Origin of the sequence: Phreatobacter stygius, assembly GCF_005144885.1 — a bacterium.
Classification (GTDB): Bacteria; Pseudomonadota; Alphaproteobacteria; order Rhizobiales; family Phreatobacteraceae; genus Phreatobacter; species Phreatobacter stygius.
Genome location: NZ_CP039690.1, coordinates 1,183,526 through 1,240,152, shown reverse-complemented (window position 1 = coordinate 1,240,152; position 56,627 = coordinate 1,183,526). Strand labels below are relative to the sequence as shown.

The window sequence follows — 56,627 nt, the reverse complement described above, 5'->3', positions numbered from 1 at the left end:
AATAGGCCTGGGCAACGGGGCCGGCATCGCCTCACCGGATCTTGTCGCGGGATCTTGGCCCCGGATCTTGGCCCCGGACTTGCCTGACGAGGACGGTCCGTCGCTGCCGACGAAGGAGATCCGTCATGCCCTTGCCCGATATCGCACCCGAGGAAGCCGAACGCATGATCGACGCGTTGGCGCCGGTGCTCGGCCTTGCGATCGCCGCGGAATTCCGTCCCGGCGTGATCGCCAACCTGCAGGTCGCGATCCGCCTGGCACGGGCTCTTGATGCGGTCGATCTCGTCGATCACGATGAGCCGGCGCCGGTCTTCGAGGCCTGACATGACAAGCGATGTCACTAGCCTGACGGCCACCGACATTTCGGCCGGCATCCGCGACGGCCGCTTCACGGCGCGGGCCGTGACCGAGGCCCATCTCGCCCGTATCGCGACGCACGATGCGGCGCTCGGCGCCTTCACGGCGGTCACCCGCGACCGGGCGCTGGCCGAGGCCGATGCGGTCGACCAGGCCAGAGCGAAAGGCCTGCCGCTCGGGCCGCTTGCCGGCGTGCCCTTCGCGGTGAAGAACCTCTATGACATCAAGGGCATTGCCACGCTTGCCGGCTCCAGAATCAACCGCGACCATGCGCCGGCGACGCGCGACGCGGCGCTGATCTCCCGGCTCAACGCCGGCGGCGGCGTGCTGCTCGGTGCGCTCAACATGGGCGAATATGCCTATGATTTCACCGGTGAGAACGCCCATGACGGGCCCTCGCGCAATCCCCATGATCTCCGCCGCATGTCCGGCGGTTCGTCCGGCGGCTCGGGCACGGCGGCGGCGGCCGGTCTTGCACCGGTGACGCTCGGATCCGACACCAATGGCTCGATCCGGGTGCCGGCTTCGCTCTGTGGTCTGTTCGGCCTGAAGCCGACCTATGGGCGCCTGTCCAAGGCCGGCACCTTTCCGTTCGTCGCAAGCTTCGATCATCTCGGTCCCCTGGCCCGGTCGACCGCCGATTGCGCGGCCTTCTACGATGCCATGGCTGGCCATGACCCCGACGACCCGGTGTGCCGGGACCATCAGGCCGAAGCGCTCGTGCCCATGCTCGGTCGTGGCATCGGGCAGCTTCGGATCGCGCGGGCCGCCGGCTATTTCGATCGGTACGCCGACCGTCAGGCGCTCGCCGCGACCGAACGGGTGGCGCGCGTTCTCGGCGCCGCGCCGGGGCTGGAGATCCCTGACGTCGCGGAGGCACGGGCGGCAGCCTATGTGATCACCAATTCCGAGGGCGGCAGCTTTCATCTCGACCGCCTGAAGACCCGGCCGCGGGATTTCGATCCTGAGACCCGCGATCGCTTCATTGCCGGAGCGCTGCTGCCCGCGGCTTATGTCAACAAGGCCCAGCGTGTCCGCGGCCGCTATCGCGCGGCGATGCTCAGGCTGTTCCAGGACATCGACGTCATCATCGCGCCGGCAACCCCGACACAGGCACCGTCGCTCGGCCAGAAGACCTTCGAACTCGGCGGTGCGACCTTGCCGGTGCGGGCCTCGCTCGGCCTGTTCACCCAGCCGTTCTCGTTCATTGGCCTGCCGGTCATGTCGGTGCCGGTCTGGCTCGATGGCGAAACGCTGCCGATCGGCGTCCAGGTGATTGCCGCGCCCTGGCGCGAAGATATCGTGGTGCGTGTCTCCGCCGCCCTTGAACGGGACGGCGTGGTCGCGTCGAAAGTCGCAAGCCTGAAGGAGCCGGCATGATCATCAACGACCCCGAGGTCCATGCCGAGGTCTCGGCGGTGTTCGCCGCATATGAGCGGGCATTGACCCAAAATGATGTGGCGACCCTCGACGCCTTGTTCTGGGTGAGCCCGCATACCGTGCGTTATGGCATCACCGAAAACCTCCATGGTTTCGACGAGATCGCGGCGTTCCGGGCGGGACGCTCGCCGGTTGGGCTGGAACGGAGCCTCGAGCGCACCGTCATCACCACCTATGGCCGGGACATGGCGACCGCCGCGACGCTGTTCAGGCGCGACAGCATGGCCGGCAAGATCGGCAGGCAAATGCAGACCTGGATGCGCACGCCCGACGGCTGGCGGGTGGTGGCGGCCCATGTCAGCGCGATACCCGAGGCCTAGGGAACCTCGCCCTCGGCCATCAGCCGGTCGATGCTCTCGATCACCGGCATCAGATTGGCGACGGTGTCGATGACGACATGGGCGCCGGCGGCCTCGAGCTTTTCGCGCGCCGGCGTCAGCACGCGTTCCCGCTCCTTCGGCGTCAGCACGGTCCATTCGGCGAGCGACAGGCCGGTTTCATTGCCGGAGGCCGCGATTCCGACCGTCCAGGTGCCGGCGGCGAGGCCTTCTTCGATGCCGGGCACGGTATCATCGACCTTGACCACGGCCCCCGGCGGATAGACGCCGAGATCGGCAAAGCAGCGATACATCATCAGCGGGCTCGGCCGTCCCTCGGCCAGATCGTCGGCGCAGACCAGATTGTCGGGGGCATAACCCTGGGCGGCCGCGAGCGGCAGGATCGGCGCCATGACCTCGCGGGTGTAACCGGTGGTCGAGCCGATCTTCAGGCCACGCGCCCTGAGCGCCTCGACGATCTTGGCCGCGCCCGGAACCAGCTCGGCGAAGTCGGCGACGGCCTTGATGTTCAGCGGCACGAAGATTTCATAGACGCGGTCGATGTCGGCTTTGGTCGGCGTCTGGCCATGAGCCTTCGCCCAGGCGCTGACGATCCGCGGCAGCGCCATCAGTTCGGCAATGTGGTCGCGCTTCGGCTTGCCCATCGGTCCGCGCGCTTCGGCGGCCGTCAGCGGCACGCCGAAATGGCCGAAGGCCTCGACGAAGACGCGCATCGGCGCGCGCGAGCCGAAATCGATGACCGTGCCGGCCCAGTCGAAAACCACGGCTTTCAGCGGCATTCCACCAACCCTTCCATGCGGGATGGGCGCGAGCCTAGACGGTCCTGATCGCCTGTCCAGTTGGGGCAGCGCCGAATTCATCGGCGCCCACGCGGCAGGCCTGCGATCAGATCAATGGCCGGAGCAGAAGTTGCAGGCCAAGCAGCAGAAGGCAGATCAGGAACCAGCGGCGGAACGTGGCGGGGCTGACGCGGCGGCGAACCCATTGCCCCAATCCCATGCCGGCAAGAGCCGGCGCAACCGCGAGCACGGACGCGCCGATGCTGTCGAACCGAAACGCGCCGCCGCCGGCCAGGCCGATCGCCAGTGCAATGGTCGAAACGGTGAATGACAGGCCGAGCGCCTGAATGAGGTCTTCCTTGCCGAGGCCGAGCGCCTGCAGATAGGGCACCGCCGGAATGACGAAGACGCCGGTGCCGCCGGTGACGACGCCGGTGGCGAGACCAATGAACGGCGACAGGCGCGGTTCCAGCCGCGCCGGTACCGTCAATTGCCACGCCATCAGGCTCATCCCGGCATAGATCATCAAGGCTGCCCCGAGTGCCGGGGTCGTCCAGCCGCCGCTGTCATTGGTCAACAGCCAGGATCCGGCAATGGTGCCAGCGGTGATGCCCGCCATCATCAGCCAGAGGCGCGACGACAGTGCTGCAAAGCTCGGCCCGGCGAGCAATTGCCAGACATTGGTGACGAAGGATGGCACGATCAGCAGGGATGCCGCGCCAACCGGCGGCATGACGGTGGCCAGAACGCCCATGGCCACCGTCGGCAGACCCATGCCGGTCACGCCCTTGACGATACCGGCAAGGAAAAAGGTCAGGGCAATGGTCAGGACTTGGGAAGCGGAAAAGTCGAACATGCCGCCATTGGGCCGGAACGGCCGGCCGGCACAATGCGCAAGGTCCGCATTCAGCCTTAGGCTGGGCCTAAGGCTGAGCCGGTGATAATGTTGCCGCCATGCGGTTCGACCTGATCGATCTTCGCCTGTTCTTCCTGGTTGTCGAGACCGGCAGCATCACGCAAGGGGCGGCCCGGGCGAACATGGCGCTGCCGTCGGCCAGCGCGCGGCTGCGCGGCATGGAAGCGGCGATCGGACTGCCCTTGCTCGAGCGCGGCCGCCGGGGCGTCCGGCCGACGCCTGCGGGCGACGCGCTGATGCACCATGCCCGTATCGTGCTGCGCCAGATGGAACGGATGCGCGGCGAGCTCGGCGAATATTCCAAGGGCCTGAAGGCGCATATCCGCCTGCTCGCCAATACCGCGGCGATGACCGAGTTTCTGCCCCAGGCGCTGGCGCCCTATCTGGCGCGCCACCCCAATGTCGACATCGACCTGAAGGAGCGGCTCAGCAGCGATATCGTCAAGGCGGTCGCGGGTGGTTTCGCCGAGATCGGCATCATTTCCGATGCCGTCGATCATGGTGCCTTGCAGCTTCTGCCCTTCGCCATCGACCGGCTGGTGCTGGTGGTGCCGCGCGACCACCCGCTGGCGCGCGAACCGCGTGTCGCGTTTCAGGATGTCGTCGGGCAGGACTTTGTCGGGCTGAGCGCCGGCAGCGCCCTGCAGGATTATCTCGGCGAGCATGCGGCCCGGGCCGGACAGCCGCTGTCGTTCCGTGTCCGCATGCGCACTTTCGAGGGCGTCTGCCGGATGGTCGAACATGGTGTCGGCCTTGGCATCGTGCCGGAAACGGCCGCGAAAAAGTGCCGGAGATCCATGGCGATCCGGGCGGTCCGGCTGACCGATGGCTGGGCCACGCGGCGTCTCTCGCTGTGCATGCGCGAGCTCGATCAATTGCCGTTGCATGCGCGCGATCTGGTCGGCCACTTGGCCGGCCACTTGGCGGCCGGCGGCACGGCGCATTCGTGAGCGACGCTCAATCGGTGAACACGACGGTCTTGCGGCCATTGAGGATCACCCGGTCGCGCAGATGGTGGCGAAGCGCGCGGGCCAGCACGCGCCGCTCGATGTCGCGCCCCTTGCGCACCAGATCATCAGGCGTGTCGCGATGGGTAATGCGCTCGACGTCCTGCTCGATGATCGGACCCTCGTCGAGGTCGCCGGTGACATAATGCGCGGTCGCGCCGATCAGCTTCACCCCGCGGATCTGCGCCTGGTGATAAGGCTTGGCTCCCTTGAAGCCGGGCAGGAAGGAATGATGGATGTTGATGCAGCGCCCAGCGAGCCTGGTCGCGAGATCGTCGGACAGCACCTGCATGTAGCGGGCGAGCACCACCAGTTCCGTCCGCGTGTCCTGGACGAGCCGCCAGAGCTTTTCCTCCTGCTCGGCCTTGGTCTCCCTGCTGACCGGCAGATAGTGGAACGGCGCATCACCAAAATCGATCCTGGCGTAGTTTTCCCGCGGGTAATTGGCGACCACGGCGGTGATCGTCATCGGCAGTTCGCCCAGGCGTTGCCGGTAGAGGATGTCGGTCAGGCAATGATCGAATTTCGATACCAGCAGCATCACGCGCCGCTTCTCGTCGCGATCGCGCATGGTCCAGGCCATGGCGAAACGTTCGGCGATCGGCACGAAGCCCGGCTTGACCCCGGCGAGCTGCGGATCAGGATCCGCGAGATTGAAGACGACACGCATGAAGAAATGTCCGGTTTCGCCGTCGTCGAACTGCTGCGCATCGAGGATGTTGCCGCCGGCCCGGAACAGATAGCTCGAGACCGCCGCGACGATGCCGGGGCGATCGGGGCAGGACAATGTCAGGACGAAAGACCGGTCGGTCGAGAGGGCCATGGCCTAGATGCCACCTTTCGAGTGATATTATGTGAGTTAATGTTGCATGATGAACTCTTGTGGTCCAGCTGAAGTTTCTCCGGCAGCACTTCTTTGTGCGACAGGGCCAATCCGCGCCTGGATCGGCTGGCCAGCAGCATGGGTCTGCGGCGAATGCCACAGCTTGCAACATAGATGCGGTTGCGCCACTCTCGCGCCATGACAGCCGCTGCCACACCACAGGCGCGATCGCTGGCGCCCCGTCGCCATGCCGAGATCCTCAGGCGCATTGCCGCTGATGGATCGGTCGGGGTCAGCGAACTCGCGGATTTTTTCGACGTGTCGCGCGAGACCATTCGGCGCGACCTGAAACTGCTCGCCGATCGCGGCCGTGTCGATATCGTCCATGGCGGTGCCGAAGGGCGCCAGGCGAGCGAGCCGGCGCTCGACCGGCGCGCCAGCGAGAACGCCGAGGGCAAATCCGCCATCGCCCACACGGCAGCCGGGCTGGTGGAGGACGGCATGGTGGTCCTGCTGGATTCCGGCACGACGACCTTGGCCCTGGCCCATGCCCTTGTCGATAAACGCGGATTGACCATCTGCACCGGCAGTCTCGCCATTGCGCTGCTGCTCTGCCGCGCGCCGGAGGCACGGATCCATATGCTCGGCGGCGAAATCGATCCCCGCGAGGAAGCGACCACCGGGATCGATGCGATCGAGGCGATCAGCCGCTTTCGTGTCGACGTCGCTTTCATTGGCGGCGGCGGTCTGTCGCCGGACGGTGAAATCACCGACTACAGCCGTGCCGGTGCCGAACAACGGGCGCATATGATCGCGGCGGCGAGCCGCGCCTTCTTTCTCGTCGACCAGACGAAATTCGGCCGGCTGACGCCGATCCGCATTCCGCATTTCCAGACCGCATCCGGGGTCATCGTCGATGCGCCGCCACCACTGTCGATCATCGAGCATCTGGCCAGGAAGGGCCTCAGGCTGATCGTCGCCGGTGAAACCTGATGTGATTATTTGTTGCGTTATGTAGCTATTGTTTCATCGTGTGTTATGATCCGCGCAGATTGGCAACCGCGGACACCCTCTCATGGCCGAGAATTTCCCCACCCAGGCGCGCGTCGTCATCATCGGCGGCGGCATCGTCGGAACGTCGGTCGCCTATCATCTGGCGAAGCTCGGCTGGAGCGATGTCGTTCTGCTCGAGCAGGGCGCGCTGTCCTGCGGCACGACCTGGCATGCGGCCGGGCTGGTCGGCCAGTTGCGCGCTCACCCCAACATGACGCGGCTGATCCGCTATTCCACCGAGCTCTACGCCTCGCTCGAAGCCGAAACCGGGCTTGCCACCGGCTGGCTGCAGTCAGGCTCGATCACGGTTGCGCGCACCAAGGAGCGCATGACCCAGTTGAAGCGCACGGCCTCGGCGGCGCGCGCGCAGAATGTCGCCATCGAGGTGCTGACGCCGCAACAAGCCGGCGACAAATATCCGATCATGCGCACCGACGATCTGGTCGGCGCGGTCTGGTTGCCGGGGGACGGCAAGGCCAATCCGAGCGACATCACGCAATCGCTGGCACGCGGCGCGCGGCTCGGCGGGGCGCGGATTGTCGAGAAGACGCGGGTCACCGGCATCAAGGTCGAAAGAGGCGTGGTGACCTCGGTCGAGACCGATCGCGGCAACATTGCCTGCGACATGATCGCCATTTGCGCCGGCCAATGGTCGCGCATGGTCGGCGAGATGTGCGGCGTGACCATTCCGCTGCATTCGGCCGAGCATATGTATGTGGTGACCGGCAAGATCGACGGCGTGACGCCGGCGCTGCCGGTGATGCGCGATCCCGACGGCTATACCTATTTCAAGGAAGAGGTTGGCGGTCTGGTCGTCGGCGGTTTCGAGCCGAACGCCAAGCCCTGGGGTATGAGCGGCATTCCCTACCCCTTCGAATTCCAATTGCTGCCGGACGATTGGGACCAGTTCGAGATCCTGATGCAGAATGCGCTGGAGCGCATTCCGGCGCTGGAAACCGCCGAGATCAAGACCTTTCTCAACGGGCCCGAGAGTTTCACCGCCGACAACAACTTCATTCTCGGCGAAGCGCCGGAGGTGAAGAATGTCTTCGTCGCCGCAGGCTTCAATTCGATGGGCATCGCGTCCGGCGGCGGTGCCGGTCGCGCGCTGGCGGAATGGATGGTCGGCGGCGAGCCGTCGCTCGATCTCTGGCCGGTCGATATCCGGCGCTTCGCCCGCTTCAACAACAACGGCGCCTGGCTGAAGGATCGCGTCACCGAGGTGCTCGGCCTGCATTACGCCATGCCCTGGCCGAACCGCGAGCTCGACAGCGCCCGGCCATTCCGCCGTTCGCCGCTCTATGACCGGCTCGCCGCCAAGGGCGCCGTGTTCGGCTCCAAAATGGGATGGGAACGGCCGAATTTCTTCGCGGCGCAAGGTGTGGATCGCAAGATCGACTATTCCTTCGGCCGGCAAAGCTGGTTCGACACGGTCGGCGCCGAACATCGGGCGGTGCGCGAGGGCGTGGCGCTGTTCGACATGACGTCCTTCGCGAAGTTCATGATGCAGGGGCTGGACGCCGAAGCGACCTTGCAATGGCTCGGTGCCAACGATGTCGCCGTGCCGGTCGGCCAGACCGTCTATACGCCGCTACTCAACAGCCGCGGCGGCTTTGAGAGCGACCTGACCGTCGCGCGTCTGGCCGAAGACAAGTTCCTGATCCTGACCGGCACCGCTCAGGCGACCCGCGACGCCCATTGGATCAAGCGCAACATCCCGCCGGGCGCCCGGGCGGTACTGACCGATGTGACATCGGCCTATGCGGTGATCGGCGTCATGGGTCCAAGATCGCGCGCCTTGCTGGAGCGCGTGACGACCGCCGCGCTCGACAATGCGGCCTTCCCGTTCGGCGCCATCAGGGAGATCGGCATCGGCTACGCGACGGTGCTTGCGGCGCGGCGCAGCTATATGGGGGAGCTTGGCTGGGAGCTCTACGTTCCAACCGAATTTGCCGCGACCGTCTATGAGACCTTGACCGCGGCGGGTGCGGATCTCGGGCTCCGTGACGCCGGCTATTATGCGATCAACGCGTTGCGCATCGAGAAGGGTTATCGCGCCTGGGGCGCCGAATTGACGCCCGACGATACGCCCTGGCAGGCCGGCATGGGTTTCGCCGTGAAACTCGACAAGGGCGTCGATTTCATTGGCCGTGACGCGCTGATCGCGGCGAAGCGCGAACCCTTGAGAAAACGCCTTGTGTCGTTCCTGGCGACCGCGCCGGATACGCCGATCGCCTGGGGCGGCGAACTCATCGTCGCCGGCGGCGAGCCGGTGGGTGAAGTCACCTCGACGGCCTATGGTTATTCGACCGGCGGCATCGTGGGTCTCGGCTGGCTGCGCTCGCAAGACCAGGCCATTGACGACGGCTGGCTGTCACGACGCCAGTTTGCCGTCGACATTGCCGGCGTGACCGTGCCGGTGGATTGCGCGCTGAGGCCGTTCTATGACCCCAAGAGCGACCGCATGCGGCTGTGAGGAGCGCTCGTGAGCCGCGCTGGGCCGGGCGGGCATGAGGACTTGACGGAGCCTGCCCTGGAGGCTTCCCTCGGCAGCGATTTTCCCACGCTTGTGATCAAGGGGCCTGTCCCATGAGCGACGGTACCGCCTCGCTGTCCGTTTCGGGCGCCATCGCAACCCTGACGATCGATCACGGTGCCAGGCGCAACGCGCTGTCGCTGCCGGTGCGCATTGCGTTGCGCGCCGGCCTGGTGGCGGCGCAGGCCGATCCCGACATTCGCGCCATCATCCTGACCGGCGCCGGCGGGCATTTTTCGGCGGGCGGCGACATCTCGAGCATGTCGGACACGACGCCGTGGAGCCTGCGCCAGCGGCTGGCGATCGTGCAGGATTGCGTCCGGCTGATCATCAGGGGACCGCAGCCGGTGATTGCGGCGGTCGAGGGCAATGCCGCCGGCGGCGGCCTGGCACTGGCGGCGGCCTGCGACCTGGTGGTCGCCGGCGAGAGCGCCCAGTTCTCGGCTTCGTTCCCGAAGATCGGGCTGATGCCCGATATGGGCCTTGCCTATACGCTGCCGCGGCGGATCGGCGGTGGCGCGGCCAGGCGGATCATGCTGACGGCGGCAAGTCTCGGCGCCGGCGAGGCGCTGCGCCTCGGCCTTGCCGATGAGGTCACGCCGAATGGCGGGGCGCTCGAGCGCGCCCTGGCTCTGGCGGCCGGGATCGCGGCGCTGGCGCCGACCGCGGTCGCCTCGACCAAACGTGTGCTGGCCGCGCCCGTCACCGATCTCGACACGGCGCTCGAAATGGAAGCGCAGGCTCAAGGACTTCTGTTCGCAACCGACGATTTCCGCGAGGGCATCGCGGCCTTTCTGGCCAAGCGCAAGCCCGAGTTCAGGAACCGCTAGAGCCCTGCCAAGAGCGGGCAGGGGATCCGCCGCTTGGATCGTTTACAGCGTCTTCTCCCATGCTAGCGTTCGCTCCAACGTCCGGGCCAACCGGAGGCAGCGCCATCAGCTCAGCATCAGAGGACACGCCATGCCGTCATTCGCCGAAGCCCGCTCCACCCAATCCTGGCGCCTCAACGCCATCTGCGAGGCGCTGGTCGCCGAAACCGAGCCGCTGCCAGTTCCGGTTGGGCGCGAGGTGCTGGTCCGGGTCAGCCATTGCGGCGTCTGCCATTCCGACCTGCACATTCGGGAGGGCACCTACAATCTCGGGGCCGGGCGGACGCTCGACCTGACCCAGCGCGGCATTGCCCCACCGCTGACCCTCGGCCACGAGATTCTCGGCACGGTCGAGGCGGTCGGTCCTGACGTCACCGACGTGAAACCCGGCATGCGCCGGCTGGTGCATCCCTGGATCGGCTGCGGCCAATGTGCGCTCTGCCGGTCGGGCGATGAGAACCTGTGCGCCGCACCGAGGTTTCACGGCGTCCAGGCACGCGGCGGCTTTGCCCGGCACGTGCTGGTGCCCGACGCGACATTCCTGGTCGATGTCGAGGGCATCGATCCGGCGGTCGCCGCCACCTATGCCTGTTCGGGCGTCACCGTGCACAGCGCGATCAAGAAGATCCAGCCGCATCGCGCCGGCGAGAAGATCGCGGTGTTCGGCTGCGGCGGGCTCGGCCAGATGGCACTGCAGCTATTGAAGGCGCTCGGCTTCGGGCCGGTCATCGCCATCGATCCCTCGCCGGACAAGCGCGCCGCGGCCGAGAAGATCGGCGTCGCGGCGACGCTTGATCCCTTTGCGCCGGATGCCGCCAAGCAGCTCGCGGCTTTCGGTGCCGGCGCGCTTGCCTCGGCGCTCGATTTCGTCGGCAGCGAAGAGACCAGCACGCTCGGCATCAACGCTGTGCGCAAGGGCGGCACCTATGTGATCGTCGGGCTCTATGGCGGCGAGCTGCGCTATCCGTTGCCCTATCTGCCGATGCGCGCCGTGACCATTCGCGGTTCCTATGTCGGCTCGCTCAACGACCTCAAGGAGTTCGTCGCGCTGGCGCGACGTGTCGGCCTGCCGCCGGTGGCGATCGAACGCCGGCCTATGGCTGAAGTGAATGGTGCCTTGACGGACCTGGCCGCCGGCCGGGTCGCCGGCCGCATCGTGCTCGAGGCGGAACCGGCGGCATGACGGCGCCTCGCGTCGACGGCATCGATGCCGTCCTGTCACCGCACTCGATCGCCATTGTCGGCGCCTCGGTCGATCCCGCCCGCATTGGCGGGCGGCCGATCCGCTATTACAAGCAGACCGGCTTCGCCGGCGCGCTTTATCCGATCAATCCGAACCGCTCGGAGATCCAGGGACTGAAGGCCTATGCGTCGCTGGCCGACGTTCCAGACGGCCTCGATTGCGTCGTGGTGGCGGTGCCGCCAGAACTCGCCTTGCCGACAATCGAACAGGCGGCCGCCAAGGGGGCCCGGGGCGCCGTCGTCTTCACCGCGAACTATGCCGAAGCCGGCCCGGAGGGTGTGCTGCGCCAGCAGGAACTGGTTGCGGCGGCGCGGGCCAAGGGCATGCGCCTGCTCGGGCCCAATTGCCTCGGTGTCTACAACGCCTCGTCAGGCCATGCCGCGACCTTCGGCTCGTTCCTCGAGGGTGAGCGGGCGCCCGACGCGCCGATTGGCATCATCGGCCAGTCCGGCGCCTATGCGAGCTATATCTATGTGCTGCTGAAGAAGCGCGGGCTCGGCGCGGCGCGTTGGCTCGCCACCGGCAACGAGGCCGACATCACGGTCGCCGACGCGATCGGCCACATGGCCGGGGACGACGGCGTCAAGGTGATCGCGGCCTATGTCGAAGGCGTGAAGGACGGCCCGGCCTTTCTCGGTGCGCTCGGCATGGCGCGTGCCGCCGGCAAGCCGGTGGTGCTGATCAAGGTCGGCCGGTCGGAGAGCGGCGCGGCGGCGGCGATGTCGCACACCGCCTCACTTGCCGGCGACGACCAGGTTTTCGATGCGGTGGTCCGTCAGATGGGCGGCTACCGGGCGCGCACGACCGAGGAACTGATCGACGTGGTCGAGGCCCTGGCGCGACGTGGACCACTCGCCGGTAACCGGCTCGGCGTGCTGACCATTTCCGGCGGCGCCGGCGTGCTGATGGCCGATGACGCTGAGAATGCCGGCCTGGTCCTGCCGGTCATGCCGGCGGCGACCCAGGCGCGGTTGAAGGCGGAGAACCCGCTCGGCTCCTTCGTCAACCCGGTCGATTTCACCGCCCAGGCGATGAACGATCTCGGGCTTGTCGGCCGCGCGCTGCGGGCCATCCTGGAGGATGGCGACGTCGATGCCGTTGCCGGCTTCTTCATGACCTGGATCGCCTCGCCGGTGATGGGCGAGAAGCTTCAAGGCGTCATCGCCGAGGCGATGCAGGGATATGAGGACCGCACCATTGCGCTCGCGGTTTCGGCGCCGGACGAGGTGCTCAGCGCCTATCGTGCCAAGGGCATCATTCTGAACGAGGATCCGAGCCGGGTGGTGGCGACGCTCGGTGCGCTCGCCGCCATCGGCAAGGCGCTGAAGGCGGGCGGCCGATCGGCCATCGATCTCACCGGCACGCCGCGGCTGACCGGCGCGGAGACGACCGAAGCCGCCGCCAAGGCGTTTCTGGTCAAGGCCGGGCTGGAGGCGCTGCCCGAGCAGGTGGCGCGGACGCCGGAGGACGTCACCGCCACCGCCTTGGCTTTTGGCGGGCCGGTGGCACTGAAGATCGCTTCCGCCGACATCGCGCACAAATCCGATGCCGGCGGCGTGGCCCTGAATGTCGCGCCTGATGATGCCGGCGCACGGGCGCGCGTCATGATCCAGGCGGTATCGGCGGCCCATCCGCAAGCCCGGATCGACGGCGTGCTGGTCGGTCCGATGGCCGGCGAGGGCGTCGAGCTGATCGTCGCCGCGCGGACGGATCCGGTCTTCGGGCCGGTGGTCATGGTCGGGCTCGGCGGGCTGTTCGTCGAGGTGATGCAGGACGTCGTCTTCCGTGCCGCCCCGATCGGCGAGGCCGAGGCGCTGGCCATGATCGACAGCCTGAAGGGCCGCGCGCTGCTCGATGGCCTGCGTGGCAGACCGAAGGTGGATGTGGCGGCCGCGGCGGCGGCGCTGGCCGCGCTATCGAGGGTGGCCGCCGCCAATGCCGGGCGCTTCGACACGATCGAGATCAACCCGCTGCTGGTGCGCGCAAAGGGCGCGGTGATGCTCGACGCGCTGGTGACACCAGGGTCTGGGTGATGGCCTATCTGACCGGCATCGGCATCACCGCCTATGGCAAGCACCCGGGCCTTCAGCCGCTCGACCTGATGGAGCAGGCCGTGTTGGCGGCGCTTGCCGACAGTGGTCTTCAACGCGACGCGCTCGACGGCCTGATCACCGGTTATGCCACCACCCATCCACATCTGATGATGGGGACTGTTGTCTGCGAGCGGCTGGGGTTGAAGCCGCGCCATGCCCATCAGGCGCAATGCGGCGGCGCGACCGGCGCCATGGCGCTGGTGCTGGCGCGCCACCTGATCGCCGCCGGCGCCTGCCGGCACGTGCTGGTGGTCGGCGGTGAAAACCGGCTGACCGGCCAGAGCCGGGACGATGCGGTGAAGACGCTGGCAACCGTCGGCCATCCCGAGCACGAGGTGCCGCTCGGCGCCTCGATACCCGCCTATTACGCCCTGCTCGCCGCGCGCTATCTCCATGAGACTGGTGCCAACGAAGCCGAGCTTGCCGAGCTCGCCGTGCTGATGCGCCGGCATGCCCTCGGTCATCCGCTGGCGCAACTGCGCAAAGCCATCACGGTCGAGGACGTGATGGCGTCGAAGCCGGTGTCGACGCCGTTGAAGCTGCTCGATTGCTGCCCGATCACCGATGGCGGCGCGGCGGTGATCGTCTCGGCCGAGCCGCTCGCCAAGGCCGCGATCAAGCTGACCGGCTGGGGCGAAGCGCATACCCATCAGCACGTCTCGGAGATCCCTGACGATCTCGGGCTCGGCGCCAGGATCGCCGGTGCCGCGGCCTTCGAGACGGCCGGCCGCAAACCCGCCGATGTCGGGCTTCTCGGCATCTATGACAGTTTCACCCCGACGCTGGCGATCTTCCTGGAAGCGCTCGGTTTCGCACCGCCAGGCGGGGCCGGGCGCGCGGCGCGCGAGGGCCGGTTCGGCCGCGACGGCGCCTTGCCGCTCAACCTGCATGGCGGGCTTCTCTCCTTCGGCCATCCAGGCGTCGCCGGCTTCATGGCTCATGTCGTCGAGGTGGTCGGCCAGATGCGTGGCGAGGCGGGAAACCGGCAGGTCAGAGACGCGCCGCTCGCCTATTGCCACGCCGATGGCGGAACGCTTTCCAGCCACGTCGGCTTCGTCCTGGAGCGGCTGTCGTGAGCGGCGTCGCGCTTTTTTCCTGCCGCGCCTGCGGCCATGTCTGGCAGTTCCGGCGCGCCATGTGTCCGGCTTGTGCCGCAACCGATATCGCCGTTGTCGAGGCCAAAGGCGGCGGCACGGTCTGGTCGGCGACGTCAGTGCATCGGGCGCCGACACCGGATCTCGATGTGGCCGGCGGCTACGGCATCGCGCTGGTGACGCTCGACGAGGGGCCGCGGATCATGGCGCGAGCACCGACCGATCTCGTCATCGGCGAACGGGTCACAGTTCGCGCGGAGAATGGCCTGCCGACAATTTTCCGCGCTTGACGCAAGGCCGGAAATGCGGTGCCACAGGATGGCCTGCGCTGTTGAGGAGCCTGCCATGCCCGATCTCGATCTCGCCATTCGCGGCGGCACCGTCGTCACCGCATCGGACACCATCCGTTGCGATATCGGCATCCGCAACGGCCGCATCGCGCTGCTCGCCGAGGCGGTGACGGGGGCCGCCCGGACGATCGATGCCTCGGGCCTGCTGGTCATGCCCGGCGGCATCGACAGCCACGTTCATCTCGACCAGGATTCCGGCCCCGACGTGACCATGGCCGACGGTTTCGAGAGTGGCTCGCGCTCGGCCGCGGCCGGCGGCAACACGACGATCATTCCCTTCGCCATGCAGATCAAAGGCCGGTCGCTGCGCGCCTGCGTGACCGAATATCACGCCAAGGCCGAAGGCCAGTCGCTGATCGATTACGGCTTCCACCTGATCGTCTCGGATCCGACTCCGACGGTCCTGAACCAGGAACTGCCGGCGCTGTTCGCCGACGGCTGCACCTCGTTCAAGGTGTTCATGACCTATGACGACCTGGTGCTGACCGACCGGCAATTGCTCGAGGTCTTCTCGGTCGCCCGGCGCGAACAGGCGCTCGTCATGGTCCATGCCGAGGGCTACGACTCGATCAAGTTCCTGGCCGACCGGCTGGAACAGGCGGGCAAGACCGCGCCTTATTACCATGGCGTGTCACGGCCCGAGATCGTCGAGCGCGAGGCGGCCCACCGCGCCATCAGCCACGCCGAATTGCTCGATGTGCCGATCATGATCGTGCATGTCTCGGGCCGCGAGGCGATGGAGCAGATCCGCTGGGCCAGGCAGCGCGGCCTGAAGGTCTATGCCGAGACCTGCCCGCAATATATCACGCTGACGGCCGATGACATGAAGGGCCTCAACATGGATATGAGCGGGGCCAAATATGTCTGTTCGCCGCCGCCGCGCGACACCGACAGCCAGAAGGCGATCTGGGAGGGGCTCAAGCAGGGCGTGTTCCAGACCTTCTCGTCCGACCACTGCCCGTTCTTCTACGACAGCCCGCGCGGCAAGCTGAGCCCTAAGGGCAGGACCTCGTTCCGCTGGGTGCCGAACGGCATTCCGGGCGTCGAGACGCGCATGCCGATCCTCTGGTCGGAGGGTGTCGCCAAGGGCCGCATCTCGGCCAATGAATTCGTCGCGCTGACCTCGACCAACCACGCCAAGATGTATGGGCTCTATCCGCAGAAGGGCACGATCGCTGTTGGCGCCGACGCCGACATCGTGCTGTGGGACGCCAACCGCAAGGAAACGCTGCGCCAGGAGATCCTGCATCACGGTTCGGACTACACGCCGTGGGAGGGTTTCGAGGTCACCGGCTATCCGGTGATGACGATCGCCCGCGGCAGGACCGTGGTCGAAGAGGGCAAGGTGCGGGGCAGCCCCGGCGACGGCCGGTTCCTCAAGCGCGACAAGAGCCCCTACGCCTTGCCGCTCGGCGCCTGAGCGCGCTGGTGTCGGCGCGCCCTATCGGTTGCAGATCACCTGCAGGGTGAATTCGCGGGACTGGTCGGCAAGTGTCGCCGGGTCGAGCTTCTGCTCGCTGGGGCGCTCCGAACCGGCGACGCCGTTCACATCCAGGAAGTTGGTCGCGACGCCGGCGCGGATGGCGAAATTGACGTTCTGAGCGATATCCATGTTGCGCTGCGCAAGCGCCAGGACGTTGAGCTTGGACACGATGATCCCGACGACATTGCCCCGTTCGTCGATCAGGGCGCCACCGCTGTTGCCGGGTTGGGTCGGTGCGGAGTGCTGGAGCATGCGGGTGTCGTCACGCAGGCCCGCCAGCGCCGAGATATTGCCGATGGTGAAATTGCCGGCCGTCGCAAGGAGCCCCGCCAGCGGAAATCCATAGATGTAGACGCTTTCCCCGACGCGAACGCGCGGCGAAAAAGACGGCACACGCGCCGGCGTCATGCCGGTCGCCAGCAGGGCCAGATCATTGACCGGATCGCGCCCGACAACGGTCGCCGGTACCGGCGGCGCGCCGAGCCGGGTCACCGACACATCGGTGCAGCTTTCCACCACATGATGGTTGGTCAGCACATGGCCATCGCGCGAGACGAAGAAGCCAGTCCCGGTGCTCATGCCGGGGCGCCTGGAAGCGCCGTCGCGCGGCCGCTCGTTCGACGGCGGCAACCGGGTCTGCCGATCCTCGCCGGCTTTCGGGTTGAAGGCGAATTGCCGGTGGCACAAAAGCACGCCTTCGATCGCGCTCAACGAGCCGCTCAGGGACAGGCGGGCAATCGGCCGTCGCTCGAAGACGATCTGAATTCCAGCGGATCGTGCGAGATCGAGGATGAACTCCCTGCGAAGGCCAAAGCCGACGAGCCCTTTTTCGTCGGCGGTCTGTTCGAAGCCGGCAAACCGGCCGCTCCAATTGCGGCCGGTCGCCGCGCGAAAGACCAGGGTGTACTCTTTGTTCTTCTCGATCGACGCCCAGTTGGGGTTGGTAAAGGCCAGAAAGGCCGTGTTGTCTTCGCCGGTGAAGCCGAGCCACACGGTTGTCTGGTCGGTATAGCGGGTCGTGGCCACACACCCGCCAAATCGCTCGCTGAGCCCGATCTGCCAGCCCCGAACCGACGCGTTTTCGCGGTCGATCCGCAGCATGGGCTGTGCTTCGGCCGGCCTGATGACCAAGCAGAAGACGAGGCCGAGAAACAAGCACAGCGCCGCCCGGAGACAGCGGCCGCCTGACAGCCTCATCGCGATCGACGCTTTCATTGCTGGGGGCCCGGTTCGGGGTTCGTCTTTACCGCGACGTCTGGACCGCGAAGGGATCGCGCGGCGCAGCCGGGCGCGACGATGCGGCCGATGCGAAGGGATCGCGGGATTGGCCGCCGTTTTGGCGTTGGGCAACGCTTGCGCGTTGCCGGATCTGCGGCCGCTGATGGGCGCGGGGCCGGACATGAACGTAGCGGCGGCCGCTGCGCGATCGGGTCGCGTCCCGGTGGGCCTGTGCCAATGCGGCGGCGCCGATGATCGCCGCAGCCGCGCCGAACAGCCCTTCGGCTCCGAGACGTTGCGCTCGCGCAGTGGTTGGCAATGCCGTGATACCAAGCGACAAGAGTGTGATGAATGCGACGACGATCCACTTTTGACCCATGCTTCAGCCTCCCCAGACTACCGATAATCGTGATTGGTCGGCTGGCAAAGGTCAAGGTTGTGGCCAGGTTGACGGCGCTCTTTCGCCTCGCGATGCCAAGTTGTCCGGCAAAACGCGATCGCGCGGGGAATTCGTCTCTCATCGCGCCAGGCCAAGCAATGATTCTCGGTCCGGTACGCGCATTTCCGTATGCCGCCTTCTTGATCTCAGCTTCTAGAGTGGTCACAGAGGCGGCTTGCTTGAGACCGCCACCAGAGGAGAATGAGAATGTCGTCACGGTCTTTCGCGCGCCGGCTGTTTGCCGGCGTCGCCGTTGTCGCGGGCCTTGCTTTGGCGGGCCCGGCGAGCGCGCAGACGAAGGTCTCGATCGGTATTTCCGGCTGGACCGGATTTGCCCCGCTGACGCTGGCCAAGGAAGCTGGCATCTTCGCCCGCAACGGCCTTGACGTGACCATCCGCAAGATCCCGCAGGCAAGCCGTCACCTCGCCATTGCCTCGGGCGACGTCCAGTGCGCGGCGACCACGGTCGAGACCTGGATCTCGTGGAACGCCAGCGGCATTGCCACCACCCAGCTGTTCCAGCTCGACAAGAGCTACGGCGCCGATGGCCTTGCTGTGCGCGCCGGCATCAATTCGATCCGCGACCTGCGCGGCAAGACGATCGCCGCCTCGCCTCCGGGCACCGCGCCCTATTTCGGGCTTGCCTGGATCCTGCGCGAGAACGGCATGACGATCCGCGACGTGACGGTCGTCAATCTCGAGCCGGGTCCGGCGGCGCAGGCCTTCATCGCCGGCCAGAACGACGCGGCGATGACCTACGAGCCCTATCTTTCGGCGGTGCGCGATGCGCCGCAGGCCGGCAAGATCATTGCCACCACGCTCGACTATCCCATGGTGATGGACACGTTCGGCTGCACGCCCGCCTTCATCCAGGCCAATGAGGCGGCGGTGCGGGCCCTGGTGAAGAGCTATTTCGAAGCACTCGAGCTGATCAAGTCGGAGCAGACCCGCGCCTATACGATCATGGGCGCCGATGTCCGCCAGACGGCCGAGCAGTTCGGCGCTTCGGCGCGTTACCTGCGCTGGTCGGGACCGGAAGAGAACCGCGCCTTCTTCGCCAATGACTGGCTGCCGTTTACCGAGAAGGCGGCAACCCTGCTGCTCGAACTCGGCATCATCAGGCAGAAGCCGGATTTCACCCGCATGGTCGATACCCGCTTCATCCAGTGAGGCGGCAGTCCGCCGTCGCGCGAATGGGTTTTCATCGCGCAAAATTGCTATAGAAGCGTGCCGCCGCTGCCGGATGTCCGGAAGCGGCGGTGTTCATTTCCGCCATCGGCATTCTCGTTCGCGCATTTTCCTTGGCATCTTCGCCCGGGCGATCCGTCGCCCGTTCCGCGGCGCCCGACTGACAAAGGACGTCATGAGGCCTCTTCAACCTGTCTCCGCGTCAGCCCGCGTGATCCTGGGGATCGCGTTTTTTGTCCTGTTCTTCGCGGTCTGGAGCTTTTTCACCTTCGGCGGCTTCGTGTCGCGGATCTTCCTCGCCGATCCGCTGACCATGGTGAATGACGGCTGGACGCTTTTGACCAAGCACGGCTTCCTCCACGATATCGGCATGACCGTCTGGCGCGTCCTCGGCGGTTTTGTCGTCGCCGCGATCATTGCCGTGCCGATCGGGCTGGCCATGGGAGCCTACAAGCCGGTGGAGGCCTTTTTCGAACCCTTCGTGTCGTTTGCCCGCTACCTGCCGGCCTCCGCCTTCATTCCCCTGCTGATCCTGTGGGCCGGCGTCGGCGAGGTGCAGAAACTCCTGGTGATCTTTGTCGGCTCGGTGTTCCAGATCATCCTGATGGTGGCGGTGGCGGTCGGCTCGATCCGCCGTGACCTGGTCGAGGCCGCCTTGACCCTTGGCGCCAAGGATCGCGGCATCGTCGCCCGTGTGCTGATGCCCTTCGCCGCGCCACAGATCGCCGAGATCCTGCGCCTGGTGCTCGGCTGGGCCTGGACCTATGTCATCGTCGCCGAACTGATCGGCTCGTCATCCGGCATCGGCCACATGATCATCGAGAGCCAGGCGCTGCTGGCCACCGGCCAGATGATTTTCGGCATCATCGTCATTGGCGTCATCGGGCTCATTTCCGACTACCTGTTCAAGGCGCTGAACCGCAAGCTGTTCCCGTGGAGTGCGGTATGAGCGACCTCATCATCAAGGCCGTTTCACGCACCTTTCCGGGCGTTCAGGGCGGACCGCCGACGCAGGCCCTGGCGCCGGTCGACCTGACGGTCACCGAGGGCGAGTTCGTTGCCATTCTCGGGCCCTCCGGCTGCGGCAAGTCGACCTTGCTGCGCGTCGTCGCCGGCCTCGACCAGCCGACCTCCGGCACCGTCACGCTCGACGGCGCGCTGGTGAAGGAGCCGGGCGCCGATCGCGGCATGGTGTTCCAGAGCTACACGCTGTTTCCCTGGCTGACGGTGGCCGAGAACATTGCCTTCGGCCCGCGCGAACGGGGTGTCGGGCTCGCCGAGCGCCAGGCGATCGCCGAGAAGCTGATGGCCCAGGTCGGGCTCACCCAGTTCGCCAACCACTTCCCGAAGATGCTGTCCGGCGGCATGCAGCAGCGCGCCGCGCTGGCGCGCGCGCTCGCCAACAATCCGAAAGTGCTGATCCTCGACGAGCCGTTCGGCGCGCTCGACCACCAGACCCGGTCGCTGATGCAGGAGCTGCTGCTGTCGATCTGGGAGCAGCACCACAAGACCGTGCTGTTCGTCACCCACGATATCGAGGAGGCCGTGTTCATGGCCAATCGTGTGCTGGTGATGAGTGCGCGCCCCGGCCGCTTCAAATGTGAGGTGCCGGTGCCGTTCCCGCATCCGCGCTCCTACAAGATCAAGACCACGGCGGAATTCGCCGCGCTCGAGGAGCGTCTCACCGAAGAGATCCGCGGTGAGACCATGCTGGCGGTGTCGAGCGGGCTCTGACCGGCGGTGCCGGTGGCTCCTGAGCGGCCGCGTCAATGTGGCGCCGTCCGCCCGGGCAAGCCGCCGCGCCGTCAGGCTTCCTTGAGGCCGTAGTCGGGAATGCCCTGTTCGTTGCCGTAATATTTATAGGGCAGGAACTTGCCGGACATGGCGATCTTGACGCGGTCGCCCTTCGGATTGGCCTCGCGCTCGATCTCGATGTTGAAGTCGATCGCCGACATGATGCCGTCGCCGAACTCTTCCTCGATCAGCGCTTTCCAGGCCGGGCCGTTGACCATCACCATTTCATAGAAGCGGTAGATCAGCGGGTCGGTCGGCGGCATGGCCGTGCCGCGATAGGGCACCTCGTTGAGCATCTTCTCTTCGTTGCTCGACAGGCCGAACAGCGCGGCGGCCTTGGCTGCCAGCGGCTTCACCAGCTTCATCTGGCCAAGCAGCGCACCGACGATCAGCACCGGCGATATGCCGCCGATCTCGTCGGTGATGTATTTCCAGGTCCAGTCCTTCTCGCGCTTGATGTCGAGAATTTTCTCGGTGAGCTCTTCGCGGATCATGCCCGTCTCCTTGGCGGCTTGTTGATCGGGAGGAAGCGTCAGACGGCCTTCGCCACCGGCGGCGGGGACGCGATGGCCCCGGGCGAAACGGGAACGACGACGGGCGGCGCGCGGCGGTTCCAGACCTTGCCCGGCGCGTCGAGCTCGGACTGGAAGGCCTTGGAACGGGTCACCAGGAAATCGATGATGTGGTTGCGCAACGGGTAATAGGACGGGTGCTTGTGCACGTCGTTGCGGGCGCGATCGGCGGGCAGGGGATTGGCCACGATCTCGGCGATGCGGGCGTCCGGCCCATTGGTCATCAGCACGATCTTGTCGGCGAGATATATCGCCTCGTCGACATCATGGGTGATCATGAAGACGGTCTGGCCGGTGTCCCGGCAGATTCGGCGGACCTCGTCCTGCAGCGTGCCGCGGGTGAGCGCGTCGAGCGCCGAAAACGGTTCGTCCATCAGCATGATCTTCGGCTCGATGGAGAGCGCGCGGGCGATGCCGACGCGCTGCCTCATGCCACCGGAGAGCTCGGCCGGCCGCTTGGTCTCGGCGCCGCCGAGGCCAACCAGGGCAATGAACCTGGCCGCGTGCTCCTCGACCTTGGGCCTGGACCAGCTGCGCCATTTCGACGACACGGCATAAGCGACATTGCCCATGACGCTGCGCCAGGGCAGCAGCCCGTGGCTCTGGAAGATGACGGCGCGGTCGAGGCTCGGACCTTCGATGCCACGCCCGTCGATGATGACGGCGCCATCGGTCGGCTCGTCGAGGCCGGCGAGGATATTCAGCACGGTCGTCTTGCCGCAGCCGGAATGGCCGATGACGCAGACGAATTCGCCTTGGTTCATGGAAAACCAGAGGTCCTCGAAGACCGTCGCCTTGCCGCCCTCGGGGGCCGGGAAACGGCGGGAAATGCCCTCGATGGAAATGTAGGACTGGGCCAAGACCTCACTCCGGATAGGTGACGAAGCGGGTGAGGCGGGCCAGCACCTGGTCGAGCGCCATGCCGACAAGGCCGATCAGCAGGATCGCCGTGATGATGTCGGTGAGCGACAGGTTGTTCCACTGGTTCCAGACGAAATAGCCAATGCCGGTGCCACCCACGAGCATCTCGGCGGCGACGATGACCAGCCAGGCAATGCCGACCGAAATGCGCATGCCGGTGAGGATGGTCGGAGCCGCCGCCGGCAGGATCACGGTGAAGGCCTTGCGGAATGGCCCGACCTCCAGGGTACGTGCGACATTCAGCCAGTCCTTGCGGACGCTGGCGACGCCGAAGGCGGTGTTGATCAGCATCGGCCAGAGCGAGCAGATGAAGATGACGAAGATCGAGGACAGCGAGGAATCCTTGATCGTGTAGAGCGCCAGCGGCATCCAGGCGAGCGGCGAGATCGGCTTCATCACCTGGATGAACGGATCGAGCGCCCGATAGACCAGTTGTGACATGCCGATGAGAAAGCCGAGCGGCACGGCGACGACGACGGCGAGCCCGAAGCCGGTCAGCACGCGCGCCAGCGAATAGGCGAGCTGGATGCCGATGCCCATGTCATTGGTGCCGCGCACGTAGAACGGATCGCTGAGGTGTTTCCAGATGGTCCGGCCGACATCGATCGGGCCGGGCATCGGGGTCTGGCCGCCGGTCGCGGCGGCGGCTCCCACCAGCTTGGCATATTCGGGATCGACGGTGGCCGCGCCGGCGCCGCCGCCGCGCACCGCGACATGCCAGGCGAGCAGGAAGACGGCGAAGATCAGCACCGACAGGACGAAGGCGCGCAGACCCACGGAGCGGGGCATGGCGACGGCTCAGGCCCGCTTGATGGCGAAGGAGGCGACATAGTCCTCCGGTTTCGCCGGATCGAAGGCCTTGCCCATGACCGCGAAGGTCTTCGTGGTGGCGGTCGGCGGGGTCAGGCCGAGCTCCTTCATCATCGCGCCGGCATCGGTTGCCAGGAACACCTGCCTGGCAATGCCGGCATAGTCGACATCGCCCTTGATCTGGCCCCAGCGCTTCATCTGGGTGAGGATCCAGACCGCGAAACTGTCCCAGGGAAACGGGTCGAACTGGATGCGGTTCGGGTCGCGTTTCACCTGGCCGAGGCCGTCGGCATAGGTGCCGGTGAGGATCTGCTCGAGCACGGTCACCGGCTGATTGAGGTAGTTCGGTGCGGCGATGGCCTCGGCGATCGCTTTGCGGTTCTCGGCTTTCTGGGCATGGGCTGTCGCGTCGATGATCGACTTCAGCAGCGCCCGATAGGTATTGGGCAAGGTGGTGACGAAGTCGCGGCTGGCGGCGAAGGCGCAGCACGGATGACCGTCCCACAACTCCTTGGACAGGATATGGATGAAGCCGACGCCGTCGAACACGGCGCGCTGGTTGAACGGGTCGGGCCCCAGAAAGCCGTCGATATTGTCGGCGCGCAGATTGGCCACCATTTCCGGCGGCGGCACCGAACGGATCTGGACGTCGCGGTCGGGATCGATGCCGGCTTCCGCCAGGTAATAGCGCAGCAGGTAGTTGTGCATCGAATAGTCGAAGGGCACGGCGAAGCGGAAGCCCTTCCAGTCCCTGGGGTCGCGCTTGTCCTTGTGCTTGGTGGCGAGGGTGATCGCCTGGCCGTTGATGTTCTCGATCGCGCCGACCGCATAAGGGATCGGGTTGGAGCCGGCGCCCATGGTCATGGCGATCGGCATCGGCGCCAGCATGTGGGCGGCGTCATATTCCTTGTTGATGGTCTTGTCGCGGATGACCGCCCAACCGGCGGTGCGCACCACTTCGACGTTCAGCCCGTGCCTGGAATAGAAGCCGAGCGGGTGGGCCATGATGATCGGGGTGGCGCAGGTGATCGGGATGAAGCCGACCTTCAGGTCCTTCTTCTCGATCGGGCCGGTCTGCGCCAGCGCCTCGCTCGCCGCGCCAAGCGGAAAAACGGTGGCGAGCGCGGCGGCTGCCGTCGAGGCGCCGACCGCCTTCAGAAAGGCGCGGCGCCGGCCGTCCTCGGGGAACAGCGCGCGCATGACCGCCTGTTCGACGACGCGGCCATAGCGGCTCTCCTCACTCGCCTGGCCAGCCTCGAAGGCCTCGGTGCGGAGTGCCGCCTCGTGTTCGCGGGCGGAGCCATGACGACCACAGACGCAGCCCCGGCCGAGCCTGTTGGCGGCAGTGAAGGGATTGTCGAACAAGGCCATGAATGGATCATCCTCGGGTCGCAATGCGAGGACGATCTATCAAGCGCCGTGCCAGCTCATCTCAAATGTATGCATGGGTCAAACTAAAGTCATATCAGCGGTTTGCTGCTCTTGACCTGGTTCACGCTATCGATCCTCTGCCCAAAAATTATTCAGATGCTCGTTTCGGCGACGATGCGCCGACGCCTGGCTTGCGGGAGCCTTTCGGCATCCGGATCCATCGCGTCGGCCGGCAGCGCCGAGGCGACTTTCGATCGCCCAGGCGCATGGCTGTATCCCGGTGGCGACCCCAAGCGCTATTCGACCTTGACCCCGGCCTTGAGCTCAAGTGCTCTTGGCAGCACGGCATTCAAGACGTCGAGATGAGGACCCTGAGTTTGGCTGCACTATCGAAGGCCGGCGTGATCGAGATCGCCGGAACCGGGGCAAGGCTTCTGCCGAACCCGGGGCTCGACCGGGCGCGGGTTTATGGCGCCGACGAGCAAGCCATCCTGTCGTTGGCCGGGGCGGCAGAAGCGTGCGCGGCAATCCGGACCTGGGACGGCTATCGGCCGACGCCGGTGCATGGGCTCGCCGCCGTCGCGCGGGATAGCGGCGTGGCGGACGTCCTCTACAAGGACGAGGGCCAGCGCTTCACGTTGAAAAGTTTCAAGGCCATGGGCGGTGCCTATGCGGTCGAGCGGCTGGTCAAAGCCCGCGGAACGGCCGGCCTCACGGTGACCTGTGCCACCGACGGCAATCACGGCCGGGCGGTCGCCTGGGGGGCCAGGCGCCTCCGGGTGCCGGCGGTCATCTATGTCCACGAAACGGTGAGCGAAGGCCGCGCCAAGGCGATCGAGGGTTTCGGCGCCGAAGTGCGCCGCGTGCCGGGCAATTACGATGATGCGGTGCGTGCCTCGGCGGAAGCCGCGAGAGCCAATGGCTGGACCATCGTCTCCGACACGTCCTGGCCGGGTTACGACGTCATCCCGCGCGACGTCATGCAGGGTTATGCCGTGCTGGCGCTGGAGGCCGAGGCGCAGGCGCCGATGCCGAGCCATATCTTCGTGCAGGGCGGGGTCGGCGGGCTTGCCGCCGGCATCCTGTCCTACCATTGGGAAAAGCGCGGCGAGACCAGGCCGATCATCGTGGTGGTCGAGCCGGCGAAGGCCGACTGCCTTTTGCAAAGCGCGGTTGCCGGCCGCTGGACGGCGGTCGGCGGCGATCTCGACACGATCATGGCGGGGCTTGCCTGCGGCGAGCCGTCGGAACTTGCCTGGGCGCTCTTGTCGCCCGGCGCCGACGCCTTCATCAGCATTCCCGACGAACGGGCGGCCGAGGCCATGCGGCTGATGGCCGGCTTCGGCATCGCTGCGGGTGAATCCGGCGTTGCGGGCCTCGCCGGCTTCCTGGCGGTTGCCGCCGATCCGGCCGCGCGCGCCGCCCTGAAGCTCGACGCGGCCGCGCGGGTCCTGTGCTTCGGCACGGAAGGCGCGACCGATCCGGAGATCTATCGCGCCATTGTCGGGCGCGCCCCAGAAGCAGTGGAAGGAAGAGCGGCATGAGCCGGATCATCACAGTCGGGGCCGCCCAGATGGGCGCCATCCAGCGCGCCGACAACCGGCCGGCCGTGGTCAAGCGCATGGTCGAGCTGATGCGCGAGGCGGCCTCGCATCGTTGCGACCTCATCGTTTATCCCGAGCTGACCCTGACCACCTTCTTTCCGCGCTGGTGGATGGAGAACCAGGACGACGTCGATGCCTTCTTCGAGCGCGAAATGCCGTCCAACGAGACGGCACCGCTGTTCAACGAGGCGGCCAAGCTCGGTATCGGCTTTTCCTTCGGTTATGCCGAGCTGACGCCCGAGGGCCGGCATTTCAACACCGCGTTGCTGGTCGACAAGACCGGCCGGCAGGTCGGCAAATACCGCAAGATCCACTTGCCCGGTCATGCCGAACACGAGCCCTGGCGCGCCTTTCAGCATCTCGAAAAGCGCTATTTCGAGGTCGGCGACCGCTCCTGGGGCGTCTGGAACGCGCTCGGCGGCAATATGGGCATGATGATCTGCAACGATCGCCGCTGGCCCGAGAGCTATCGGATGATGGGCTTGCAGTCGGTCGAGATGATCCTGCTCGGCTACAACACGCCCCGGCACAATCCACCGGCGCCCGACCATGACCGGTTGAGCGAATTCCACAACCAGCTGGTCATGCAGGCGGGCGCCTATCAGAACGGCACCTGGGTGGTCGGAGTGGCCAAATGCGGGGTCGAGGAGGGCTGCGAAATGATCGGCGCCTCGTCGATCGTGGCGCCGACCGGCGAGATCATCGGCCAGGCGCTGACACAAGGAGACGAACTGATCGTCGCGCGCTGCGACCTCGATCTGACCCGGAGCTACAAGGCTTCGATCTTCAACTTCGAGATGCACCGCCAGCCCGAGCATTACGGCCGGATCGTCCAGCAGCGCGGCGCGGTGCCGCCGGAGGGACGATCGGAGGGGTGAGGCGAAGGGCCACATTAGTGACGACAAAGGCCCGACGCGCTGCAAAGAGGTCAGCCGTCGTTCGAGGCTCGCAAGAGCTCGCACCTTCAGCGCAAAAGCGAGCTTTCGCGCGAGGATGAGGAGTGGAGGGAATGGCATCAGGGACGGTGCGGAAACGGCGCGCTTCATGAGCGCCGCTGATGCAGTTCACATTCTTTCCGCATGCTGAGGTGCTCGCGCCCTTGCGCGAGCCTCGAAGGACGGCCGGCCAATCTGCAACGCTACGCCGCGGAGCCTCGGCCCAACCGGGCTATTCCGCCGCTTCCTGGCTCGCCGCTTCCCAGCCGAGCAGCTTGCCGGGGTTCATCAGGCCATGCGGATCGGCGAGCCGTTTGAATTCCGGCTGCGGCGCCTTGATCTGCTTCCAGCCGGCATTGTTCAGGACATAGGTGTGCGGGTTGGACACCTGGATGCCGGCTGCCGTCGCCTCGGCCATGATCCGTTCGAGCCGCTCACGGGTGGTGTACTTGACCAGCGGCAGGCTGGACGGCACCACCTGGCCATGGCGGCGCTGGAATTCGAGGTGCAGGTAGACGTCGTCGTGAAACTGCTGCTCGGCCCAGGCGATGAGCTTCAGGCTGTCGGGCGGCGGATAGCGAAGCTGCAGATAGGTGATGGACGGATCCATCTTCATGGCGTGCAGCGTCGTGTGGTTCCAGGTGTATTCATAGAGGGGGCCTGGCCCGCCGCGCTCCTTGTGCGTGCCGAAGGCGACTGCCTTGGCCTCCTCGGCGCCGCGCCGGAAGGTCACCTTGCCGGCATGGTCGGCAATCAGCAGGTCGAGCGTGTCGGCCTGCGGCTCGGAGATCATCAGCACCGCAAAGGCCCGGTCCTTGTCGAGATAGGGCTGGAGTCTGCGCAGATAGGGGCCAATGCGCGGATCGTGGATCGAGACGAGTTTCTTGGCGAGGCCGTCGCATTCGGTGAAGGCCTGGCCGAAGCGGGCCGCCGCCATGAAATTATCGAAGGTGACGATGCGCTCGGCCCAGTCATGGGCGGGCGCGGTCGGCACCTCGACCTCGGTGATGATGCCGTTGACGCCATAGGCGTGCATGACTTTCAGGATGTCATTGCCGCGCAGCTCGATCAGCTTCGGCTCGGCCTCCACCGTCATCACCTCCAGCGCGGTGACCGCACCGAGATTGTCGATCTGGCCCCAGGTGCAGGACCCGGCGCCGGCGGCGCCACCGGCAACAAAGCCGCCGAGGGTCGCTTGCGCCCGGGTGGAGGGATGAAAGCGCAGTTCCTGGCCGTGCGGGTCCAGCGCCTTGTCGATGTCGAGCATGTTGGCGCCGGCCTCGAAGCGGGCCGCGCCCCTCCTGGCGAAGACCATGCGGTCGAATTTGCGCATGTCGACGATCAGGCCGCCGGCGAGCGGCACCGCCTGGCCATAATTGCCGGTGCCGCCGCCGCGGATGGTCAAGGGCACGCGATGGCGGGCGCAGGCCGCGGCGATCCGGGCGAGTTCGTCCTTGCTGCGCGGCATGGCGACGAGGTCGGCATGCTTGCCGTCCAGCTCGACCTTCAGGATCGGCGAGAACCAGAAGAAGTCGCGGCTGGCCATGCGAATCGAAGCCTGATCGTCGGCCAGTGCGATACCGGCGAGATCGGCGCGCAGCCGGTCGAGGGCAGACAGGGGAGCAGTCATCGGCTGGCCTTGGACTGGGTTCGGGAATTGGTCATCTCAAAGGAGATGACATTGCCTGCGGATGGCGATCAAGCTCCCTCGATGCTCAACAGCCCGGCAATATGCTGATAGTTTATGCATAGCTGGTCCGTGAAACCACGCAAAAGCTTAGGATAAACCGGCACGTGCGTTGCTCGGCGCGTCCGGTCGAATTAGTCCTGCAAATAGAAAACCGGAGAGGTCGCCATGTCCCCCATTCGTCTGACGCGCCGCAGTGCCCTCAAGCTCGGGGCTGGCGTCTCGGCTGCCTATCTCATGACATCGGGCCAGGTCACCGCCCAGGGCCTCGACAAGGTCTCCTACCAGACCAATTGGCGCGCCCAGGCCGAACATGGCGGCTTCTATCTGGCGCAGACCAGCGGCATCTATCGCAAATATGGCATCGACGCCGATATCCGCATGGGCGGGCCGCAGCAGAACCCGTCGCAGCTGCTGCTTGGCGGACGCGTCGACATGATCATGTCGAACTCCTTCGAGGCGATCCGCTATGTCCAGGAAAACCTGCCTTTCCTGTGCATCGGCTCGATCTTCCAGAAGGACCCCCAGGTGATCATCTGCCATCCGGGCGTCGGCAATGACAGTTTCGAGGCGCTCAAGGGCAAGACCATCCTGGTCGCCGCCGGCGGCCGGACGTCCTATTGGCCCTTCCTCAAGGCCCGCTTCGGCTTCGTCGACGAGCAGGTCCGGCCCTATACTTTCAACATGGCGCCGTTCCTGGCCGACAAGAACATCTGCCAGCAGGGCTTCCTGTCGTCCGAGCCCTTCGCCATCCAGCAGCAGGGCGGCGTCACCCCGCTCGCCCATCTGATCGCCGATGCCGGCTTTGCCAATTACAACACCACCATCAACATTTCGCGGAAGATGGTCGACGAGCGCGCCGACGTCGTGCAGCGCTTCGTCACCGCATCACTTGAAGGCTGGGCCGAATATATGAAGGGCGGGCCGGGCGTCGAGGCCGCCAACAAGGCGATCCTGCGCGACAATCCGGACATGGATGCAACCAAGATCGCTTATGCGGTCAAGGTGATGACCGAGCGCGGCATCGTCCTGTCGGGCGATGCCCTGACGCTCGGCATCGGCGCGATGACCGATGCCCGCTGGGAGACCTTCTATAACCAGATGCGCGACGCCGGCGTATTCCCGCCCGGTATCGACTACAAGAAGGCCTATGATCTCAGGTTCATCAACAAGGGTGTGGGCAAGGCCTGACGTGTCGGTTCTCATGTCTCCGAACACCGCGACGAGCGGCGATGCAAGGCCGCTTGTCTCGATCCAGCACGTGTCGAAGCAGTTCGCCAACGGCACGATCGCCGTGCGCGACGTCAATCTGGACCTGGCGGCGGGCGAATTCGTCAGCCTGCTCGGGCCGTCCGGTTGCGGAAAGTCGACGCTGCTCAGGATGATCGCGGGTCTCGGCGAGCCGAGCGTCGGCACCATCGACTGGCCGGGTGCCGGCGGCGCCAATGGCGAGCACGAGCTCGGCTTCGTGTTCCAGGATCCGACCTTGATGCCCTGGGCAACCGCGCTCGGCAATGTCGTGTTGCCGATGCAGCTGAAACGCATGCCGCAGGGCGAGGCCGAGGCGCGCGGTGCGGCCATGCTGGCGCTGGTCGGCCTCAAGGGGTTCGAGCGGAGCTATCCGCGCGAGCTCTCCGGCGGCATGAAGATGCGCGTGTCGATCGCCCGCGCGCTGGTCACCCAGCCGAAAATTCTCCTGATGGACGAGCCCTTCGCGGCGCTCGACGAGATCACCCGCCACAAGCTCAATGACGACCTGCTCGGTCTGTGGGAGACCAATCGCTTCTCCGCGGTCTTCGTCACGCATTCGGTGTTCGAAAGCGTCTATCTGTCCCAGCGCATCGTGGTGATGGCGGCCAGGCCCGGCCGCGTCATGGCCGACCTCCGGGTCGAAGCGCCATATCCCCGCGATGAATTGTTCCGTACCTCGGCCGACTATGCCCATTGGTGCCGGATCGCCTCCGAGAAGCTCAAGGAGGCCATATCAGCATGAGCGAAGCCGCCCTGAAGACATCAGCCGTCGGCCAGCCCGCCGTCGCCCATGACGGTACCGATGCCGAAGCCCGGCCGATCTATCGCGAGGACCGCAAGATCCTGGGCATTTCGACCGAGACCTGGCCCGGCATCATCGCGCCGCTGGTGATCGGCATCCTGGCGCTCGGCGCCTGGGAAGCGATCGTCCGGTTCCGCGAGATCCCGTCATTCATCCTGCCCGGGCCGCTGCTGATCGCCCGGACGCTGGTCGAGGACTGGGCTTCGCTGTCGGCCTCGCTCTGGGTGACGCTACAGATCACCGCGGCCGCGCTGGTTGCCGCGGTGACGCTCGGCGTCGGCCTTGCGGTCCTGTTCACCCAGTCGAAATGGCTGGAAAAGTCGTTGTTTCCTTATGCGGTGATCCTGCAGGTGACGCCGGTCGTGTCGATCGCGCCCTTGATCATCATCTGGGTCGGCGACATCAACCTGTCGCTGCTGATCTGCGCCTGGCTCGTTGCCTTCTTCCCGATCCTGTCGAACACGATCCTGGGGCTGAACTCGGCCGACCATAACCTGATCAATCTGTTCCAGCTCTACGGCGCCTCGCGCTGGCAGACGCTGCGCTATCTGAGGCTGCCGGCGGCGCTGCCCTATTTCCTCGGCGGCCTGAAGATATCAGGCGGGCTCGCCCTGATCGGGGCGGTCGTCGCTGAATTCGTCGCCGGTTCCGGCGGCTCGTCCTCAGGGCTCGCCTATCGCATCCTGGAGGCCGGCTACCAGCTCAAGATACCGCGCATGTTCGCCGCCCTGATCATGATCTCGCTGACCGGCATCGCCATCTTCCTGGCGACCAGCTGGGTGTCGCATGTGCTGCTCCGGCGCTGGCACGAGAGCGCGCTGAAGCGCGAAAACTGAGGGGCGAGGTTTGGTCGTGCGCGGGGAGCCTTCAGAGCTCTCTCGTCTTGGCCGGGCTTGTTCCGGCCACCCACGCCTTCAGGCCGGTTCCCACGCAGGCCAGCGTTGTTCGTGTCAGCGGCAAGAACAGGCCAGCCCGAGACAAGCCGCGGATGGCCGGAACACGCCCGGCCGAGACGAACCGTGCGGCCTGCGATCTGCTGCTACCGTGACCGGTCCTTACCCGACAATTCTCACCTGACCGGCACGAAGCTCTTCATCTTGCCGGGGTTCAAGAGGCCCATCGGATCGACATTGGCCTTGAAACCGAGCTGGTCGGCATCGGCGCGCTTGTGGCGCGAGCCGTCCTCCAGGCTGACCACATGCGGGTTGGCGACCAGCACGCCGTGCTCCTCATGCTGCGCGATGATCTGGTTCAGCCGCTCGGGTGTGGTGTAGCGGACGATCGGCAGCGCGCTGCAGGTGATATTGCCGGCGAAGCGAATGAATTCGAGATGGGGCAGCACCTCGCCTTCGAACAGGTCCATCATCTTGCGCACGCTCTCTTCCAGCCGGTCGAACGGGTAGAGCAGTTGCAGATAGGTGATGGAACGGTCGGTCTTCAGCCATTGCAGGGTCGTGTGGTTCCACGAATATTCGTAGAGCGGCACCTGCCCGGGCCCTTCCTCCGACGGCGCCTCGTGGGTCACCATGCCGCGGCCCGAGAGGATCGCCTTGAAACTGTCGAGGAAGGGTTCGGCGATCATGCAGAGCAGGATGCTCTTGCCCTCGGGACAGGCGCTTTTCAGGGCGCCGAAATAGGCGGGGATGGGAGCGGCGATCGGCGTCACCAGCTTCTTCACCACGCCATCGGCCATGGCAATGGAACGGCCGGCCTCGAAGGCCTCCCAGAACGTATCGAAGGCGACGATGACGTCGACCCAGGGCCAGGCCGGCGCCAGCGGCATTTCCAGCTCGGTGATGATACCGGTGGTGCCATAGGCGCGGTTGACCTTCTGGGCCGCGTCGTCCCTGAGTTCCAGGACGCGCGGTTCCTCCTCCACCGTGACGATGCGCGCGGCCAGGATATTGCCGGGTTCGCGCAAGCCCCCATAGGCAACCGAGCCGATGCCGCCGGAGCCGCCGGCGACGAAGCCGCCGATGGTGGCGGTGCGCTTGGTCGAGGGGTGCATGCGCAGCTCGAAACCTGCCGCGCGGGTTGCCTTGTCGAGGCTCAACAGGTTCATGCCGGCCTGGACGCGGACGACGCCGGGCTTCTGCCAGATAACCTGGTCGAGCGCGGTCATGTCCAGGAGCACGCCGCCGGCCAACGGCATGGCCTGGCCGTAATTGCCGGTGCCGCCGGCGCGCGCGGTGAGCGGGATCCTGAGACGGGCGCAGGCCGCCGCGGTCTGGATGACGTCGGCCTCGTCGCGCGGCTTGACGATGATGTCGGCTGCGACCGACTTCAGCTCTTCGGCGAGGATCGGCGAATACCAGAAGAAGTCACGCGAGCGGCGCCGGACGATGACCGGCTCGGTGATCACGGGGATATCGCCGAGCGCGGCGATCAGGCCGGCAATGTCATAGGTCGGGCGAGGCGGTGTCTGATGAATGGCCATGCCGCTGGTTGCCGTTTTTCAGGCGCCGATGCAAGGCCCCGGGGCACGGGCGCAGGCGCGATCCGGGGGGAGATGCCTGGCCGCAACCCAGGGTGAAATCGTGGGCAGGCGCACCACATCACCTTGTGGCCGAGGTTGGTATTTTGGGGTTTTGCTGAAGAATGAGGCAATCGAAGGTACCTTGGTATGGCTTCTTTAACCATTCCATCGCTGTTCTCACTAAGTGCTCAAGAAAAATCATCCCTGGGGGACCGCCGGTGCAGATCAAGACCCGCCTCTTCACAGTCATTGGCAGCCTGGCGGCCGCCGCCCTGATCATTGGCGGCGTCGCGGTCTACGGCTTCCAGCGTTACCAGGCGGCGGTCGATGGCATCGAGCACAATGCGCGCACCTCGCTGCTGGCCGAACGGGCCAATGCCATGATCTTCGCGGTCGTGATGGAATCGCGCGGCATCTACATGTCGGCGGACAAGGATGTGCTGGAGCGCTTCGCGCGGGCGCAGGACCAGCAGCTCGCCAAGTTCAGCGCGACCATCGCGGAATGGGCGGCCCTGCTGCCGCCGGCCGAGGAGACAAGCAAGCGGCGCCTGCTGGAGCAGGCCGACGCCTTCGTGCGCCTGCGCAACGACCTGGCCAGAGCCGGCCGCGCGGAAGGCAATGCCGCGGCGCGGGTGATCGGCGACAATGACGCCAACCGGACGACCCGGCAGCGGCTCAACACCGAAATGGCGGCGCTCGCCGAGGCCAACAGCCGGCGTGTGGTGGCCCTGTCGCATGAGATCGAAACGGCCAAGGCGAGCCTCACCTGGCTGATCGTCGCAACCATCGGCCTGGCCCTGCTGGCTGGCCTCGTTGCGCTCTGGACCATCCTCCGCGGGATCACCCAGCCCCTGTCGCGGCTGACCGCTTCGGTCGGCGCGGTGGCCGAGGGCCGGACCGAAGCCACGGTCAGCGACACCGAGCGCAGGGACGAGATCGGCGCGCTGGCGCGCTCGGTTCTGGTGTTTCGCGACAATGCCATCGAGGTCGAGCGATTGAAGGCGGCCGATGCCGCCCATGCCGAGGCGAACCGGGCGGAGCGGGCGCGCGACATGGCCGTTCTCGCCGATGAATTCGCCGCCACCGTCCAGTCGGTGGTGACCACCGTCGCCGGTTCGGCGGACGAGATCGTCGGCAATTCGGCCCGGGTCGGCGACGTCGCGAGCAATGTCGCCGAACTCGGCCAGGCGCTGGCCGCGACCTCGGCGGGGGCGACCGGCAGTGTCGAAAGCGCTGCCGGATCGGCACAGGAACTGGCCTCGTCGATTGGCGAGATCTCGAGCCGCACCGCTCAGGCGCAGCAGATCGCGGCATCCGCCGTCGATCAGGCGACCCGCACCGGCGAGATCGTCGGCACGCTCGCGGTGTCGACCCAGAAGATCGGCGATGTGGTGAACCTGATCAACGCGATCGCCGCCCAGACCAATCTCTTGGCGCTCAACGCGACGATCGAGGCGGCACGCGCCGGCGAGGCGGGCAAGGGTTTCGCGGTGGTTGCCTCGGAGGTGAAGAGCCTGGCGTCGCAGACCTCCAAGGCAACCGAAGAGATCGCCAGTCAGATCGGCGCGGTCCAGTCGGTGACCGCCGAGGCGGTGGCGGCGATCGAGGCGATCAACAAGACGATCGGTGAAATCAGCTCGGTGTCGTCGTCGATCATGGCGGCGGTCGAGGAACAATCCGCGGTGACCCATGGCATTGCCGGTGCCGTCGCCGACGCCGCCGAAGGCACGCGCACGGTGGAGACCGATATCGGCCGCGTCACCCGGGCTGCCGACGAAACCCGCGAGGCGGCCGGCGCCATGACGGCCGCCGCGTCGAAGCTGAAGCAAGGCTCCAGCCAGCTCGACGGGGCGGTGTCAGGGTTCCTGGCGCGGATCCGCGCCGCCTGATCGTTGCCGGCGGTTCAGGCGGTCGCCAGCTTCTTGAACTTGGTCGAGCGCTTCGGGTGCCACCACTTGCCGCCGATGACGGTACCCTCGGAGACGATCTTCTTGTCGGCGATCAGGTGCTCGCCAACCACGTCGACATAGTCGAAGCGGCCTTCCTTGATGGTCAGGATGGTGGCATCGCCGACCGAGCCGGGCTTCAGGCTGCCGAGCTCGGGGCGCTTCAGCGCCATGGCGGCATTGACGGTGGAGGCCGCGATCACCCGGTCGAGCGGCATGCCCATGACCAGGAATTTCGACAAGGTGGTGACCTGGTCGAAGGCCGGGCCTTCGATGCACAGGGTGTGGACGTCGGACGAGATCACGTCCGGCTCGAAACCACCGGCCAGCATGTTGCGCGTCGTCTTGAACGAGAACGAACCCTTGCCGTGGCCGATGTCGAAAATGACGCCCTTCTTGCGCGCGGCAATGACCTCCGGCTTGATCGCGCCCTGCGCCGTGCAAGGCGCATTGGGGAAGGGCCGGAAGGCATGGGTCAGCACGTCGCCCGGACGCAGGCGGCCAATGACATGTTCATAGGACGGCGGCGGATGGTCGATATGGCACATCAAGGGCATGCCAACCTCGTTGGCGACCTGCAGCGCCAGGTCGAGCGCGCTTTCGCCATTGGTTCCGGAGGCGTGCAGGCCGACGCGCACCTTGATGCCGACGATCAGGTCGCGATTCTTGTCGGCCACCTCGACGCAGGCGATCGGGTTCATGTGCATGATTTCGCGGCTCTCGCCGACCATCACGCGCTGGTCGAAACCATAGATGCCGGCGTGGCTGACATGCAGATAGGCCAGGATGCGGACCTGGCTCTTCTCGATCACATGTTTGCGGAAACCCAGCCAGTTGCCGGGGCCCGCCGAACCGGTGTCGATGGCTGTGGTGACGCCGGAGGTGCGGCAGAAATCCTCGGCGTCGATGCCGAGCGAGGTGCCACCCCAATAGACATGGGTATGCAGGTCGATCAGCCCGGGCGTGACGATATAGCCGGAGACATCGCGGATTTCGGTCGCCGATCCCGGCTTCAGGTCCTTGGCCACCGCCGCAACCTTGCCGCCGGCAAAACCGACGTCGCGCACGCCGTCGAGCTTCTGCGAGGGGTCGATGACGCGGCCACCACGCAGGATCAGGTCGAAATTCATCAAGGCACTCCCGCTTCCTGGAACTTTAATGCCGGCGCGAACCATGCGAAGCCATGGGCTGGGCCGGCGATTGCGTAGGAGATTGCGCGCGGTCGCCCGGCTTGCGCAACCGCCAACACCGCTCGTTTCTGGAGACCTCCCATGCCGTCACGCCACTGGGGTGACTTGAAGACCACCGATTTCGATCGCCTGGATCCCCAGCGCACGGTCGCCATCCTGCCGCTCGCCGCCACCGAGCAGCATGGGCCGCATCTGCCGGTCTCCACCGATACCAGCATCATGAAGGGCATGATCGAGACCGCCTTTCCGCTGGTCGGCGCCGACGTCACCGCGCTGTTCCTGCCGATCGAGGCGGTGGCCAAGTCGAACGAGCACATCCATTCCAAGGGCACGCTGACCTTGTCGGCGGAGAGCGTGCTGCGCTCCTGGATCGAGATCGGCGAGAGCGTCAAGCGCGCCGGCATCGACAAGATCCTGCTGATGACCTCGCATGGCGGCAATCTCGATCCGATGAAGGTGGTGGCGCGCGAGTTGAGGATCCGCTGCGGCCAGCTCGCAGTGGTCTCGAGCTGGACCGCCTTCGGCCGGCCGAAGGGACTGTTCGGCGATCTCGACATCAACCACGGCATTCATGGCGGCGACGTCGAGACGTCGCTGATGCTGCATTTCCGCCCGGACCTGGTGGACATGAACGAGGCCAAGCTGTTCGAACCGGTCATGGTCGCCATGGAGAAGGAGTTCACCTATTTGCGTCCAACGGTCAGCCATGCCTTCGGCTGGATCGCCCAGGACATTCATCCCGACGGCACGGCCGGCGATGCTTCGCTGGCGACGGCCGAGAAGGGACGCCTGACGGCGGAGTTCCAGGCGGCGAATTTCGTCAAGCTGATCGACGACATGGCGCGCTTCGACATTGGCCGGTTGTGGAAGCCCAAGGGCTGAGTCGAACGATGAGTCCAGCGATGAGGCGAACCGGTTGACCCGTCGGGCCGATGCCTCGATCATCTGACGCAGGTTGTGGCTGAGGGGTAATGCGCATGCATACGATCCTGGTGATCGGGGGTGGCCTGGTGGCGCTTGCGCTGTTCGTGCTGGTCGGCCGGTTTTTCGGCGGCGATGCCAGCGGCGCGGTCGGCAACGCCGTCAAGATCTTCATTCCGGTCTGGCTGGTCGGGGCGCTGGTCAACATGTGGGTCGGCGTGTCGCGCGCCGGCTATTCGGTTGCCGAGGAAGCCCCGATCTTCGCCGTGGTCTTTGCCCTGCCGGTGCTGGCCGGCCTGTTCATCTGGTGGAAGTTTTCGTGAGCGGCCGGCCTGGCGATGCGGCGGATGTCCGGCTCCGCTTGAGATGGCTCCAGCGCACAGGTGAACCATGGTTTCGCTGACCCGTCATGCCGGCCTGATGCGCGACAAGACCTCCGAGCATCGAGGCCGCGTGGCGCCGGTCGAACTGTTCTTCGACCTGGTCTTCGTTTTTGCCATTACCCAGCTGTCGCACACCTTGCTGCACAAGCTGACCGTCCAGGGGCTGGTCGAAACCACGCTGCTGTTCTTCGCGGTGTGGTGGGTCTGGGTCTACACGACCTGGTTCACCAACTGGATCGACCCGGACCGCACACCGGTCAGGCTCGCGCTGTTCGTGCTGATGCTGGCTGGCCTGGTGATGTCGATTTCCATTCCATCGGCCTTCGGCGCCGGTGGGCTCGCCTTCGCCTGCGCCTATGTCTTCATGCAGGTCGGCCGCTCGGCATTCACGGTCTGCGCCATCGGCACGGCGAGCGAGAGCAATGCCCGCAACTTCCAGCGGATACTCGCCTGGCTCGTCCTGTCGGGCCTGTTCTGGATCGCCGGCGCCTTCGCCGAGGGCAATGCGCGGCTGGCGCTCTGGGCGATCGCCATCGGGCTCGAATATTTCTCACCCTGGGTCGGGTTCTGGGTGCCGAAGCTCGGCCGGTCGACCACCGGCGACTGGGATATCGACGGCCACCACATGGCGGAACGCTGCAGCCTGTTCGTGCTGATCGCGCTGGGTGAATCGCTGATCATCACCGGCTCGACCTTCGAGAAATCGGCGGTCACGCCGGCCACCGTGGCGGCTCTCGTCTCGGCGGTTGTCGGCACCGCCGCCATGTGGTGGGTCTATTTCGCCATCGGCGCCGAGCGCGGCACGCATCACATTGCCCATGCTGCGGATCCGGGGCGGGTGGCGCGCGTTGGCTATACCTACCTGCATATCATCATCGTCGCCGGCGTCATCATCGCGGCGGTGGCCGACGAACTGGTGCTCGGCCATCCCGGCGGGCATGTCGCCTTGCCGGCACTGCTGGCGATCGTCGGCGCGCCGGTCGTGTTCCTGCTCGGCAACGGCTATTTCAAATGGCTCAGCGCACCCTATTTCCCGCTGTCCCATCTGGCCGGCCTTGCCGTGCTCGCGGTTGTCGGCGCGACCGAGTTCCAGTTCCACCTGTCCACGCCGCTGGCGCTATCGCTCGTGACGACCGGGGTCCTGGTGCTCGTCGCCTTGTGGGAATGGCTGTCGCTGACGAGGAGCAAGGGCGCGCCACATCACATTTGATCGGCTCCGCCGCCCGCCGGGTCAGGCGGCGACCGGCTTGACGTCGACCGCGACCGCGATCTCGTGATCGCCCGAGGTCACCAGCACACCGCCATTCGGGGCGACATCGGCGAAGTCGCGGCCGGTCGCCAGCACGATATGGTCGCGGTCGACGATCAGCCCATTGGTCGGGTCGAGGCCCCACCAGCCAAGCTCCGGCCCGCACCAGACCGATACCCAGGCATGGGTCGCGTCGGCGCCTTCGAGGCGCGGCTGGCCGGGTGGCGGGTTGGTGCGCAGATAGCCGCTGACATAGGCTGCCGGGAGCCCCAGGCCACGCAGCCCCGAGATCATGATATGGGCGAAATCCTGGCAGACGCCGCGGCGCATGGCGAAGGTCGCCGCCGCCGGCGTGTCGTTTTCGGTCGCCTCGCCGTCATAGGTGAAATCGCCGTGGATGCGTTTGGCGAGGTCGAAGGCGGCGTCCAGGATCGGCCGTCCGGGCGGAAAGCTCGCGGTGGCATAGGCGCGGATCGTCGGATCGCGCGGCACATGGCGGCTGGCGAACAGGGCGTGCACGGGCGAGGCCGGCGAGATGTCGGCCGAGGCGAAAGCGGTCTCGCGCACGCGCTCCCACGGTGGATCCATGCCCGGCAGCGGCCGGCTGCGCCCGGCAATCGCCACCCGGGCGCGCGCATCGATCCTCACTTCGCTGTGCGACTGGTCGAAATTCAGGAAGATCACGTGATTGCCGAAGAAATCGGTGGTGTCGCGCCGTCGCGCCGGTTTCGGCGAGATCGACAGGTCCCAGGCGATCACCCGTTGCCCCGGGCGGTCGACCGGCACGACGCGCAAGACGTGCTGGGCCGTCGCCACCGGCGCGGCATAGACGTATTCGGCGACCTGACGGACTTCGTAGATCATTACTGAATCTCGTCCGAATCCGCGCTCATCGGCTGTTCGGCTTCGCGGTGGGTGAAATATTGTCCGGAAATTTCGTCGGAGAGATCCATCAGCCGCTGCTCGATCGCCAGCAGCTGTCTGGCGTCCAGGGTGTGGGCGTCGGCGGTCTGCAGGTCGACCAGCACCCGGGCGATGAGTTTTTCGGCGCTGTTCAGCCGGCCGTCGGAGGAGTGCAGCGGCAAGGCCTTCAGATGCTGGCTGACCCGTTCGACCTGGAAGGCCACCGATCGGGGATTGTTCGGGTCGAGCACCACCAGGTCGAGCACCGGTGCGCGCGCCGCCACCATGACGTAACGCCGGCGGTAGGTGATCTGGCTGTCGGCAAGGCTCAAGAGCACGTCGAGGCCGGCGGCTCCGGCTTTCGGATCGGCGAATTGGCGGGTGATGCGAGAGGTCGCGAGCGCGCGCTCGATGCGCTTGCCGATCGACAGGAAGCGCCAGCCGGCAAGCTGGTTCATGTTCTCCTGGGCGAGGCCGGAAAAGGCCGCGGCAATGCGCAGGCCAATATCGGCCTGATCGAAAATATCGGTGTCGGAGCCGCCGGGCGGCGGCTTCTCGGTGAGCGCGACCAGGTCGGTGATGGTCAGCCAGGCATCGGGTGAGAAGCGATCACGAATGACCGAAGCCGAACCGCGGGCCGATTGCGCCAGGGCGTTCAGGCCACCGGGCGTGCGGCCGTGCAGGACCATGCCGGCAACCGCCGCGGGATCGGTGATGATGTGGTCGCGCGGCAGCGCTTCCCAGGCGCCGAGCAGGTCGATGATGCGGCGCACCCCGTCGCCGGTCATCGACTGGCCGGCGCCGGTCTGGTCGCCAAGCGCGCGAACCAGCCGCAAGGTCGCCTCGGCCCGCTCCATGTAACGGGCGAGCCAATAGAGATTGTCGGCCGACCGGCTCGGCAGCGAGGCGCTGGAGCGGCGCAATTCGACCTTGTCGGGCGTCGGCAGCAGTGACGTCTCGTCGACCGGGCCATCGGCCAGCACGCAGACATCGGCCGAGCGTCCGTCGCGCTGCATGGTCACCGCGCGGGCGTCGATACGGTCGCCGACACGGCAGAAGCCGCCGGGCATGACGGTCCAGCGATTGTCGACCTTGGCCAGGAACAGCCGCAGGATGAACGGCCGCGGTTCCAGGTAGCCGTCGCGCCAGACCGGCATGGTCGAGAGCTTGACGACCTCCTGGGCGACGAAGTCCGAACCGCGCAGGCGGATTTCCTCGGCGAGCTTGAGCCTGGCCGCGGGCGAGAGGTCGCCGGCCAGCACCGGACCGTCATCGAGCACGCCCGGAACGGTCTGGCCGAAGGCCGGTGCGATCACGAAGCTGTCGAGATCGGCGATGACCGCGCCGCGTTCGATCGGCTGGCCGCACCACCAGGTCGCGATATGCGGCAGCTGCAGGTCGCGGCCGAGGCGGGCCCGTGCGATGGCCGGCAGGAAGGCCAGCAGCGAGCGGGCCTCGGCGACGCCGGAGCCGAGCGCATTGGCGAGCGTCACCTTGCCGGCACGCAGGGCGCCGACCAGGCCGGGCACGCCGAGCCGCGAGCGCGGATTGAGCTCGAGCGGGTCGGCGAAATCGGCATCGAGCCGGCGCCAGACCATTTCGAGCCGCTTCAGGCCGGACACGGTGCGGATATAGAGCGTGTCGTCGCGCACGGTCAGGTCGGCGCCTTCGGTCAGAAGGAAGCCGAGATAACGGGCGAGATAGGCGTGCTCGAAATAGGTCTCGTTGAGCGGGCCGGGGGTGAGCACGGCGACACGCGAGTCGGTGGTTGCGGCGAGCGCCGAGAACTGCGCGCGCAGGGCCTGGAAGAAGCCGGCGAGCCGCTCGACCGGCAGCGTGCGGTAGATTTCCGGCAGCGAGCGCGCCATGGCCAGGCGGTTTTCCAGGGCAAAACCGGCGCCTGACGGCGCCTGGGCCCGGTCGCCGAGCAGCCACCAGCGGCCATCGGGACCGCGTCCGACATCCGCGGCATAGAGCCAGAGATGCGAATCGCCGCGCGGTTTGACGCCGACCATCGGGCGCAGGAAATCTGGCGAACCGGCGAAGGCCGCGGCCGGCAGCAGGCCGTCGCGGACGAGGTCGCCGGGGCCGAACAGGTCGGCCAGGGTCTGGTCGAGCAGCTCGGCGCGTTCGGCGAGGCCGGCGGTCAGGCTGCGCCATTCATCGGGTGCGATGACGAGCGGCACATGGGCGAGCGGCCAGGTGCGCTCGGCACCGGTCTGGTCGCCATAGACCCGGTAGAACACGCCGGAATCGCGGAGATAGCGGTCGGCCGCGGCGAAGCGCCGGTCGAGCTCACGGGGGCCGAGATCGGCGAGGCTCGCCAGCACCGGCTTCCAGTGCTCGCGCGGCTCGCCATGGCCGTCGAGGATCTCGTCATAGATGCCGGGCAGCGGCTGGTAATGCGTCAGGAGCGACAGGATGCGCTCGGCCCGGGTGTCGGTGGAACGTGGTCCGCGCAAAGTCATGATCGAGGGTTCCCGCTCACGGCTCAATGAACCGGCGGGCGGCGCAAGTCGAGGGTAACAGGGAAATCGTCGGTCCGTTCCGGCTTCGGCGGGTCGACCAGGCCCGGTGTGTGGCCGTGGTCCTGGAAACGGGCGCGCCGGCGCGCTTCCGCTTCGTAGGAATTGACCGGGAAGGTCTCGTAGTTGCGGCCGCCGGGATGGGCGACGTGATAGACGCAGCCGCCGCGTGACCGCCGGCTCCAGGCATCGACGATATCGAAGGTCAGCGGCGCATGGACCGGAATGGTCGGATGCAGGCCGGAGGCCGGTTTCCAGGCCTTGAAACGCACGCCGCCGACATATTCGCCGCTGCGGCCGGTTGATGTCAGTGGCACCGGCCGGCCGTTGCAGGTGACGATATGGCGCTCGGGCTGGACGCCGGTGACCTTCACCTGCAGCCGCTCGACGGAGGAATCGACGAACCGGACGGTGCCGCCGATGGCGCCTTCCTCGCCCATGACATGCCAGGGCTCGAGCGCCTGGCGCAGCTCGAGCCTGACGCCGGCATGGTCGACCTGGCCGGCCAGGGGAAAGCGGAATTCGTACTGCGCCTCGAACCAGGCGGGATCGACGGCATAACCGGCGCGGTCGAGATCGGCGAGCACGCCGAGGAAGTCTTCCCAGACGAAATGCGGCAGCATGAAGCGGTCGTGCAGCGCCGTGCCCCAGCGCGCCAGGGACCCGTCCTGCGGCTCGCGCCAGACCCAGGCGATGATGGCGCGGATCAGCAATTGCTGGGCGAGGCTCATGCGCGGGTCCGGCGGCATTTCGAAACCGCGGAATTCGACCAGGCCGAGGCGACCGGAGGGGCTGTCGGGCGAGAACAGCTTGTCGATGCACAATTCGGTGCGATGGGTATTGCCGGTGGAATCGACCAGCAGGTTGCGGAACAGCCGGTCGACCTGCCATGGCCGGGGTGCCAAGCCCTCGCCGGGCTTCGGCACCATGCTCATGGCGATTTCGAGTTCGTAGAGCCCGTCATGGCGGGCTTCGTCGACGCGCGGGGCCTGGCTGGTCGGGCCAATGAACATGCCGGAAAACAGGTAGGACAGCGAGGGGTGGCGCTGCCAGTAGAGCACCAGGCTCTTCAGCAGGTCGGGCCGGCGCAGGAACGGGCTGTCCGACGGCCGGGCTCCGCCGACCACCACGTGATTGCCGCCGCCGGTGCCGGTGTGGCGGCCGTCGAGCATGAATTTCTCGGTGCCGAGGCGCGACAGCCGGGCTTCTTCATAAAGGCCCTGGGTGATCGTCACGCAGTCGCGCCAGGATGCCGCCGGATGGACATTGACCTCGATCACGCCGGGATCCGGGGTGACCTTCACGACATTCAGGCGCGGGTCGGCCGGTGGCGGGTAGCCCTCGACATGCACCGGCAGCCCGAGTGACCTGGCGGTCGCTTCGGTCGCGGTGATCAGCTCGAGATAGTCCTCCAGCCGCTCGGTCGGCGGCATGAAGACGCAGAGCCGGCCGTCGCGGGGCTCGACCGCGAGCGCGGTGCGCACCGAATTGTCGCCCGAGATGATCTGCTCGACCTGTTCGGCGCGATCGGCGTCGCGCTCGCGCTCGGCCGCGACCCGCTGGGTCACCTGCGCCGCGACCACCTGCGGGTCGGGCAGGGTCTCCGGCACGCTGCCCGGATCGGCGTCGATGACATAGGGGTAGGAGGTCGGCGGCACATGGGGCAGGGCGCCGAGCGGCAGGCGATAGCCGACCGGGCTGTCGCCGGGCACCAGGAACAGCTTTTCGCGCCGGAGCTTCCACTTCTCGGTCATCCAGCTCTGCTTGCTGGGTTCGGCGTTCCAGCGCTGCACCGGCAGGACGAAACCGGACGGCTTGGTCAGCCCGCGTTCGAACACCCGGGCGATGCGGGCGCGCGCCTCGGCGTCCTCGAGCTTGGAATCGAGCGCGTCGACATTGATGGGCAGGTCGCTTTCCTTGAGCACCCAATGGGCCGGATCCTCATAGGCCGGCACCGCGGCGTCGGCGTCGAGGCCGAGCCGGGTGGCGATGCCGCCGGCCAGGGCGCCGGCATCATCGATGCTGACCGGCCCGGCGCCTTGCGGCGCTTCCTTGGCGATCAGGCTGTCGTCGCTCCAGATCGGCTTGCCGTCGCCGCGCCAGTAGAGCGCGAAGGTCCAGCGCGGCAGGCTCTCGCCCGGATACCATTTGCCCTGGCCGTAGTGCAGGAAGCCGCCCGGCGCGAACAGCTCGCGCAGCCGGCGGATCAGCTCGTCGGCGCGTTCGCGCTTGGTCGGACCGACGGCGGCCGTGTTCCACTCGGCGCCCTCGTAGTCGTCGACCGAGACGAAGGTCGGCTCGCCGCCCATGGTCAGGCGCACGTCCTGGGCGTTCAGGTCGGCGTCGACCTTTTCACCAAGGGCATCGAGCCGGGTCCAGGCCTCGTCCGAGAAGGGCGCGGTGACGCGCGGCCGCTCGTTGACGCGATCGACCCGCATGTCGAAGGCGAAACTGACCTCGGCCGGCTCGACATTGCCTGAAATAGGCGCAGCCGACCGGAAATGTGGCGTGGCCGCGAGCGGGATATGGCCTTCGCCGCAGAGCAGGCCGGAGGTCGGGTCGAGGCCGATCCAGCCGGCGCCGGGGATGTAGATCTCGGTCCAGGCGTGCAGATCGGTGAAGTCCTTGTCGGTGCCTTCGGGGCCGTCGAGCGCCTTCAGGTCCGGCTTCAGCTGGATCAGGTAGCCGGAGACGAAGCGGGCGGCGAGGCCGAGGCGACGGGCGATCTGGACCAGCAGCCAGGCCGAATCCCGGCACGAACCGGAGCTGCGCTCGAGCGTCTCGTCCGGGGTCTGGACGCCGGGCTCCATGCGGATGACATAGCGGATGTCGTTCTGGAGTTTCTGGTTGAGACCGACGAGGAAGTCGATCGTCTTGGTCGGCCCGCGCGGGATGGCGGCGAGATAGCTCTCGAAATGCGCGTCCGCCGGCTCGATCACCAGATAGGGCGCCAATTCCTCGGCCAGCGCCGGCGTGTAGTCGAACGGGCAGGTCTCGGCATAGCTCTCGATGAAGAAGTCGAACGGATTGACCACGGCCATGTCGGCGATGAGGTCGACGGTCACCGAGAATTCCGTGGTTTTTTCCGGAAAGACGAAGCGCGCCAGCCAATTGCCGTGCGGATCCTGCTGCCAGTTCACGAAATGGTTCTCGGGCACCACTTTCAGCGAATAGCTCGCGATCGTCGTGCGGCTGTGCGGCGCCGGGCGCAAGCGGATGACCTGGGGACCGAGCCCGACGGGCCGATCGTAAAGGTAACGCGTGACATGGTGCAGCTGCGCGAGAATGGCCATGATACTACCGGTAATGCCTTCCGCAGGGGGCGTCAAAGCGAAGCCTAGCAAACATCGCGCCGTTCGGGCGTCCGGCCGGGGGCCAAGGGCTGCACCCTGACGCATCCACCCTCTGCCATCGGCCGGATATCTCACCGCACGGGAAGTCATTATGGTCCGCCGCGGAGACCCAAACGCCATGCCCCTGACCTTGCCGACCGCCGACGACCATGCCGACCTGCGCGAAGCCATGCGCGCGCTCTGCGCCGAATATGACGATGCCTATTGGCGCAAGGTCGATGACGAACGCGGTTATCCCGAAGCCTTTGCCGAGGCCTTGACCAAGGGCGGCTGGCTCGCGGCCCTCATCCCGGCCGAATATGGCGGCTCCGGGCTCGGCCTGACGGAGGCCTCCATCATCATGGAGGAGATCAACCGCTCGGGGGGCAATGCCGGCGCCGTGCACGGCCAGATGTACAATATGGGCACCATCCTGCGCGGCGGCTCGGCCGAGCAGAAGGCCAAATATCTGCCGCGGATCGCCTCGGGCGAGCTGCGCCTGCAGTCCATGGCGGTGACCGAGCCGACCACCGGCACCGACACCACCAAGCTGAAGACCACGGCGGTGAAGAAGGGCAATGACCGCTATGTGGTCAATGGCCAGAAGGTCTGGACCAGCCGGGTGCAGCATTCCGAACTGATGGTGCTGCTCGCCCGCACCACCCCGGTCGACCAGGTCGCCAAGAAGTCCGACGGCCTGTCGGTGTTCCTGGTCGATCTGCGCGATGCGATCGGCAAGGGCATGACGGTCCGGCCGATCCGCAACATGGTCAATCACGAAACCAACGAGGTGTTCTTCGACGACCTGGAAATTCCCGCCGAGAACCTGATCGGCGAGGAAGGCAAGGGTTTCAAGACCATCCTTTCCGGGCTCAATGCCGAACGCACCCTGATCGCCGGCGAATGTATCGGCGACGGCTACTGGTTCATCGAGCGGGCCAAGAAATACGGCACCGAGCGCATCGTCTTCGATCGCCCGATCGCCAAGAACCAGGGCGTGCAGTTTCCGATCGCGCGGGCTTACGTGAACATTCGCGCGGCCGACCTGATGCGGTTCCAGGCGGCGGCGCTGTGCGACGCAGGCGAAGCCTTCGGAGCCGAGGCCAACATGGCCAAGCTGTTGGCCGCCGACGCCTCGTTCGAAGCCGCCAATGCCTGCCTGCAAACCCATGGCGGTTTCGGCTTCGCCGCCGATTACGACGTCGAGCGCAAGTTCCGCGAGACGCGGCTCTACCAGGTCGCGCCGATCTCGACCAACCTGATCCTCGCCTATGTCGGCGAACATGTGCTGGGAATGCCACGGTCTTATTGACACCGGCTGCCGGGTTGGAGCCCTGCGGCCAAAAGCCTTGACGCGGCAGGGATTTTCCGGTCCTTCGGAGATCAACCCGATCATCGCCGGGGTGAGCCGTGCAGCTTTACCTGCCCATCGCCGAATTGCCTGTGAACATGCTCCTGATCCTGGGCATGGGGCTGGCGGTCGGGTTCATTTCCGGCATGTTCGGAGTTGGCGGCGGCTTTTTGCTGACGCCGCTGCTGATCTTCATCGGCATTCCTCCGGCCATCGCGGTGGCCAGCGTCTCCGGCCAGATCGCCGCCTCGTCGCTGTCGGGCACGCTCAGTTACTGGCGCAAGAACGCGGTCGACCCGAAGCTGGCGACCGTGCTGCTGGGCGGCAGCGTCATCGGTTCGGCCGGCGGCGTGGCGGCCTTCTCGTTCCTGCGCCGGGCCGGCCAGCTCGACCTGTTCATCGCGCTCTCCTATGTGACGCTGCTCAGCGGCATCGGCCTTCTGATGGTGGTCGAGAGCAGCCGGGCGATCGCCCGTTCGCGCTCCGGCGAGCCGCCGAAACCGGTGCCGGCCCGCGACCGGCGTGTCGCCTCCAGCTTGCCTTTCGCGATCAATTTCCCGCGCTCGCGCATCACCATCTCGGTGATTCCGGTGGTGGCGATCGGGCTCGGCATCGGCTTTCTCGGTTCGATGATGGGCATTGGCGGCGGCTTCCTGCTGGTGCCGGCGCTGATCTATCTGCTGCGCGTCTCGACCTCGGTGGTCATCGGCACCTCCAGCCTGCAGACGCTCATCACCATGCTGCTGACGGTGATCTTCCACGCCATCACCAATGCCTCGGTCGATGTCGTGCTGGCGCTGCTCCTGATGATCGGCGGGGTCATCGGCGCGCAGTTCGGCGCGCGCACCTCGCTGACCATGAAAGGCGAGGAACTGCGCCTGATGCTGGGCCTTGTGGTGCTCGCCGTCGGCATCCGCTTCTTCGTCGATCTGGTGCTCAAGCCGGATGACCCCTTTTCCAATACGATCATGGAATGGGTGGTCAGATGATCCGGCTGGTGCTGACGCTCGTCGCCTTGATCGCCGCCGTCCCGGCCGCACGGGCCGAGGCACTGATCACCTCGCTCTCGACCCATCGGTTGCAGATCACGTCCAATTTCGTCGGCTCGGAAATCGTGCTGTTCGGCTCGATCGAGCGTGACAGCCAGACCGTCGCTCGATCGGGCGGTTATGACATGGCGGTGGTGGTGCGCGGGCCGAGGGCCAAGATCATCACGCGCCGGAAGGACCGGGTGTTCGGGATCTGGATGAACACCGACGCGCGTGAATTCGTCGAGGTGCCGACCTCCTACACATTGTTGTCGAACAAGCCGGCCGAGGCGCTCGCCGATCTCGACGTGCGCCGGCGCCAGCAGATCGGCCTGCAGGGCATCGCGCTGCAGACATCGCGTCCGGGCACCAATCCGGAAGGCACCGTGACCTTTCGCGAAGCCTTCCTCAGGATCAACCAGGCGCGCGGCCTGTTTCGCGAGAACCCGACCGGCGTCACCTTCCTGACGCCGACCCTGTTCCGCGCCACCATTCCGGTGGTTTCCAACACGCCGGTCGGCGCCTTCGAGGTCGATATCTACCTGATGTCGGGCGGCGTGATCCTGGCGCGCGAGAATACCAATTTCGAAGTGACCAAGACCGGTTTCGAGGCCTTTGTCGCCAATGCCGCCCGCGACAACGGGCTGATCTATGGCATGGCGGCCGCTGCCATGGCGCTGTTCACCGGCTGGGCGGCGAGCGTCGTGTTCCGGCGCGACTGAAGCCGACCGTCCATGTCATCGAACCGTCGCATCGGCGTGCCAGTCACCTTTGCTCGCCGCTGAACGTCCTGTCGTTTCGTCGAAACGAAGAGGCGTTCATTGCCCCGTTTCGTCGTAATCTTGGTGCGAACCGGGCTCCGTCGCGCGCAAAAATGCTCTAGGACACAGTCATGGACGACGAATTGGAACCGCCGCGACTACAGGGCTGGCAAGGGCGCACCCTGCTGCTGGTCGTGGCCTTCCTCGTCGCCACGGTCCTGATCGCCTGGCGCAAGGTCGAATGGCCTTATGCCATCGGAGCGGTCGCGGTGATGACCGCCGCGGCGCTGATCGTGCGCCGGCGCAGCGTGGCGCCGCTTCCGCCGGATCCGGAACAACTGGCGCGCCGCGCCGCCCGGCTGACCGACCTGACCATCGAAGGGCTGATCGCGGCCCTGCCGGCGCCGGCCATGCTGATCGATCCGAAGCTCATCGTTCGCAGCCACAATGCCCGGGCGACCGATCTGGTCCCCGGCCTGAAACGCGGCGAACCGCTGACGCTGGCGCTGCGCACGCCCGAGGTGGTCGAGGCGGTGCGCCGGGCGCTCGCCACCAATGCCAGCCAGGAGATCGACTATACCGAGCGGGTGCCGGTCAACCGGTGGTTCCGGGTCGAGGCCGCCCCGGTCGCGCTGACGGTGAGGGCACGTGAGGAAGCCAGCCCCGATTTCGTGCTGGTCTCGCTGCGCGACCTGACCGAAGAGCGCCGGCTGGAGCGTCTGCGCGCCGATTTCGTCGCCAATGCGAGCCATGAGCTCAGGACGCCGCTCGCCTCCGTCGTGGGTTTCGTCGAGACCATCCAGGGGCCGGCGAAAAACGATCCGGCGGCGCGCGAGCGGTTCCTGGCGATCATGCTGGCCCAGGCCAATCGCATGGCACGGCTGATCGACGACCTCCTGTCGCTGTCGCGGGTCGAATTGAACGAACATGTCCGGCCGGTGGCGCTGATCGACCTGGTGCCGCTGCTCGGCCAGGTGCGCGACAGCCTCGGCCCTTATGCCCAAACGCTCGGCGTCAGCGTCGGCGTGGAGGCGGCCGAACCTTCGCTGGTGGTCTCGGGCGACCAGGACGAGCTGTTCCGGCTGTTTGAGAACCTGGTCCAGAACGCCATCAAATATGGCGCCGAGGGCAAGACGGTGGAGATCACGCTGAAGCGCGAGCCGCGCGGCAAGCGGCGCGACGAGGCGGTGGTCGCGGTGCGCGACCACGGGCCGGGCATCCCGGCCGAACATCTGCCGCGCCTGACCGAACGCTTCTATCGCGTCGATGTGGCGTCGAGCCGCGAGAAGGGCGGCACCGGCCTTGGCCTGGCGCTGGTCAAACATATCGTCAAGCGCCATCGTGGCCGCCTGGCGATCGAAAGCGAGGGACGCGACGGCGCGACCTTCACGGTTCGCCTGGAGACCGCCGCCGCGGCGGCGGCCGAACAAGGCGAGGCGCCGGTCGCCGAAATGCCGGCCCGCCGCGTGCCGCCCGCGGCGGAATAGCCGAGTCGGCCATCGGGTGCTTGCCGGCGGTCTTGTCGCATCTCATCTAAGCAATTGAAGCATTGTGTGATTCATCGTCATTGATGTGTCACGTCCCAAGCATAGAACCGTCGTCATATCAGGGTAGGGAAAAGCCCCCTTTGCCAGCCCCACCCAGGAGACCTGCATGACCGAGCACATCGTCAGCGCATTCGAGAACGAGCTGAAGGGCTTGGCGCAGCGCGTCGCCGAAATGGGCGGACTCACCGAGAAACAGATCGTTGGCGCCATCGATGCGCTGATCCGCGGCGATGTCGCGCTTGCCTCGACGGTGCGCGCCGCCGATCCGACCATCGACGCCATGCAGCGCGAGATCGAGGAGGTCGGCATCCTGGTGATCGCCAGGCGCCAGCCGATGGCGATCGACCTGCGCGAGATTGTCGGCGCCCTGCGCATCGCCGCCGACCTGGAGCGCATTGCCGATCTCGCCAAGAACATCGCCAAGCGGGTCATCGCCATCAACGGCTCGTTGCCGTTGCCCAAGGTGACCGGTGGTTTCGACGCCATGGCCCGGCTCGCGCTCGAGCGGATCAAGGAAGTGCTCGACGCGTTTTCGCAGCGCGACGTCGCGGCCGCCCTGGAAGTGTGGAAATCCGACGGCGATATCGATGCCCTCTACAATTCGTTGTTCCGCGAGCTCTTGACCTACATGCTCGAGGACCCGCGCAATATTGGCGCCTGCACGCATCTCCTGTTCTGCGCCAAGAACCTTGAGCGCATCGGTGACCACGCCACCAATATCGCCGAGACGATCTACTACGTGGTCAATGGCACGACGCTCGCCGAAGAGCGGCCGAAGCTCGACACCACGACGATCGTCGCGGCCGGAACTTAACCTGCGAAGGATTTTCTCATGATCGCACGCATCATGGTGGTCGAGGACGAAGAGCCGATCACCGTTCTCCTCCGCTACAATCTCGAAGCCGAAGGCTACCGCGTCGAAACGGTGATGCGCGGCGACGAGGCCGAGGTGCGTCTGCGCGAGGCGGTCCCCGATCTGATGCTGCTCGACTGGATGCTGCCGGGGCTGTCGGGCATCGAGCTCTGCCGGCGCATCCGGCTGCGCGCCGAGACCGAGCGCCTGCCGGTGATCATGCTCACCGCACGCGGCGAGGAAGGCGAGCGCGTGCGCGGGCTTGCCACCGGCGCCGACGACTATGTGGTGAAGCCGTTCTCGGTGCCCGAGCTTCTGGCGCGGATCCGGGCGCTGCTCCGCCGGGCCAAGCCCGAGCATCTGTCGAGCCTGCTGAAGTCAGGTGATATCGAACTCGACCGCGAGACGCGCCGGGTACACCGCTCGGGCCGCGAGATCACGCTGGGCCCGACCGAGTTCCGCCTGCTGGAATTCCTCATGCAGTCGCCGGGGCGCGTCTATACCCGTGAGCAATTGCTCGACGGCGTCTGGGGCCGCGACGTTTATATCGACGAGCGCACTGTCGACGTCCATATCGGACGCCTGCGCAAGGCGGTGAAGCGTGGCCGCGAGGCCGACCCGATTCGCACCGTGCGCGGCTCCGGTTATGCGTTCAACGAGCGTTTCGCCGGCGCGGCCTGAGGCCGGCCGCCGTCGGGCGGCCGAAAGAGGTCAGCTCAACCGCTCGATCCCCTTGCCGAGCACGCGCTTGTAATCGACAAAATCGATGAAGATGCCATGGGGGCCGGCATCCCGAGGGCGGGGCGCGGCGCAATGGCGCTTGATCTCCCGGCGGAAGGACTGGGCCTTGTCGGGTGCGTCCTTGCGGGCCGCCAGATAGGCCGCGACGATCTTCGCCTGCAGGTCGCGCCCGGGCCAGCCGATGCCCGCGCCTTCGATCATGCCGACGACGAACAGGTTGTTATCGGTGGGCGGGAAGATGTTCAGGTGCAGGTGCGGCGCCGGCGCCTTCCAGTTCAGTTCGCGTATCAGCCCGGCCTCGTCCAGGAACGGGAAGGTGATCCGATAGCCGGTGGCCAGCAGCACGAGATCGACCTCGTCGGTCTGGCCGTCGGTGAAGATGACACGGTTGCCGTCGAGCTCCTCGATCGGCGGCCGGACGGCGATGTCGCCCTGGCCGAGGTGCTGCAGCACCAGCGAATTGACCACCGGGGTGCGATCGTAAAGCCGGTGCGCCGGGCGCGGCAGCCCGAAATCTTCCGGTGAGCCGACAACAAACCGCAGCACCGCCTCGTGCAGGATCGAGCGAAGCCGGCGCGGCAGCACAAGTTTCGCCTTGTGATTGGCCTCGTCCGCCGGCTTGCCGCGGAGGAATTTCGGGGCGAAATGATTGCCGCTGCGCACCGACCACAAGACTTTCGAGGCGCGATGAACGGCATCGACCGCGATGTCGCAGCCGGTATTGCCCATGCCGACGATCAGCACGCGCTTGCCGCTGAAGATCGCGGCGTTCTTGTAGGTCTTGGAATGCATCAGCTCGCCGGAAAAGCTGCCGGGGATCTGCGGCAGTTCGGGATCGGTGAGATGACCATTGGCAATGACCACGCCCTGGTAGTCGAGGCTCGTGCCGTCGTCGAAGCTCGCCCGCCAGCCATCCTCCTGCCGGGTCAGCCGGGTCACCGCCCGGTTGAAACGGATCGACGGGTAGAGGCCGAAATGGCGGGTGAAATTCTTGAGATAATCGAGAACCTGAGCGTGATGTGGATAGGCCGGCCAGTCTTCCGGCATCGGATAGTCGGCAAAGGCCGTGGTGGTTTTCGACGAGATCAGGTGGGTCGAGGCATAGACCCCGCTCGATGGCGCGCCATAGAGCCACTGGCCGCCGATATCGGCATGCCGCTCGACCACCTCGAAGGGCAGGCCGGCCGCCTTGAACACCCGGGCGGTGGCAAGCCCGGCCGGTCCCGCGCCGATGACGAGGAAGGTCATGATGCCGGCCTCGCACGCCAATAGCGGTCAAAGGCCTCCGCCGCCGACAGGGCCGGCACATAACCGAAGCCGGTCTTCAGGCGGTCATTGGCCAGCACCGGCCGGTATTGCAGGAAATTCACCTGGGCCGGGCCGAGTGGGGTCAGTTTCAGCCGGTTGGCGAACCACAGGACGCCACGCAGCAGGGCTGGCGGCAGCGGCAGATAGGGCTTGCCGATGCGCCCGGCAATCTCGGCGAGCGACAGCGTGCCGTCGCCGGCGAGATTGTAGATGCCGGGCAGGCTTGCCGGTGCGGCGGCGCGGGCCAGCGCCGCCACCACGTCGGTTTCGCTGACCAGGCTGAACGGCGCCGCGCTGCCGGCAAGGCCGATGACCACCGGCCGCTCGAAAATGGCGGTGATCTGGTTGCTGACGCCTGGCCCCAGCACGGTGCAGGGGCGGAACACCACCTGCTCCAGTGCCGGATGGGCCGCGCGCGCTTCGGCGAGCAGGTTTTCCACCAGCCTTTTGTGGCGCGAATAGGGGAAGTCCTCGTTGCCGCGTAGCGGATCGGTCTCGGTCAGCGGCTGGGCATTGTCGGCATGGTAGCCATAGGCAGCGCCGCTGGATGTGACCACCAGGCGCGTCACGCCGGCGGCAAGGCAGGCTTCGACGACATGGCCGGTGCCGATGACATCGATGGCATAGTCCTGTTCGGCATCGCCGCCGGCGGCGACGACCGAGGCGAGATGCACGACCACACGCGGCTTGAGGCGCGCCACGAGGCCAACCAGCGCCCGGTCGCGAATGTCGGCCTTTTCATAACGGACACCGGGAACCGGCTGCGTCGCGGCACGAATATCCAGGCCGAAGACCGGTTCGTCGCCGGCAGCCAGTTGCCGGACCAGGGCCTGGCCGATGAAACCGGCGGCCCCGGTCACCAGGATGCCCGCGTTCATTCGGCCGCTGCCTTCCTGTCACGCCGCGTCCAGTAGACCGCCAGCGCCCAGCCCGAGACGATGTGCCAGACGCCCCAGCCGGCGGCGATCAGGGCGGCCCCGCCCAGCGCGTCGAACTGGTTGAGGATGAGGGCCAGCCCCAGACCCGAATTGTGCATGCTCACCTCGATCGCCATCGCGCGAGTGTCGTAGTCGCTGAGCCGCCAGAACCGCGCCGCCAGCCAGCCGATCCCGACCGCGATGGCGTTGTGCAGAATCACCAGGGGAATGATGTCGCTGACGAAGGTGAGGAAATAACGGCCATTGCTGGCGGTCGCCGCGATGATGAAACCGATAAGGAAGACAAAGGAGGCGATCTGAAACGGCCGGCGGAGCCGGTCGGCGAGCTTTGGCCAAAAATGCACGGTGGCCATGCCGGCGATCAGCGGCAGGCCGAGCAGCAGGGCAGTGGTGCCGAGGAACGACGCCGGTTCGATGCTGACCTGGCGCAGGAGCGCCGATGTCGCCGGATTGAGGCTGGCCCAGAACAGGATGTTGAGCGGCGTCGTCACCACCGCCAGCATGTTGGAGATGCCCGTCATCGAGATCGACAGCGCCGTGTTGCCGCGCGCCAGATGGGTCATCAGGTTGGAGATATTGCCGCCCGGGCAGGCCGCGACGATGATCATGCCGAGCGCGATGCTCGGTTGGGGTTGCAGGATCATGGTGATCGCGAAGGTCACGGCCGGCAGAATCAGGATCTGGGCGACAAGTCCGGTGACCGGTGCCAGCGGCCGCGAAAAGACGTCGACGAAGTCTCTCAGGCGCAGTTCAAGCGCGACGCCGAACATGATCAGCGCCAGGATGAGGTTGAGGATCAACTGACCCGTCGGATTGATCTGGATCAGGACGCTGTCGACCCCCATGCTTCCCCCTGTCCCGACGTCCCTTTGCCGGGCATTTGACGGCCCGGTTTCAACCGCTGCGGGAGCGAGCATCGCAAGATCGTAAGCGGGCTACAAGCCGGCGAAACGGCTCGAGACTGTCCTCAGGCGTCCAGGCTTTCCTTCAGGAGCTCCAGCTCCAGCCAGCGCTCCTCGGCGCGGTGCAGCTCGCCCTGGGCCTTGGCGAGCGCGGCGGAGGCCTTGTCGAAGGCGCTCCGGTCGCGGCTGAACAGGCCGTGGTCGGCGAGGATCGCCTGCAGCTTGGCGATGTCGCGGCCGATCGCCTCCATCCGGCCGGGCAGGCTTTCCAGGTCGTGTTTCTCGCGAAACGACAGTTTGCGCCTGGCCGCATCGCGGCCGTTGTCGCTGCGCGGCGCCTGCGGTTCGGCGGCGCGCTTGGCCTGTTTCTCGGCTGTCCGGGCAGTCACGCCCGCACCGCGCTGGGCGACCATGTCGGAATAGCCGCCGGCATATTCGAGCCAGCGGCCTTCGCCTTCGCTGACCAGGACGGAGGTGCAGACCCGGTCGAGGAAATCGCGGTCATGCGAGACCAGGATCACCGTGCCGGGGAAATCGGTCAGCATTTCCTGCAAGAGGTCGAGCGTCTCGAGGTCGAGATCATTGGTCGGCTCGTCCAGCACCAGGAGGTTGGCCGGGCTCGCCAGGGCGCGGGCGAGCAGGAGCCGGCCGCGTTCGCCACCGGAGAGCACGCCGACCGGCGTGCCTTTCTGTTCGGGGGTGAACAGGAAGTCCTTCATATAGCCGATGACATGGCGGTTCTCGCCATTGACGGTGACATAGTCGCCGCGGCCAAGCGTCAGGGCATCCATCAGCGGGGTGGTCGGATCGAGCGCCTCGCGCTTCTGGTCGAGGGTCACCATGGCGAGATTGGTGCCGAGCTTGAGGCTGCCGGCATCGGGTTCGAGCGTGCCGGTCAGCAGACCCACCAGCGTGGTCTTGCCGGCGCCGTTCGGGCCGACAATGCCGAGCCGGTCGCCGCGCAAAATGCGGATCGACAGATCGTCGACGATGACCCGCTCACCGAACCCCTTGGTGATGCCGCGCGCCTCGACCACCCGCTTGCCGGAGGGGTCGGCGTCGCTGATCGTCATCGAGACATTGCCGACCACCTTGCGATGCTCGCGAAAATCGGTGCGCAGGCCGTGGAGCTGGCCGAGCCGGCGGACATTGCGCTTGCGTCGCGCCGAGACGCCGTAGCGCAGCCAGTGTTCCTCGCGGGCGATCTGCCGGTCGAGCTTGTGCTGGTCCTTCTCCTCCTGCTCCAGCACCTCGTCGCGCCAGGCTTCGAAATGGGCGAAGCTCTTGTCGAGCCGGCGGG

49 protein-coding genes (2 of these 49 running past the window's edge) are annotated in these 56,627 nt (G+C 66.4%); 31 read left to right on the top strand and 18 right to left on the bottom strand.

The genetic code is table 11. The features are described from left to right. From E8M01_RS05750 to hpxZ, 4 genes are all read left to right on the top strand, one after another. A protein-coding gene (locus E8M01_RS05750) for an HAL/PAL/TAL family ammonia-lyase (RefSeq protein ID WP_136959250.1) crosses the window boundary here: on the top strand, positions 1–5 show its 3' portion. It extends 1,627 nt beyond the left edge of the window; only the last 5 of its 1,632 coding nucleotides appear in the window; its start codon lies off the left edge, out of view; its stop codon occupies positions 3–5. A 120-nt stretch (positions 6–125) separates the two neighbouring features. Further along, positions 126–323 carry a DUF4089 domain-containing protein gene (locus E8M01_RS05745; protein WP_246088609.1) on the top strand — a complete coding sequence of 66 codons (198 nt, stop codon included), beginning with the start codon at positions 126–128 and terminating at the stop codon, positions 321–323. Position 324: 1 nt separating this feature from the next. After that, a complete protein-coding gene (locus E8M01_RS05740; protein ID WP_136959249.1) occupies positions 325–1,737 on the top strand; it encodes an AtzE family amidohydrolase in 1,413 nt (470 codons plus the stop codon). Beyond that, on the top strand, positions 1,734–2,117 hold the full coding sequence (gene hpxZ / locus E8M01_RS05735) for an oxalurate catabolism protein HpxZ (protein WP_136959248.1): 384 nt from the start codon (positions 1,734–1,736) through the stop codon (positions 2,115–2,117). Before E8M01_RS05740 ends, hpxZ begins: the two co-directional genes overlap by 4 nt. On the opposite strand, the gene phnX is transcribed toward hpxZ, so the two are convergent. Both phnX and E8M01_RS05725 read right to left on the bottom strand, forming a co-directional pair. Then, positions 2,114–2,914 (bottom strand): phosphonoacetaldehyde hydrolase, encoded by an 801-nt coding sequence (gene phnX, locus E8M01_RS05730; protein WP_136959247.1) that lies wholly within the window; start codon positions 2,912–2,914, stop codon positions 2,114–2,116. The genes hpxZ and phnX overlap by 4 nt on opposite strands. Positions 2,915–3,020: 106 nt before the next feature. After that, positions 3,021–3,770 (bottom strand): sulfite exporter TauE/SafE family protein, encoded by a 750-nt coding sequence (locus E8M01_RS05725; protein ID WP_136959246.1) that lies wholly within the window; start codon positions 3,768–3,770, stop codon positions 3,021–3,023. Positions 3,771–3,868: 98 nt separating this feature from the next. On the opposite strand from E8M01_RS05725, the gene E8M01_RS05720 reads away from it, so the two are divergent. After that, positions 3,869–4,780 carry a LysR family transcriptional regulator gene (locus tag E8M01_RS05720; RefSeq protein WP_136959245.1) on the top strand — a complete coding sequence of 304 codons (912 nt, stop codon included), beginning with the start codon at positions 3,869–3,871 and terminating at the stop codon, positions 4,778–4,780. Between the two features lie 7 nt (positions 4,781–4,787). On the opposite strand, the gene purU is transcribed toward E8M01_RS05720, so the two are convergent. Further along, positions 4,788–5,660 carry a formyltetrahydrofolate deformylase gene (gene purU / locus E8M01_RS05715; RefSeq protein WP_136959244.1) on the bottom strand — a complete coding sequence of 291 codons (873 nt, stop codon included), beginning with the start codon at positions 5,658–5,660 and terminating at the stop codon, positions 4,788–4,790. Positions 5,661–5,858: 198 nt separating this feature from the next. Between purU and E8M01_RS05710 the strand changes: the two genes are divergently transcribed. The 8 genes from E8M01_RS05710 to hydA all read left to right on the top strand — a co-directional run bounded on the left by E8M01_RS05710 (position 5,859) and on the right by hydA (position 16,318). Then, on the top strand, positions 5,859–6,653 hold the full coding sequence (locus E8M01_RS05710) for a DeoR/GlpR family DNA-binding transcription regulator (protein WP_136959243.1): 795 nt from the start codon (positions 5,859–5,861) through the stop codon (positions 6,651–6,653). A gap of 82 nt (positions 6,654–6,735) precedes the next feature. Next, positions 6,736–9,189 (top strand): GcvT family protein, encoded by a 2,454-nt coding sequence (locus E8M01_RS05705; protein ID WP_136959242.1) that lies wholly within the window; start codon positions 6,736–6,738, stop codon positions 9,187–9,189. Between the two features lie 113 nt (positions 9,190–9,302). Continuing rightward, positions 9,303–10,079, top strand: a complete 777-nt coding sequence (locus E8M01_RS05700) for an enoyl-CoA hydratase/isomerase family protein (protein ID WP_136959241.1) — start codon at positions 9,303–9,305, stop codon at positions 10,077–10,079. Between the two features lie 130 nt (positions 10,080–10,209). After that, complete coding sequence (locus E8M01_RS05695; RefSeq protein WP_136959240.1) at positions 10,210–11,301, top strand: alcohol dehydrogenase; 1,092 nt, start codon at positions 10,210–10,212, stop codon at positions 11,299–11,301. After that, positions 11,298–13,394 (top strand): acetate--CoA ligase family protein, encoded by a 2,097-nt coding sequence (locus tag E8M01_RS05690; RefSeq protein ID WP_136959239.1) that lies wholly within the window; start codon positions 11,298–11,300, stop codon positions 13,392–13,394. The genes E8M01_RS05695 and E8M01_RS05690 overlap by 4 nt, the downstream gene beginning before the upstream one ends. Then, positions 13,394–14,530 carry a thiolase family protein gene (locus E8M01_RS05685; RefSeq protein ID WP_136959238.1) on the top strand — a complete coding sequence of 379 codons (1,137 nt, stop codon included), beginning with the start codon at positions 13,394–13,396 and terminating at the stop codon, positions 14,528–14,530. Before E8M01_RS05690 ends, E8M01_RS05685 begins: the two co-directional genes overlap by 1 nt. After that, a complete protein-coding gene (locus E8M01_RS05680; protein ID WP_246088608.1) occupies positions 14,527–14,838 on the top strand; it encodes a Zn-ribbon domain-containing OB-fold protein in 312 nt (103 codons plus the stop codon). The genes E8M01_RS05685 and E8M01_RS05680 overlap by 4 nt, the downstream gene beginning before the upstream one ends. A gap of 55 nt (positions 14,839–14,893) precedes the next feature. Beyond that, positions 14,894–16,318, top strand: coding sequence for a dihydropyrimidinase (gene hydA / locus E8M01_RS05675; protein WP_136959237.1), 1,425 nt, complete (start codon positions 14,894–14,896; stop codon positions 16,316–16,318). A 21-nt stretch (positions 16,319–16,339) separates the two neighbouring features. Here hydA and E8M01_RS05670 read toward each other — a convergent pair whose 3' ends face one another. Further along, complete coding sequence (locus tag E8M01_RS05670; RefSeq protein ID WP_136959236.1) at positions 16,340–17,782, bottom strand: S1C family serine protease; 1,443 nt, start codon at positions 17,780–17,782, stop codon at positions 16,340–16,342. Positions 17,783–18,245: 463 nt separating this feature from the next. Between E8M01_RS05670 and E8M01_RS05665 the strand changes: the two genes are divergently transcribed. The 3 genes from E8M01_RS05665 (at position 18,246) to E8M01_RS05655 (ending at position 20,960) form a co-directional block, all read left to right on the top strand. Further along, a complete protein-coding gene (locus E8M01_RS05665) occupies positions 18,246–19,208 on the top strand; it encodes an ABC transporter substrate-binding protein (RefSeq protein WP_136959235.1) in 963 nt (320 codons plus the stop codon). A 193-nt stretch (positions 19,209–19,401) separates the two neighbouring features. Then, positions 19,402–20,175, top strand: a complete 774-nt coding sequence (locus E8M01_RS05660) for an ABC transporter permease (RefSeq protein ID WP_136959234.1) — start codon at positions 19,402–19,404, stop codon at positions 20,173–20,175. Beyond that, entirely contained in the window at positions 20,172–20,960 is a 789-nt protein-coding gene (locus tag E8M01_RS05655) for an ABC transporter ATP-binding protein (RefSeq protein WP_136959233.1), read from the top strand. The genes E8M01_RS05660 and E8M01_RS05655 overlap by 4 nt, the downstream gene beginning before the upstream one ends. A gap of 71 nt (positions 20,961–21,031) precedes the next feature. Here E8M01_RS05655 and cynS read toward each other — a convergent pair whose 3' ends face one another. The 4 genes from cynS to E8M01_RS05635 are packed head-to-tail and all read right to left on the bottom strand — an operon-like array spanning position 21,032 to position 24,694. After that, the gene (gene cynS, locus E8M01_RS05650; protein WP_136959232.1) at positions 21,032–21,514 is read right to left on the bottom strand and encodes a cyanase; all 483 of its coding nucleotides are present in this window, start codon (positions 21,512–21,514) and stop codon (positions 21,032–21,034) included. Positions 21,515–21,552: 38 nt separating this feature from the next. After that, the gene (locus tag E8M01_RS05645; RefSeq protein WP_136959231.1) at positions 21,553–22,452 is read right to left on the bottom strand and encodes an ABC transporter ATP-binding protein; all 900 of its coding nucleotides are present in this window, start codon (positions 22,450–22,452) and stop codon (positions 21,553–21,555) included. A gap of 4 nt (positions 22,453–22,456) precedes the next feature. Beyond that, entirely contained in the window at positions 22,457–23,302 is an 846-nt protein-coding gene (gene ntrB, locus E8M01_RS05640; RefSeq protein ID WP_136959230.1) for a nitrate ABC transporter permease, read from the bottom strand. A 9-nt stretch (positions 23,303–23,311) separates the two neighbouring features. Next, positions 23,312–24,694, bottom strand: a complete 1,383-nt coding sequence (locus E8M01_RS05635) for a CmpA/NrtA family ABC transporter substrate-binding protein (protein WP_136959229.1) — start codon at positions 24,692–24,694, stop codon at positions 23,312–23,314. A gap of 377 nt (positions 24,695–25,071) precedes the next feature. Between E8M01_RS05635 and E8M01_RS05630 the strand changes: the two genes are divergently transcribed. Both E8M01_RS05630 and E8M01_RS05625 read left to right on the top strand, forming a co-directional pair. Then, positions 25,072–26,238, top strand: coding sequence for a diaminopropionate ammonia-lyase (locus E8M01_RS05630; protein ID WP_246088607.1), 1,167 nt, complete (start codon positions 25,072–25,074; stop codon positions 26,236–26,238). Further along, positions 26,235–27,176, top strand: a complete 942-nt coding sequence (locus E8M01_RS05625; RefSeq protein ID WP_136959227.1) for an N-carbamoyl-D-amino-acid hydrolase — start codon at positions 26,235–26,237, stop codon at positions 27,174–27,176. The genes E8M01_RS05630 and E8M01_RS05625 overlap by 4 nt, the downstream gene beginning before the upstream one ends. Positions 27,177–27,465: 289 nt before the next feature. Here the strand turns inward: E8M01_RS05625 and E8M01_RS05620 are convergent, their stop codons facing one another. Then, the gene (locus tag E8M01_RS05620) at positions 27,466–28,863 is read right to left on the bottom strand and encodes an FAD-binding oxidoreductase (protein ID WP_136959226.1); all 1,398 of its coding nucleotides are present in this window, start codon (positions 28,861–28,863) and stop codon (positions 27,466–27,468) included. 225 nt (positions 28,864–29,088) lie between these two features. Between E8M01_RS05620 and E8M01_RS05615 the strand changes: the two genes are divergently transcribed. From E8M01_RS05615 to E8M01_RS05605, 3 genes are read left to right on the top strand one after another with little or no spacing between them, the layout of a single operon-like run. Continuing rightward, positions 29,089–30,111: an ABC transporter substrate-binding protein gene (locus E8M01_RS05615; protein WP_136959225.1), complete on the top strand. Its 1,023-nt coding sequence runs from the start codon at positions 29,089–29,091 to the stop codon at positions 30,109–30,111. A gap of 13 nt (positions 30,112–30,124) precedes the next feature. Then, positions 30,125–30,913, top strand: a complete 789-nt coding sequence (locus tag E8M01_RS05610; protein ID WP_136959224.1) for an ABC transporter ATP-binding protein — start codon at positions 30,125–30,127, stop codon at positions 30,911–30,913. Further along, positions 30,910–31,809, top strand: a complete 900-nt coding sequence (locus E8M01_RS05605) for an ABC transporter permease (protein ID WP_136959223.1) — start codon at positions 30,910–30,912, stop codon at positions 31,807–31,809. The genes E8M01_RS05610 and E8M01_RS05605 overlap by 4 nt, the downstream gene beginning before the upstream one ends. A gap of 233 nt (positions 31,810–32,042) precedes the next feature. On the opposite strand, the gene E8M01_RS05600 is transcribed toward E8M01_RS05605, so the two are convergent. Then, positions 32,043–33,410 carry an FAD-binding oxidoreductase gene (locus tag E8M01_RS05600; protein WP_136959222.1) on the bottom strand — a complete coding sequence of 456 codons (1,368 nt, stop codon included), beginning with the start codon at positions 33,408–33,410 and terminating at the stop codon, positions 32,043–32,045. A 257-nt stretch (positions 33,411–33,667) separates the two neighbouring features. Between E8M01_RS05600 and E8M01_RS05595 the strand changes: the two genes are divergently transcribed. Further along, positions 33,668–35,338, top strand: a complete 1,671-nt coding sequence (locus E8M01_RS05595) for a methyl-accepting chemotaxis protein (protein WP_170181798.1) — start codon at positions 33,668–33,670, stop codon at positions 35,336–35,338. Between the two features lie 14 nt (positions 35,339–35,352). Here the strand turns inward: E8M01_RS05595 and E8M01_RS05590 are convergent, their stop codons facing one another. Next, entirely contained in the window at positions 35,353–36,525 is a 1,173-nt protein-coding gene (locus E8M01_RS05590) for an amidohydrolase/deacetylase family metallohydrolase (protein ID WP_136959220.1), read from the bottom strand. Positions 36,526–36,666: 141 nt separating this feature from the next. On the opposite strand from E8M01_RS05590, the gene E8M01_RS05585 reads away from it, so the two are divergent. From E8M01_RS05585 to E8M01_RS05575, 3 genes are all read left to right on the top strand, one after another. Further along, the gene (locus E8M01_RS05585; RefSeq protein ID WP_136959219.1) at positions 36,667–37,467 is read left to right on the top strand and encodes a creatininase family protein; all 801 of its coding nucleotides are present in this window, start codon (positions 36,667–36,669) and stop codon (positions 37,465–37,467) included. A 95-nt stretch (positions 37,468–37,562) separates the two neighbouring features. Further along, entirely contained in the window at positions 37,563–37,829 is a 267-nt protein-coding gene (locus E8M01_RS05580; protein ID WP_136959218.1) for a hypothetical protein, read from the top strand. 67 nt (positions 37,830–37,896) lie between these two features. Next, positions 37,897–39,099, top strand: coding sequence for a low temperature requirement protein A (locus tag E8M01_RS05575; RefSeq protein ID WP_136959217.1), 1,203 nt, complete (start codon positions 37,897–37,899; stop codon positions 39,097–39,099). Positions 39,100–39,120: 21 nt separating this feature from the next. On the opposite strand, the gene E8M01_RS05570 is transcribed toward E8M01_RS05575, so the two are convergent. From E8M01_RS05570 to E8M01_RS05560, 3 genes are read right to left on the bottom strand one after another with little or no spacing between them, the layout of a single operon-like run. Then, positions 39,121–40,002: a transglutaminase family protein gene (locus E8M01_RS05570; protein WP_136959216.1), complete on the bottom strand. Its 882-nt coding sequence runs from the start codon at positions 40,000–40,002 to the stop codon at positions 39,121–39,123. Further along, entirely contained in the window at positions 40,002–42,509 is a 2,508-nt protein-coding gene (locus E8M01_RS05565; RefSeq protein ID WP_136959215.1) for a circularly permuted type 2 ATP-grasp protein, read from the bottom strand. Before E8M01_RS05565 ends, E8M01_RS05570 begins: the two co-directional genes overlap by 1 nt. A gap of 23 nt (positions 42,510–42,532) precedes the next feature. Next, positions 42,533–45,859, bottom strand: coding sequence for a transglutaminase family protein (locus tag E8M01_RS05560; RefSeq protein ID WP_136959214.1), 3,327 nt, complete (start codon positions 45,857–45,859; stop codon positions 42,533–42,535). Between the two features lie 178 nt (positions 45,860–46,037). Between E8M01_RS05560 and E8M01_RS05555 the strand changes: the two genes are divergently transcribed. The 6 genes from E8M01_RS05555 (at position 46,038) to phoB (ending at position 52,119) form a co-directional block, all read left to right on the top strand. Continuing rightward, positions 46,038–47,210 (top strand): acyl-CoA dehydrogenase family protein, encoded by a 1,173-nt coding sequence (locus E8M01_RS05555; RefSeq protein WP_136959213.1) that lies wholly within the window; start codon positions 46,038–46,040, stop codon positions 47,208–47,210. A 98-nt stretch (positions 47,211–47,308) separates the two neighbouring features. Continuing rightward, positions 47,309–48,238 carry a sulfite exporter TauE/SafE family protein gene (locus E8M01_RS05550; protein WP_136959212.1) on the top strand — a complete coding sequence of 310 codons (930 nt, stop codon included), beginning with the start codon at positions 47,309–47,311 and terminating at the stop codon, positions 48,236–48,238. Then, a complete protein-coding gene (locus E8M01_RS05545; protein ID WP_246088606.1) occupies positions 48,223–48,999 on the top strand; it encodes a TIGR02186 family protein in 777 nt (258 codons plus the stop codon). Before E8M01_RS05550 ends, E8M01_RS05545 begins: the two co-directional genes overlap by 16 nt. 170 nt (positions 49,000–49,169) lie before the next feature. After that, positions 49,170–50,525 carry an ATP-binding protein gene (locus E8M01_RS05540; protein ID WP_136959211.1) on the top strand — a complete coding sequence of 452 codons (1,356 nt, stop codon included), beginning with the start codon at positions 49,170–49,172 and terminating at the stop codon, positions 50,523–50,525. Between the two features lie 166 nt (positions 50,526–50,691). Continuing rightward, entirely contained in the window at positions 50,692–51,399 is a 708-nt protein-coding gene (gene phoU / locus E8M01_RS05535) for a phosphate signaling complex protein PhoU (RefSeq protein ID WP_136959210.1), read from the top strand. 18 nt (positions 51,400–51,417) lie between these two features. Next, complete coding sequence (gene phoB, locus E8M01_RS05530) at positions 51,418–52,119, top strand: phosphate regulon transcriptional regulator PhoB (RefSeq protein WP_136959209.1); 702 nt, start codon at positions 51,418–51,420, stop codon at positions 52,117–52,119. A gap of 30 nt (positions 52,120–52,149) precedes the next feature. Here phoB and E8M01_RS05525 read toward each other — a convergent pair whose 3' ends face one another. The 4 genes from E8M01_RS05525 to E8M01_RS05510 form a co-directional block, all read right to left on the bottom strand. Beyond that, on the bottom strand, positions 52,150–53,427 hold the full coding sequence (locus E8M01_RS05525) for a flavin-containing monooxygenase (protein WP_136959208.1): 1,278 nt from the start codon (positions 53,425–53,427) through the stop codon (positions 52,150–52,152). Then, positions 53,424–54,365, bottom strand: a complete 942-nt coding sequence (locus E8M01_RS05520; RefSeq protein ID WP_136959207.1) for an NAD-dependent epimerase/dehydratase family protein — start codon at positions 54,363–54,365, stop codon at positions 53,424–53,426. Before E8M01_RS05520 ends, E8M01_RS05525 begins: the two co-directional genes overlap by 4 nt. Next, on the bottom strand, positions 54,362–55,270 hold the full coding sequence (locus tag E8M01_RS05515) for a bile acid:sodium symporter family protein (protein ID WP_136959206.1): 909 nt from the start codon (positions 55,268–55,270) through the stop codon (positions 54,362–54,364). Before E8M01_RS05515 ends, E8M01_RS05520 begins: the two co-directional genes overlap by 4 nt. Positions 55,271–55,392: 122 nt before the next feature. Then, a protein-coding gene (locus E8M01_RS05510) for an ABC-F family ATP-binding cassette domain-containing protein (protein WP_136959205.1) crosses the window boundary here: on the bottom strand, positions 55,393–56,627 show its 3' portion. 580 nt of this gene lie beyond the right edge of the window; only the last 1,235 of its 1,815 coding nucleotides appear in the window; its start codon lies beyond the right edge, outside the window; the stop codon is at positions 55,393–55,395.

What these genes read in the sequence shown, in the direction of transcription:
- phoU (WP_136959210.1), top strand. Translation starts at nt 50,692, where the DNA reads ATGACCGAGCACATCGTCAGCGCATTCGAGAACGAGCTGAAGGGCTTG.
- E8M01_RS05605 (WP_136959223.1), top strand. Translation starts at nt 30,910, where the DNA reads ATGAGCGAAGCCGCCCTGAAGACATCAGCCGTCGGCCAGCCCGCCGTC.
- E8M01_RS05610 (WP_136959224.1), top strand. Translation starts at nt 30,125, where the DNA reads ATGTCTCCGAACACCGCGACGAGCGGCGATGCAAGGCCGCTTGTCTCG.
- E8M01_RS05720 (WP_136959245.1), top strand. Translation starts at nt 3,869, where the DNA reads ATGCGGTTCGACCTGATCGATCTTCGCCTGTTCTTCCTGGTTGTCGAG.
- E8M01_RS05615 (WP_136959225.1), top strand. Translation starts at nt 29,089, where the DNA reads ATGTCCCCCATTCGTCTGACGCGCCGCAGTGCCCTCAAGCTCGGGGCT.
- phnX (WP_136959247.1), bottom strand. Translation starts at nt 2,914, where the DNA reads ATGCCGCTGAAAGCCGTGGTTTTCGACTGGGCCGGCACGGTCATCGAT.
- E8M01_RS05590 (WP_136959220.1), bottom strand. Translation starts at nt 36,525, where the DNA reads ATGAATTTCGACCTGATCCTGCGTGGTGGCCGCGTCATCGACCCCTCG.
- E8M01_RS05655 (WP_136959233.1), top strand. Translation starts at nt 20,172, where the DNA reads ATGAGCGACCTCATCATCAAGGCCGTTTCACGCACCTTTCCGGGCGTT.
- E8M01_RS05695 (WP_136959240.1), top strand. Translation starts at nt 10,210, where the DNA reads ATGCCGTCATTCGCCGAAGCCCGCTCCACCCAATCCTGGCGCCTCAAC.
- E8M01_RS05585 (WP_136959219.1), top strand. Translation starts at nt 36,667, where the DNA reads ATGCCGTCACGCCACTGGGGTGACTTGAAGACCACCGATTTCGATCGC.
- ntrB (WP_136959230.1), bottom strand. Translation starts at nt 23,302, where the DNA reads ATGCCCCGCTCCGTGGGTCTGCGCGCCTTCGTCCTGTCGGTGCTGATC.
- E8M01_RS05740 (WP_136959249.1), top strand. Translation starts at nt 325, where the DNA reads ATGACAAGCGATGTCACTAGCCTGACGGCCACCGACATTTCGGCCGGC.
- E8M01_RS05600 (WP_136959222.1), bottom strand. Translation starts at nt 33,410, where the DNA reads ATGGCCATTCATCAGACACCGCCTCGCCCGACCTATGACATTGCCGGC.
- E8M01_RS05700 (WP_136959241.1), top strand. Translation starts at nt 9,303, where the DNA reads ATGAGCGACGGTACCGCCTCGCTGTCCGTTTCGGGCGCCATCGCAACC.
- E8M01_RS05670 (WP_136959236.1), bottom strand. Translation starts at nt 17,782, where the DNA reads ATGTCCGGCCCCGCGCCCATCAGCGGCCGCAGATCCGGCAACGCGCAA.
- E8M01_RS05710 (WP_136959243.1), top strand. Translation starts at nt 5,859, where the DNA reads ATGACAGCCGCTGCCACACCACAGGCGCGATCGCTGGCGCCCCGTCGC.
- phoB (WP_136959209.1), top strand. Translation starts at nt 51,418, where the DNA reads ATGATCGCACGCATCATGGTGGTCGAGGACGAAGAGCCGATCACCGTT.
- E8M01_RS05690 (WP_136959239.1), top strand. Translation starts at nt 11,298, where the DNA reads ATGACGGCGCCTCGCGTCGACGGCATCGATGCCGTCCTGTCACCGCAC.
- E8M01_RS05570 (WP_136959216.1), bottom strand. Translation starts at nt 40,002, where the DNA reads ATGATCTACGAAGTCCGTCAGGTCGCCGAATACGTCTATGCCGCGCCG.
- E8M01_RS05580 (WP_136959218.1), top strand. Translation starts at nt 37,563, where the DNA reads ATGCATACGATCCTGGTGATCGGGGGTGGCCTGGTGGCGCTTGCGCTG.
- E8M01_RS05620 (WP_136959226.1), bottom strand. Translation starts at nt 28,863, where the DNA reads ATGACTGCTCCCCTGTCTGCCCTCGACCGGCTGCGCGCCGATCTCGCC.
- hpxZ (WP_136959248.1), top strand. Translation starts at nt 1,734, where the DNA reads ATGATCATCAACGACCCCGAGGTCCATGCCGAGGTCTCGGCGGTGTTC.
- E8M01_RS05745 (WP_246088609.1), top strand. Translation starts at nt 126, where the DNA reads ATGCCCTTGCCCGATATCGCACCCGAGGAAGCCGAACGCATGATCGAC.
- E8M01_RS05555 (WP_136959213.1), top strand. Translation starts at nt 46,038, where the DNA reads ATGCCCCTGACCTTGCCGACCGCCGACGACCATGCCGACCTGCGCGAA.
- E8M01_RS05705 (WP_136959242.1), top strand. Translation starts at nt 6,736, where the DNA reads ATGGCCGAGAATTTCCCCACCCAGGCGCGCGTCGTCATCATCGGCGGC.
- E8M01_RS05665 (WP_136959235.1), top strand. Translation starts at nt 18,246, where the DNA reads ATGTCGTCACGGTCTTTCGCGCGCCGGCTGTTTGCCGGCGTCGCCGTT.
- E8M01_RS05725 (WP_136959246.1), bottom strand. Translation starts at nt 3,770, where the DNA reads ATGTTCGACTTTTCCGCTTCCCAAGTCCTGACCATTGCCCTGACCTTT.
- E8M01_RS05635 (WP_136959229.1), bottom strand. Translation starts at nt 24,694, where the DNA reads ATGGCCTTGTTCGACAATCCCTTCACTGCCGCCAACAGGCTCGGCCGG.
- E8M01_RS05660 (WP_136959234.1), top strand. Translation starts at nt 19,402, where the DNA reads ATGAGGCCTCTTCAACCTGTCTCCGCGTCAGCCCGCGTGATCCTGGGG.
- purU (WP_136959244.1), bottom strand. Translation starts at nt 5,660, where the DNA reads ATGGCCCTCTCGACCGACCGGTCTTTCGTCCTGACATTGTCCTGCCCC.
- E8M01_RS05540 (WP_136959211.1), top strand. Translation starts at nt 49,170, where the DNA reads ATGGACGACGAATTGGAACCGCCGCGACTACAGGGCTGGCAAGGGCGC.
- E8M01_RS05515 (WP_136959206.1), bottom strand. Translation starts at nt 55,270, where the DNA reads ATGGGGGTCGACAGCGTCCTGATCCAGATCAATCCGACGGGTCAGTTG.
- E8M01_RS05520 (WP_136959207.1), bottom strand. Translation starts at nt 54,365, where the DNA reads ATGAACGCGGGCATCCTGGTGACCGGGGCCGCCGGTTTCATCGGCCAG.
- E8M01_RS05525 (WP_136959208.1), bottom strand. Translation starts at nt 53,427, where the DNA reads ATGACCTTCCTCGTCATCGGCGCGGGACCGGCCGGGCTTGCCACCGCC.
- E8M01_RS05565 (WP_136959215.1), bottom strand. Translation starts at nt 42,509, where the DNA reads ATGACTTTGCGCGGACCACGTTCCACCGACACCCGGGCCGAGCGCATC.
- hydA (WP_136959237.1), top strand. Translation starts at nt 14,894, where the DNA reads ATGCCCGATCTCGATCTCGCCATTCGCGGCGGCACCGTCGTCACCGCA.
- E8M01_RS05575 (WP_136959217.1), top strand. Translation starts at nt 37,897, where the DNA reads ATGGTTTCGCTGACCCGTCATGCCGGCCTGATGCGCGACAAGACCTCC.
- cynS (WP_136959232.1), bottom strand. Translation starts at nt 21,514, where the DNA reads ATGATCCGCGAAGAGCTCACCGAGAAAATTCTCGACATCAAGCGCGAG.
- E8M01_RS05685 (WP_136959238.1), top strand. Translation starts at nt 13,394, where the DNA reads ATGGCCTATCTGACCGGCATCGGCATCACCGCCTATGGCAAGCACCCG.
- E8M01_RS05625 (WP_136959227.1), top strand. Translation starts at nt 26,235, where the DNA reads ATGAGCCGGATCATCACAGTCGGGGCCGCCCAGATGGGCGCCATCCAG.
- E8M01_RS05545 (WP_246088606.1), top strand. Translation starts at nt 48,223, where the DNA reads ATGGGTGGTCAGATGATCCGGCTGGTGCTGACGCTCGTCGCCTTGATC.
- E8M01_RS05560 (WP_136959214.1), bottom strand. Translation starts at nt 45,859, where the DNA reads ATGGCCATTCTCGCGCAGCTGCACCATGTCACGCGTTACCTTTACGAT.